Consider the following 56215-nt stretch of genomic DNA (forward strand, 5'->3'; position numbering starts at 1 on the left):
GCAGGTGCAGTAGACGTAAATGGTTATTTGTATGTAACAAGAAACAGTAGTCCGTATACTTTGTATAAAGTAGATGTAACTACAAAAACGGCAACAAGTATTGGAGGCACAGGTCGTACATTTGTTGATATTGCATTTGATCCGCTTACAAATACATTATACGGAGTTAGCGGTGCAACATTATATACCATCGATATAAATAGCGGAGCTTCAACACAAGTAGGAAGCAGCTACACAGGTACCATGTTTGGTCTTTTCTTTACCGATGGTGCTGAACTGTATGGCTTTCATACTTCTAATGTGAATTCCAGTAGTACGCCTACTACATATTATAAAATCAATAAAGCAACAGGTACACGTACCGCTGCAGGCTCCGGGCCTCAAGCTACACGTGCGGATGCATGTAGTTGTCCGTTCAGATTATCACATACAATGAAAAGTAAATCAAATTGTATGCTTGCAGGTCAGGATTCTGTATTTACCATAGCTATTACAAACATTACATCAAGTACTCAAAATGCTACTTATGACCTTACAATGGACAAACGGTTTTCTTTTACCGAAACCGCTGCACAGATTCAGGCAAATATACAAGCAGCATTCCCAGGCTCTTCAGCAGTTGTAACAATTACAAGTGCAAACGGAGGTACAAATAATGTGATCTCTGTTAATAGTATATCCGTTCCCGTTACCGATCCAACACCTGCTTCATTTAAGCTGGCCTGGAAAGCAAAAGCCACAGGCTTTACATCAGGAGAACAAATTTTATTTCAATCTGTGATAGATGTGCCGGGGAATACCCTTAGTCTTGGCGCTGATTTTTCTGACGACCCTCTTACTGCACAATTGGATGACGCTACTACACTTACTATTTGCGTACCAACAGGAGGCCCTTTGCCTGTTAGTATTACCGATTTCAAAGGTCAATTAGATCAAAAAAATGCTAACCTTAACTGGGTAACACAACAGGAATTGAATACACAAAAATTCGATGTTGAAAAAAGTTTTGATGGTGTAAACTTTAGTAAAGTGGCAAGCGTACCTGCAAAACCCAATACGGGTATTGCAATGAGTTATCAGTACACAGATATTAATGTGGCAGGTGGTTCAATTGTCTATTACAGATTGAAAGCAATTGATAATGATGGTAATTTCAGGTATAGTCCGGTGATCATTTTAAAAGTAAACGCAACCCTAGGGCAAACTACTATTTACCCTACAGCCTTTACCGGTCGTATATCGGTGAATACCGGTGTTGCAGTAAACAGTAAGGTGACTATTTCGCTTTCTGATGCTGTCGGAAAAAAAGTAGCAGAAAAAACTACATTGATCAATACAGGAAATAATACGATCACATTAGATGGCTTATCACAATTGCAACAAGGTTTTTACTTTGTAAAAATTTACAACGGAGAACAATTGTTGGAAACCAAAAGAGTAATAAAATTACAATAGGTTATCTTCCTACTATTAGAAAAAGGTTGCTGTAAAATGCAACCTTTTTTTATTTTGATGCAACTGTATAATAATAAAATAGCCGAGAAGACAAAAAGACGAGAACCTTTTATTAAGATTCCGACTTACCGTCTTACCGGCAAAAAATAACAATATGCAAAACATCTCCCTTCAAAATCTATTACTGATCGACATCGAAACAGTTTCAGAAAAACCGGAATTCAACGAACTCAATAAAGACTGGCAAATACTCTGGGAAGAGAAGAATAGCAGAAACTTACCCGAAGGAATTTCCATTACAGACTATTATCCGCAAAGAGCAGGAGTGATGGCAGAGTTTGCAAAGATTGTTTGTATCAGTATCGGTTATTTTAAAAAGGAAGATGATTGGAAGTTGAGAATAAAATCATTTTATAGTGATGATGAGAAGGTATTGCTGAAAGATTTTATGGAAACCATTCAGCAAATGGAATCCATAAATAACAAATGGTGCTTTACCGGGCACAATATCAAAGAGTTTGATATCCCTTTTTTATGCAGACGATTGCTCATTAATAACTTCCCCATTCCCCCTTACTTAGATTTTCAAAATATGAAACCCTGGGAAACCAATATGATCGATACTTTTCAATACTGGCGCTTTGGTGATTATAAAAACTATACTTCTTTAAAATTGCTTGCGGCGGCCTTAAATGTACCATCACCAAAAGATGATATCGATGGCAGTATGGTGGGGCATGTATACTGGAAAGAAAATGATCTGAAACGTATTGCGGTTTATTGTCAGAAAGATGTGGTAACCGTGGCGAATGTTATTTTACGGTTTAAGCATATGGATTTGCTGAGAACGGAACAGGTTGTTTTTGCTTAATTTACAATGAGTTAGAATGTGCAAATTACCTTTGACTTGATTTTCTAGTTAATCTTTTATTGATTGAGTAGAAATAAATGGATTTTTCCAAAAAACTTTCCAATTCCTTTTGCTATTTCAACTCAACCCCTTACCTTTGCACTCCAAATTCAAAAAACAGAATTTAAAAGTTCTTTTTATATGTCACAAAGAATCAGAATAAAACTACAGTCTTACGACCACAACTTAGTTGATAAATCAGCTGAGAAAATTGTAAAAACAGTACGTAGTACTGGCGCAGTTGTAACAGGACCTATTCCTTTACCTACGCACAAAAAGATCTTTACTGTGTTGCGTTCTCCTCACGTTAATAAAAAAGCTCGTGAGCAGTTTCAATTGTGTACACATAAACGTTTATTAGACATATACACTAGCAGCAGCCGTACGGTTGACGCTCTAAGTAAATTAGACCTGCCAAGTGGTGTAGATGTTGAGATTAAGGCTTAATGAACCATCCGTTTAGGCGGAAAGGCAAAAAGTCAGTTCTTATAACTAAATATTGAAACGTCCATCTGTTTATATATAAACAGCGCTGGATATAAAAAAAGATACAATGAAAAGTATTATTGGAAAGAAAATTGGCATGACCAGTGTCTTTGATGCAACAGGCAAGCAAACTGCCGTTACGATCATTGAAGCAGGTCCATGCGTAGTTACACAAAAGAAAACCGTAGATACAGACGGTTACAATGCACTCCAAATTGCATTCGGAGATAAGAAAGAAAAGCACTCCATCAAAGCTGAAACAGGCCACTTCGCCAAAGCTCAGACTTCCCCTAAAAAAGTAGTAAAAGAAATCCGCGATAGCGAAATAGATAAAAATGTTGGTGAATCGATCACTGTTGACATATTTGCCGAAGGCGATAGCGTTGAAGTAGTTGGAACCAGCAAGGGTAAAGGTTTCCAGGGTGTTGTAAAACGTCATGGTTTCCATGGTGTGGGTGAACAATCTCATGGTCAGCACGATCGTCAAAGAGCTCCGGGTTCAATCGGTAACTCATCTGATGCATCACGTGTGTTTAAAGGTATGCGTATGGCTGGTAGAATGGGACAGGACAGAGTGAAAATGAAAGGATTGAAAGTAGTTAAAATTTTCGCAGAAAAGAATTACATATTAGTAAGTGGTTCAGTTCCGGGACATAACGGTTCAATCGTTTTAATTCAAAAATAATTTTTATAAAACACGTGAGTGTTTAAAAGATAAAGCAAATGCAAGTAGATATTTTAAATATTAGTGGAGCTAAAACCGGCAGAACAATTGATTTGCCTGAAGAAATTTTTGGCGCAGAACCAAACAATCATGTTATTTATTTAGCAGTGAAACAATACCTGGCTGCTCAACGTCAGGGTACACACAAAGTAAAAACAAGAGCTGAGGTTCACGGTTCGTCAAAAAAATTGCACAAGCAAAAAGGTACCGGTGGTGCTCGTAAAGGTAACTTACGTTCTCCGATCTATAAAGGCGGTGGTACTATCTTTGGTCCAAAACCTCATAGCTACGATTTCAAATTGAACCGTAAAGTAAAAGACCTTGCTAAAATCAGTGCATTGAGCTACAAAGCAAAAGAAAATGCGATTGTTGTATTGGAAGACCTTGCTTTGGAAACTCCAAAAACAAAACAAGTTGCAGCTATCTTGAAAAGCATCAACGTTGCTGATAAAAAAACACTTTTTGTTACTCCTGAACACAACGATAATGTTTACTTAAGCTTAAGAAACATTCCATCTGTAAAAGGAAGTTCTTTGAGTGATGTAAACACATACGATATCGTAAATGCTAGCGTATTGGTTTTTACTGAAAGCGTAGCAAAAATTTTCAGCGAAGAGCAAGCGAACTAATTAATTGATTTGAAAATTATAAGAAGTTATGAAACTGTCTGAAGTATTAATAAAGCCGATCTTATCTGAAAAGATAAATAAGCAAACAGAAAAATTGAACCGTTACGCTTTTGTGGTAAGCAGAAAAGCTAACAAATTAGAGATCAAAAAAGCTGTCGAAGAATTTTACGGTGTGCAAGTACAAAACGTGAACACTACAGTTATGCCTGGTAAAGCTAAATCTCGTTACACAAAAGCAGGATTTTTAAATGGTCGTAAACCAGCTAAAAAGAAAGCGTTTGTAACAGTAGCAGAAGGCGAAACAATTGATATCTACGGAACAGTATAAGAACCCCCCATCCCCTAAAGGGGAGTAGGGTAACCAAATAATAAAATAAAGCATGGCAATTCTGCTGCCGCAAAATGCAGAGATTAACAAATATAAAGTTCCAAGTTCCCCTTTAGGGGATAGGGGCAAAGAAATTAATAACAATGGCATTAAGAAAGTACAAACCTACCACAGCCGGAACTCGTTGGAGAATTGGTAATGCGTATGCAGAGATCACTACTAACACTCCGGAAAAATCATTGCTTGAAAAACAAAAAAGCACTGCTGGTAGAAACTCACAAGGTAGAAGAGCAATGCGTTATATGGGTGGCGGTAACAAAACCATGTATCGTGTAATTGATTTTAAAAGAGATAAAAAAGATATTCCTGCTACTGTAAAAAGTATCGAATATGATCCAAACCGTACAGCATTCATCGCTTTATTGAGCTATGCTGATGGTGAAAAACGTTACATCATTGCTCCAAACGGGTTACAAGTTGGTGCAACAGTTTTAAGTGGTGATGCAGTAGCTCCTGAATTAGGAAATGCATTACAATTGAAAAACATGCCTTTAGGTACAAACGTTCACAATATTGAAATGCAACCGGGTCAAGGTGGTAAATTGGTACGTAGCGCAGGTAGCAGTGCTCAATTGTCGAACAAAGAAGAAAAGTATGGTATTTTAAAAATGCCTTCTGGAGAACTAAGAAAAGTATTGATCAATTGCTACGCAACAGTTGGTGTTGTTAGTAATAGCGACCATAATTTGGAGAGTGCAGGTAAAGCAGGCCGTAATCGTTGGAAAGGTGTTAGACCAAGAACAAGAGCGGTAGCGATGAACCCGGTAGATCACCCGATGGGTGGTGGTGAAGGTAGAGCTTCAGGTGGTCACCCACGTAGCCGTACAGGTAAATATGCTAAAGGCGAAATTACACGTACAAGAGGAAAAGGATCAGATAAAATGATCATCCAAAGAAGAAACGGAAAAAAATTAAGTAAATAATTCACTGTTAAAATATCTCGGTGATAAACTGGGAGAATCAACAAAAAACAATATAACATGGCTCGTTCGATAAAAAAAGGTCCTTATATAGATGCTAACTTAGAAGATAAAGTATTAGCAATTAATGAAGGAAAAAATAAGAAAGGTGTGATCAAAACTTGGTCTCGTCGTTCTACAATTTCTCCGGATTTTGTTGGTCATACTCTAGCAGTACATAATGGCAATAAATTTATTCCTGTATATGTAACTGAATTTATGGTTGGACATAAATTAGGAGAATTTGCACCAACAAGAAATTTTAGAGGTCACTCAAGTAAAAAAATATCATAAAAACGTTTAAAACGTTTAATAGGTTTAACAAGATCAACGTTTTAAACCTTTTAAACATCTTAAACCTTTCAAACATAAAGAAATGGAAGCAGTAGCTAAACTTAACAATTACCCAACATCACCACGTAAAATGCGTTTACTGGCTGATTTGATCCGTGGCATGGAAGTAGAGAAAGCTTTAGGTGTATTACAATTCAACCCTAAGCATCCTGCAGTACCGATGTACAAACTGTTGAAAAGTGCGATCAATAACTGGGAGCAAAAAAATACAGAAGCGAAAGTTGAAGATGCAAAGTTGATCGTAAAAACAATTATGGTAGATAACGGAAGAGTTATTAAGCGTATGCGTCCTGCTCCTCAAGGTAGAGGTTACAGAGTTCGTAAACGTAGCAATCATGTAACAATTGTTGTAGATAGTAAAAATTAAAATTTTAAAATAAAGTGTGAGATTCACTCACATCGAAAATTAACAATATGGGTCAAAAAGTAAATCCGATTGCAATCAGACTAGGTATCATCAGAGGATGGGACAGTAACTGGTATGCGAATAAAAAAGATTTTGGTAAAAAGCTAATTGAAGACAATAAGATCAGAAATTATCTGAATGCCCGTATCAATAAAGGTGGTATCTCTAAGATCGTTATTGAGCGTACGTTGAACAAGTTGATCGTTACGATTCATACATCTAAGCCAGGTATCATTATCGGTAAAGGTGGTGGTGAAGTTGATAGAATTAAAGAAGAGTTGAAAAAACTTACCAGCAACGAAGATGTACAAATAAACATTTTAGAAATACGCCGTCCGGAATTAGATGCTCAAATTGTTGCAGATACAATTGCTCGTCAGTTAGAAGGACGTATCAATTTCAAACGTGCCGTTAAAATGGCTATTGCTTCAGCATTACGTATGGGTGCAGAAGGAATTAAAGTAAGATGCGGTGGTCGTTTAGGTGGTGCAGAAATTGCACGTAGCGAAGAGATCAAACAGGGTCGTACTCCATTACATACTTTACGTATGGACATCGATTACGCAAATGTTTTTGCTCAAACAGTTTACGGGAAGATCGGTATCAAAGTATGGATCTGTAAAGGTGAAGTTTTGGCTAAGAGAGATCTAAATCCAAACATCCTTGCAGGTGGTGGTAAAGAAGGTGATTCAAGAGGTGGTTTTGAAAACCGTGGCGGTGGAGATAGGAGAGATGACCGTAGAGGTGGTGGAGACAGAAGAGGTGGTGGAAACCGTGGTGGCGGAGCTGCCGGCGGACGTCGCTAATTAAAAATTTAGAATTAAAAATTAGAAAACAGTTTTTGAGATAACGGGAAATCATAAATCTCAAATCGTAAATCGAAATAAGATGTTATCACCGAAAAGAGTAAAACATAGAAAAGCCCAAAAAGGCCGTATCAGAGAAGTTGCTAAAAGAGGCACAACTATTTCTTTTGGTTCATTTGGATTAAAAGCTTTAGAGCCAATTTGGTTAACAAACAGACAAATTGAAAGTGCTCGTCAAGCTATGACTCGTCATATGAAGAGAGAAGGGAATGTTTGGATCAGAATTTTTCCTGATAAACCAATCACTAAAAAGCCTGCTGAAGTAAGGATGGGTAAAGGTAAAGGTAACCCTGAATACTGGGCTGCTGTGGTAGAACCGGGACGTATCTTGTTCGAAGCTGATGGTGTTCCTTTACAAGTTGCTAAAGAAGCATTTGAATTAGCAGCACAAAAATTACCAATTGCAGTAAAATTTGTAGTACGCAGAGATTACCAAGCATAAAAAACAATTAGCTGATTTGAAAATTTGAAAATGTGACGATGGTTCACAATCTTCAAATCTCCAAATTATCAAATTACCAAATTAATAACAATGTCAAAGAAAGTAGATTTTTTAGCGAGCATAAACAGTTTAAGTCTTGAAGACTTAAAAGCTAAGATAGCTGAAGACGAATTGCGTCTTAAGAAAGTATCTTTTGCTCACAGTATTTCTCCATTGGAGAATCCGGTAAGTTTACGTTTTATGCGTAAAGACCTGGCTCGTTTAAAAACAGCATTAAGAAAAAAAGAATTAGGATTTTAATTGATCCATAAAAATTTCAACAATGAGTGAAGTAACAACAATAGCAAGAAACCTGCGTAAAACGAAATTAGGCGTAGTGTCTAGCAACAAAATGGATAAAACCATTACTGTTAATGTAGAAAGAAAAGTAAAGCATCCGCTTTATGGAAAATTCGTAAAGAAATCTACAAAATTCCATGCGCATGACGAGAAAAACGAATGCAGCATCGGTGATACTGTAAGAATTATGGAATCTCGTCCTTTGAGCAAAACAAAGCGTTGGAGATTGGTAGAGATCGTTGAAAAAGTGAAATAATAAAAAGCTTAAAGCTATTAGCTTCAAGCCACAAGTAAAAATTAAAACGCCGAAAGCCAAAAGCTGTTTCTTGCAGCTTGTAGCTTGAAGCTCAAAGCTAAATAAAAATGATTCAGCAAGAAAGTAGATTAAACGTAGCAGATAACAGCGGTGCCAAAGAGGTTTTGTGTATTCGTGTGTTAGGCAACTCTGGTCAGGACTACGCTAAAATCGGTGATAAAATAGTTGTTACTGTAAAAGATGCAATGCCTGCCGGTGGTATCAAAAAGGGTACTGTTAGTAAAGCTGTTATCGTTCGTACAACAAACAAATTACGTCGTAAAGACGGTTCTTATATCCGTTTTGACGACAACGCAGTAGTGTTGTTGAACAATTCAGATGAACCAAGAGGTACACGTATTTTTGGCCCGGTGGCTCGTGAATTAAGAGATAAAGGCTATATGAAAATCATTTCATTAGCTCCGGAAGTATTATAAAAACCAGCTTCAAGCTATTAGCTTCAAGCCTCAAGAAAAAAATAAATGCTAAAAGTGAAAAGTTGCCCTTGCAGCTTGTAGCTTGAAGCTCAAAGCTTAAATAAAATGAGTACAAGATTTAAACAAAAGTTCAGCATTAAAAAGGGAGATAGCGTAATTGTTATCACCGGCGAAGATAAGGATCTTAAAAAGCCACGTAAAGTGTTGGAGGTAATTGTAGAAAAAAGCAGAGTGTTAGTAGAAGGTGTTAACATCGTAACTAAACACACAAAGCCAACTTCTCAAAACACCAAAGGTGGTATCGTTAAGGTAGAAGCGCCAATAGCTATTTCTAATGTAATGCTTTGGGATGCTAAAGCCGGTGCGCCAGCTAAAGTAAAACGTACCAGAGAGAACGGTAAATTAATTCGTGTATCAAAAAAATCAGGGGAGGTAATCTAACATGGCAACAACAACATATACTCCAAGATTAGCGGACAAATACTCTAAAGAAGTTGTTCCTGCTTTAATGAAAAAATTTGGTTATAAAACCATTATGCAAGCGCCTAAATTAACCAAGATCTGTTTGAATCGTGGTGTGAACGGGGCTGTAGCAGATAAAAAATTAGTTGATATCGCTGTAGAAGAGTTAACAACTATTACCGGTCAAAAAGCCGTAGCAACGATGTCTAAAAAAGATATCTCAAACTTTAAATTACGTAAGAACATGCCTATCGGTGCAAGAGTTACTTTACGTGGTGTAAAAATGTTTGAATTCTTAGACAGATTTGTTTCTGTTTCTTTACCACGTGTACGTGATTTCAAAGGTGTAAATGATAAAGCATTCGACGGAAGAGGTAACTATACATTAGGTATCACTGAACAAATTATTTTTCCTGAAATTGATATCGATAAAGTGAATAAGATTACTGGTATGGACATCACTTTCGTAACAACAGCTAATACAAACGAAGAAGCGTATGAATTGTTGAAAGAATTGGGAATGCCATTTAAAAACGTAAAAAAATAATTAATAAAATAGAACATGGCAAAAAAATCAATTGAAGCCAGGCAAAGAAAGCGTGAAGCAATGAACGCTAAATATGCTGAAAAAAGAGCAGCCTTAAAAGCAGCCGGTGATTACAAAGCGTTAGATGCATTGCCAAAAAATGCTTCTCCCGTTCGTTTAAAAAATCGTTGCCAATTAACAGGCCGTCCAAGAGGGTACATGAGACATTTCGGAATTTGTAGAAATGCTTTCCGTGACATGGCTTCTCAAGGGAAAATACCGGGTGTTGTAAAAGCAAGCTGGTAAAACAATGTGCTGATTAGCCGATGTGCTAATAAGCCGATTGAAAAAATAAAAATTTAAAAAGGTTCGATGTGCTTCACTGTACATCAGCAAATTAAAAAATATATTATGGTAACAGATCCTATAGCAGATTTTCTTACAAGAATCCGTAATGCACAGATGGCTAACCATCGTATTGTGGAAATTCCTGCGTCTAATTTGAAAAAACGCATGACCGAGATCTTGTACGACAAAGGTTACATTTTAAAATACAAATTTGAAGATGATAGCAAACAAGGCGTTATTAAAATAGCGTTGAAGTATGATGCATCTACAAAATTGCCTGTAATTCAAAGTTTAGAAAGAGTAAGCCGTCCGGGTTTACGTACTTATGCTAAACCAGATGAATTTAAAAGAGTAAAGAACGGATTGGGTATTGCCATCGTTTCTACCTCTAAAGGTGTAATGACCGACAAAGAAGCAAAAGCTCAAAATGTTGGTGGTGAAGTATTGTGTAATATTTACTAAGAAATACAGATCGACAATTAAGCCTAAGTCGTGGCTGAACACGATCAATTATAAAAACAAATAATAAATCGACTATGTCTAGAATAGGAAAAAAACCGGTAGAGATCACTTCAGGTGTTACAATAACAGTTGGTGCTGATAATGTAGTTACTGTTAAAGGACCAAAAGGTGAATTGAAACAGGCGGTTGACAGAGATATTAAACTGGAAATTAAAGACGGAACTTTAGAATTAGTTCGTCCTACAGACCAGATCCGCCACAGAGCAATGCACGGTTTATATCGTTCATTGATCGCTAATATGGTGAAAGGTGTTACTGAAGGATACAAAAAGCAAATGGAACTAGTGGGTGTAGGTTTTAAGGCAGCTAATCAGGGTAACTTATTAGATCTTGCTTTAGGTTATTCTCACAATATCATTTTTGAAATACCAAAAGAATTAAAAGTTGTTACTTCTCAAGAAAAAGGTCAAAATCCAATCATTACTTTAGAAGGATCTGACAAACAATTACTTGGCGCTGTATGTGCTAAATTACGTAGCCTGCGTAAACCAGAACCTTACAAAGGTAAAGGTGTGAAATTTGTAGGTGAGGTATTGAGAAGAAAAGCAGGTAAATCAGCAGGTAAGTAACAAGGTTTAAAATGTTGTAAACGTTTAAAAGGTTCAGCAAGTTAAAACCTATTAAAGTTCTTCAACCTTTTCAGCCTATTAAACAAAATAACAATCCCGGCAGAATCGGGGTAAAAAATAAAGGTTATGAATAACAAATCAAGTGCAAGAGTAAAGATAAAATACCGCATCCGTAAAAAAGTTAGCGGTGTAAGTGTAAAACCACGTTTAAGTGTTTTCAGAAGTAATTCTGATATCTATGCTCAATTGATCAATGATGATAATGGTACAACATTGGCATCTGCATCATCAAAAGATAAAGATATCTTAGCTCAAAAAGTAAACAAAACTGAAAAAAGTAAATTAGTAGGAAATGCTATCGCAAAGAAAGCTTCTGAACTAGGTGTTACTACAGTAGTTTTTGATCGTGGCGGATATATCTATCATGGAAGAGTAAAAGCAGTAGCTGAAGGTGCTCGTGAAGGCGGATTACAATTTTAATTTAAAATTTCTAATAACAAATACATGTTAAAAGCAAACGATAACAGAGTAAAAGCAGGCGACTTAGAGTTGAAAGAAAAAGTTGTTGCTATCAACCGTGTTGTAAAAACAACAAAAGGTGGCCGTGCATTTAGTTTTTCTGCCCTTGTAGTAGTAGGTAATGGCGCTGGTGTTGTGGGTCAAGGTTTAGGTAAAGCTAAAGAAGTACAAGAAGCAATTACTAAAGGTATTGAAGATGCAAAAAAGAATTTGATAAAAGTTCCTATCATGCATGGTACTATACCTCACGATCAATGGACCAAAGAAGGTGCTGCAAAAGTGTTGATCAAACCAGCCGCACATGGTACCGGTGTAATTGCCGGAGGTAGCATGAGAGCTGTTTTGGAAGCTGCAGGTGTAACTGACGTATTGGCTAAAAACTTAGGTTCTGCTAACCCTACTAACGTGGTAAAAGCAACTGTAAAAGCATTAGCATCTTTACGTGAGCCGGTTTCTGTTGCAAAAACAAGAACTATTTCTTTGAAGAAAGTATTTAACGGGTAAAATGTTATAAGTAATGAGTAGTAAGTAATAAGATTGTTTTATGCTTACAACCTACGACTTACAACTTAAAACTATATAAAATGGCTAAGATTAAAGTAACACAAATAAAAAGCGTAATTGACAGACCTGAGCGTCAGAAGAGAACTATGCAAGCGCTGGGTTTAAGAAAATTAAACGCTACTGTTGAAGTAGAAGCTACTCCTCAAATTTTAGGAATGGTAACTAAGGTTAACCATTTAATTAAAGTAGAAGAGGTTAAGTAATTTGCAAATGTGCCAATATGCCAATCTGCAAATGGTTACTAGCAACAGATAAACTTTAAATTGAATTTTGCACATTTGCATATTTGCTAATCTGCACATTAATAACAAGCGAGGGGTGATACCCCGTAAGTACAAAATCAAAAAATATGAAATTACACGAATTAAGACCAGCAAAAGGAGCAACGCACAAAGCAATCCGTATCGGTCGTGGCGAAGCAAGTGGTAAAGGTGGTACATCTACAAAAGGTAACAAAGGTGGACAAAGTCGTGCCGGTTATAAAAGCAAACCAGCTTTTGAAGGTGGACAGATGCCAATTCAACGCCGTGTTCCAAAACGTGGGTTTAAAAATATTAACCGTGTTGAATACAAAGTGATCAACGTAGGTAAAATAGATCATTACGCTGAAAAATATGGTATTACTGAATTCAGCTTGCAAAATCTATACATTAACGGTTTAATCAGCCAGTTTGATAGCGTTAAGATCTTAGGTGTAGGAGAAATTAAAGGAAAATATTCTTTTAAAGTAAATGCGGTAAGTGAAAAAGCAAAAACTGCAATTGAAGCTGCCGGTGGTTCAGTAGAGATAATTAAATAATTTAACGATATTTGCGGACGCATTTCTACTTGCCTTTATTTGGCAGGGTTGAAAAGCGTCTTTTTTCTTTTAATCAAAATATTTAAATCGCTTAAGTCTGTGAAGAAATTCATTCAAACATTAAAGAATATCTGGAGCATTGAAGAGCTGCGGAAGAAAATATTATTTACCCTATTACTCATATTTATTTATCGTGTTGGTTCGTACATCGTATTGCCAGGTATCGATCCTAATAAATTAGAGAACCTAAGTAAAAGCACTCAAAGCGGTATGCTTGGTTTGTTAGATGCTTTTGTTGGTGGTGCGTTTTCTAAAGCGTCCATCTTTGCATTGGGTATCATGCCTTATATTTCTGCATCTATCTTTATGCAGTTGATGACAATTTTAGTTCCTCAAATGGCTAAAATTCAAAAAGAAGGAGAGAGTGGCAGAAAGAAGATCAATCAATGGACACGTTATCTAACAGTAATTGTTACTGCGTTTCAGGCTGCTGCCTATATCGGTTATCTTAAAAGCCCGGCTAATGCTGAAGCTTTGATCCAGTCTTTCAGCAGTTATTTTGTTCTTTCTACTGTGATCATTTTAACAGTAGGTACTTTGTTTGTAATGTGGTTGGGTGAAAAAATCACTGATAAAGGTTTAGGCAATGGTACTTCTATCATTATTATGATGGGTATCCTTGCAAGATTGCCACAAGCATTCATTCAGGAATGGACATCAAGAGCTGCTAAAGGTGGTGGTGGTTTGTTGATCTTCTTAATTGAAATTGCATTTTTAGTTGCCATCATCATGGGACTGATCATGTTAATTCAAGGTACAAGAAGAGTGCCTGTAAACTACGCTAAACAAATTGTTGGTAATAAACAATTGGGTGGTGCAAGAAACTTCTTACCATTGAAAGTAAATGCATCGGGTGTAATGCCGATCATCTTTGCTCAGGCAATTTTGTTCTTACCTACTATTTTCTCAGGATTTACCGGTGGCGGATGGGCTAAATATTTTACAGATCATACCAATGTTATTTATATGTTGGTGTATTCTTTCTGTGTAATTGCATTTACCTTTTTATATACTGCTTTGATCTTTAATCCTAAGCAAATGGCAGAAGATCTTAAGCGTAGTAATGGGTTTATACCGGGTGTAAAACCAGGCCAGCCAACTGCAGATTATATCGGTACCATTATGGATAGAATTACTTTACCGGGAGCTGTATTACTTGCTTTTGTTGGTATTCTTCCGGGTATATTCCAATTGGTGTTTAATACGCAACAAGGTTTTGCAAGTTTTTATGGTGGTACTTCTTTATTAATTATGGTTGGTGTAATTTTAGATACATTACAACAAATAGAAACTCAATTATTAATGCGTCAATACGATGGGTTAATGAGCGGTGGAAGAATTCAGGGAAGACAAACACAAACTGTAGCTTCGGGTATGTAAACCCCCATCCCCTGAAGGGGAGTAAGGCAATAGCATAAAATTATATAAACCCCGACGTTGTTGTCGGGGTTTGTTTTTAAATAATATTTTTAATTTTTATTTTCCCTTTAGGGGATAGGGGTATATGATCCATTATAAAACAAAAGACGAAATTGAGCTGATGCGTCAAAGCAGTTTACTGGTAAGTAAAACACTGGCGGAGGTTGCTAAGATCATTAAGCCGGGTATAACTACTCTGGAGATAGATAGTTTTGCTGAACAATTTATTCTGGATAATGGTGCCAAGCCTTCATTTAAAGGTTACGGTAAGCCTGCTTTTCCTTTTGCCTGCTGTATTTCTGTGAACGATGCGGTGGTGCATGGGTTTCCTACTAATGATGCATTGAGGGAAGGTGATATTGTATCGGTTGATGTGGGTGTTTTTAAAAACGGGTTTCATGGTGATAGCGCTTATACCTTTGCGTTAGCAGGTGTTACTGATGATGTAAAAAAGTTATTAGCGGTTACAAAGGCCTCTTTGTACAAGGGTATTGAGAAGGCTGTACATGGTAACCGTATTGGAGATATTTCTTTTGCGATTCAACATTATACAGAGAAAGAGCATGGTTATGGTGTTGTAAGAGATCTTGTAGGGCATGGTTTGGGTGAACATTTACATGAAGACCCACAGGTGCCAAATTATGGTAAAAAGGGCACAGGGGCTAAATTACTTGAAGGGTTGGTTATTGCAATTGAACCAATGATCAATATGGGTACAAAAAATGTTTATCACGATAAAGATGGCTGGACCATCAGAACGGAAGATGGTAAGCCAGCTGCACATTTTGAACATAATGTTGCTGTGCGGAAAGGAAAGGCAGATGTGCTTTCGTCTTTTGCTGAGATTGAGGCTTCGGAGAAGGGGAATGCGAATTTGTGTTCGGATTATTGATTCTTATTAGAATGAAATATATAGGCCCTGTACATTTTGTGCAGGGCTTTTTTTATCAGTATTCTCTACTTTTTTTCTTGACAAAAAAAGTAGCCCCGAAATAATCGGGATGTGCCACAAAAAAGTCAAGGACAAATAAATGGCTCTCCCGATTTTATCGGGACAAGCTGGCGCTTTGTCCGGCCAACGCCACGTGAGCAGTGTTTGGTTTGTTTGGAAAGCTTTATATATGCTAGAATGATTGAAGTGGTATTTTGTTTTTTTTGCCCTTGTTGGTGTTCCATCTACGCTTCAATCTTCGCCGTTGTTTGGTCTTATGACCAACAACGAATAATTTATATCATAAAAAACAACCCTTTCGATTTGTTTATCGTCTTTTGATATAATTATTATTCAAACATATAAATATGCCACAGCTTTATTCTGACTACTGGCCTACATTTTTTACTGCACAATTTTGGAATGGAAGCCATTGTTAAAAGAGAATAAATATAAAGATGAAATAGTTAAAAGTCTACAATTTTTAGTGGAACAAAAGAGAATACGTCTATACGCTTTTGTAATAATGAGCAATCATATCCACTTAATTTGGCAGGCACTTCCCGGTCACACTCCGGGAAAAATTCAATTAAGTTTTATGAAATACACGTCACAACAAATAAAATTCGATCTTCAAAAATCTAATATAAATTTATTAAATCAGTTTAAAGTAGAGGCAAAAGATAGAAAATATCAATTTTGGGAACGTAATGCTCTTTCTATAGAATTGCGAAAAGGAAAAGTTTTTGATCAAAAAATTGAGTATTTGCATTTAAATCCGGTAAAAGCAGGATTGTGTAATTATCCAGAGGAATATTATTATTCATCAGCAAAATTTTATTTAACAGGCATAGATGATTTTAAAATGCTCACTCATTATAATGAGTAAAAACTTATTCTTAAATTTGATATTCATCGTTGGTGTATAACACACAACGATGGCGAAGATTGGAGCGTAGATGGAACACCAACAAGGGCGAAAGCCTTTTCAGACTATTTAACTTCAATAAATAATAACACCACATTTGATTTTTCTGCTCCTACGACAATAATTAATCAGAATGAAAAAATTGAAACAGCTAGAATTAATCTAACATTTATTGGTGGTGTTGAAATTTTTGCAAAATTGAAAAAAGAAGGTACAAATTGGATAGTAACTGATATTACTTCTAGTGATTATGGAGTTACGCTTGGATGGGAATGGAATCAGCAATCATTTACGCAAAGCACTTCTGGAAACGAAATAATTGTCGATGTTTATGGCTTTATTGATTACAATATTTTAATAGATGGATTAGGAACCCTTTATAAGAAAAAACAACATTACCAGTTAAAAATAAATAGCCAAACTGGTAAAATAACATATTTAGCAAAAAAATAAACACAAAATTATGGAAATTAAAAGCATTGATTTAGGGCTATTAGTTTGGTCATTTGTTTGTCTCATTGTTGTTGGGCTGTTATCATACTATATATTTAAATTAGGTAATAGAGCAAGTAAGAAACGAAAACTAAAATAAATAACAGTTCTGACAGGTTCGGGTACAGGAAACAGAAAGTTTAATATTGTTTCCTGAACCAAGGCAAAGAGCAACCGGGCGGTAACCTGGTGGAAGGAATGGTAATTGCTATTGAACCCCTGATCAATATGGCTACTAAAAATGTGTACCACGATAAAGATGGCTAGACCATAGGCACTGAAGATAGAAAACCTGCCGCTCATTTTGAGCATAATGTTGTTGTACAAAAAGGGAAAGCAGATGTGCTTTCTTCATTTGCAGAAATAGAAGCGGCTGAGAAGGGTAATGGAAATTTGTGTTCTGTGATGACTATTCATTGATAATATCATTCAACATTTTTAGCCCTGTACATTTTGTGCAGGGCTTTTTTGAATAGGCTGTATAAGTTAAAAGTGCTTGCGTGAGGGATTGAAGCGGAAATCCTTTTTGTGAGGAACGAACAAAAAGATTGCAGCGTAAAGCCCGACCCAAAGGGGCACGCCATGATATTTTCATGCCCGGCACTAAAGCACCAGGCTATTCGTTACAATACTCTATACCGCATCTCCACTCTTTCATCTTTCCAAATATGATCAGGGCTGATATAACTATCTCTGAATTTAAAGAGGACTCCGGTTTTGGCATAAATGGCTTGTACTAATTCTGAACAGATATATGATTTGTTTCTTTCCCGTTTACCTATTTTGAAAAGAATACGAAGCATTATTCTGAATATTTCCCAATTATCGTATGGTCTGGTTAGTTCATCCAAACCAAAGCTGATGCCTTTATTCAGACTTTCTTTATTGACTTCTACATTTAATTTAGAGATAAACACTTTTCCTTTATACGGCCGCTTGGTTCCTTTATAATCTCTTAAGTATTTGGTCAGGGGCATTAGTCTGATACCAACGCTTGGTTCGGCTTCTAATACTAATACTCTTCCAAGCTCTTCATCTTTGTAAATTACGGCTACATGGCTCCAGGTGCTTTTGGTCAATCGTTGTATGATGCCGGAGAAAAGATAATTGCCACTGCAAAATAGAATATCTCCTGTTTTTAGAAATGGCCTTATTTTCTCGTAAGAAATAGTAGAAATATTTTTTAATTCTTTAGGAGATAACGCATTTGCCATTTAAGTATGTATTTTTATTTTTCTAAGGTACGAATTGGATACTATGAAAAGAAAAAGATTGATAGTAATTGGTGGTGGTGCTGCAGGCTTTTTTTGTGCAGTGAATGCGGCAAGAATGAATGAATTGCTGGAAGTGATCATTGTTGAAAAAACGAGCAAATTGTTGAGTAAGGTTAAGGTGAGTGGCGGTGGTCGTTGTAATGTTACACACCATTGTTTCAGCATTGCGGATATGGTTAAAAAATATCCAAGGGGTGAAAGTTTTTTGAAAAAAGCGTTTCATCATTTTTTTACTTCGGATACGATTGCATGGTTTAAAGAAAGAGGAGTGGAATTAAAAGCTGAGGCCGATGGAAGGATGTTTCCGATTACTGATTCATCGCAAACCATTATTGATTGTTTGATGAAGGAGGTGAACAGGTTTGGGGTGGAGATCATGATGGGGAAGGAAGTGAGAGCGGTGACCTTGGACCATGGTCAATGGTCAATTGTCTTTAATTCTGGGAGTACAATAGTGGCAGACTATGTATGTATTGCCAGTGGCGGTTATCCTAAGTCTGTACAATTTGATTGGTTGAAACAAACAGGTCATACTATTGTAGAACCAACTCCATCTTTATTTACGTTCAATATGCCGGGGAATGCTATTACTGCATTGATGGGTATTACTGTGGAAAATGTTACCGTAAAGATCATCGGTAGTAAATTAACAGAATCGGGCCCTTTATTGATCACACACTGGGGTATGAGTGGACCGGCAATATTGAAGTTGTCTGCATGGGGAGCAAGAGAATTGAAAGCTAAAAATTATGAGTTTGGAATTATTGTGAACTGGTTGCCTGCTTATAATGAGAACAGTTTAAGAGAGCAGTTTCAAAAAATACGTTTTGATATTGCAGCACAGAAAATAGTTAATAGAAATCCGTTTGCATTACCGCAAAGATTGTGGCAATATTTTTTACAACAGTCTGGTATAAACGAAGATATGCGTTGGGCTGATCTGCCGGCGAAGGAGCAAAATAAACTGATCAAGCATTTATGTGCTCAGGAATTTGCTGTAAAGGGTAAAACAACTTTTAAAGAAGAGTTTGTAACGGCAGGAGGAGTGGCACTTACGGATGTAGATCATAATACTATGCAGAGCAAAATTATTCCGAAATTATTTTTTGCAGGCGAAGTGCTGGATATTGATGGTGTAACCGGAGGTTTTAATTTTCAAAATGCATGGACGACAGCTTTTATAGCTGCGAAAGCAATAGGAAAATAGATGTGCTGATGTGACAATATGCTGATGTACTAATTTTATAAAATTGAAAGTTTCTGCTTTTTATCAGCACATCAGCATATCGACAAATTAGCACATTAACTTCTCTCCATCCAATCCTTCTCTTTTTCATCGCCACTTGCAGTTGCCATGGCAGTAAAGAACAATAATAGTATTTGAGCAATGATTGCCCAGTAAGACTTTTCATCTAATAAAGCCAACCATTCATTCTTAACGCCAAAGAAATGTAGGGATAACATTACTAAACTGCTGAGGCACAACAACGTACCTATAACCATTAGTATTTGTGCAATTAGTTTTGATATTTTTCCTTTGGAGAGCAGTATTTTTTTATACATATACCGGTAACCTGCAAAAAAGATCAGGTAAGGTATAATGGTAACCATAATTCCGAAGAAACTTTCAAAGCCCGGAATATTAAATAGCGTAATGGCAAAGAGTTTCAGCGTATAAAATACGCCTATGATCAAAAGCAATCCTCCTAGAATTCCTCCAATCAACAGGATCATTAATCTGGAATATTTTTCAAAATCGTTCATCTTAAATATTTACAACCAGTACAGGTATTTTTAATTCGTGTCTTACAGAGTTTACAGTTTCTCCGTAAATAAAGTCTTTTAATCCGGTATGCCCGTGAGCTCCTACAACTAACATATCGGCATCAACTTCTTTTACAATGCGTACAATTTCCTTTGCTCTGTTTCTGAAACCGATAAATCCTTCGCTTGCCAATTCGAGTTTTTGTAATTGCATTACATAGCTGTCCATACGCTCTTTGTCTTTTCTTGTTTCAAAATCATCACTTTCTTGTCCGAGCATTTTTGCTGATGCACTTTCTACAATGTGTACCATGTAGTAGTGAGTGTTTGCATTGCCTTGTCCTATTGCGAAGGCTAATAGTTTTTCATCATTATCCGAAAAATCTAAAGCAATAGCTATTTTATTAAATACAGGTACTTCAAGATTTTTCAATTCATGAATGTCGGGGTGCATTTGTATTGCTTTAGTATCTTCTTGTTTTTTAGAAATAAACGGATGAAAAACTATATAGATGAGTAAACTCACAAACAATAATCCGAATGCTATCAGAATGATTTTTGGGAAGAAAGCAGGTGCCGTAAAAACCGGGATTGCTTCGTCAATCAGCATTTTAATGTTTAAAGAAATGAGCACTGTAGCTATGGCCCATGCGGCAATTCTTGTGATCAGGTTAATGGAAAAATTGCCCATTTTTTTCTTATCGCTAACGAAATGTATCAACGGTATAATTGCAAATCCTAACTGCAGACTTAATATCACCTGACTGAAAATCAACAACGCACCAATATTTTCTTCTCCATAAATAATTATCACGATCAGTGCTGGTATAATGGCCAATAACCTTGTTATTAACCTTCTTACCCATGGGTTAATGCGTAAGCTTAAGTAGCCTTCCATGATTATTTGACCTGCCAGTGTACCGGTAATGGTACTGCTTTGTCCTGCCGCAATTAATGCCACAGCAAAAAGTACCGGAGCTGCATTTCCTAAGAAATCCGGCAATAATCTGTGAGCATCTTTAATTTCTGCTACATCAGAATTACCGGATTTGTAAAATACCGTTGCTGCCATTATCAATATAGCAGCGTTTACAAAGAAAGCCAGATTGAGAGCAATGGTACTATCAATACGATTGAATTTTAATGCCTGCTTTATACCTGCATCTGTACGATCTATTTTTCTTGTTTGCACCAATGCTGAATGTAGATATAGATTATGCGGCATAACAGTTGCGCCGATAATACCTATTGCAATGTATAAAGCCTCTTTACTAAGGCCATGCGGAATTAAACCTTTCGCCACTTCTCCCAAAGCAGGTTTGGCTAATATGATCTCAATAAGAAAACATACAGCAACGATTGCAACAAGCGTTATAATGAAGGCTTCCATTTTACGCATACCCAGCCTTTGTAAATAGAGTAGTAAAAATGTATCCAGTACAGTAATAGAAACGCCCCAAACCAATGGCAAGCCGGTGAGCAATTGAATACCTATGGCCATACCGAGTACTTCGGCAAGGTCGCAGGCGGCAATAGCGATCTCAGCAAAAATGTATAAAATAAAATTTACTAATCTCGGGTATGCTTCTCTGTTAGCTTGTGCCAGATCACGACCTCTTACAATTCCCAAACGAGCCGATAGGCCTTGTAAAAGTAAAGCCATCAGGTTGCTCATCAACAATACCCATATCAGCGTATAGCCGAATTTACTACCTCCGGCAAGATCGGTAGCCCAATTGCCCGGGTCCATATATCCTACGCTAACAAGATACGCCGGTCCTAGGAATGCAAATATCCTTCTCCATCCGGTTCTTTTTTTTGTAGTAGTATCTACACTTTCGTGTACCTCACTCAGCGATAAATCTTTATTTTTATTCATTATTAACTGCAAATTTACACATATATGGCTGAAAGAGTAAAAATTGGTTCAGGCAGCAAATGGGAGGATATTGTAGGATATTCAAGAGCAATACGAGTTGGCAATATTGTTGAAGTAGCCGGCACAACTGCCATGGATGAGGATGTGTTGGTTGGTGAAAATGATGTTTATGTGCAAACACAATTTATCTTTAAAAAAATTGAGCATGCTCTACAAGCGGTTGGCAGCTCTCTAAATGATGTAGTGCGTACGAGGATGTATATAACCGACATTAGTAAATGGGAAGAAGCCGGGAAGGCACATGGAGAGATATTCAAAACCATTAAGCCTGTTGCAAGTATGGTAGAGGTAAAAGGATTGATAGATGAAAGGCTTTTGATTGAAATAGAAGTTACTGCTATTATATAATGTCCTGATTTGTACACTAAGATATAAGTCTTATTAATTTGTGTAAAAAATACACGATAATTTAATTGTCCGGACTTTTTTCCTGAATTTTTCCCCTAAATTTGCCCCCTAACCAAAAAGAGATAACGAGTTATGAGTTTTTCCAATTTTAAGGTTCCGTATCAGATCAATGAAAATTACAACAAAAAAGTTGCTTACTTCTCTATGGAGTTTGCAGTGCATCAACCATTAAAAATTTACAGTGGTGGTTTAGGTTTTCTTTCGGGCTCACACATGCGTAGTGCGTACGAGTTGAAACAAAATTTAGTAGGTATAGGTATCTTATGGAAATATGGGTACTATGATCAGGCTCGTAACCCTGATCAAACATTACAGGTTCAATGGAATGAAAAAATATATAATTTTTTAGAAGATACCGGTATCAAGTTTCAGATAACAGTACATGATCATCCGATATGGGTTAAAGCATTATATCTTAATCCGGAAACATTTAAGACAGCTCCAATGTTTTTGTTGAGCACAGACTTACCGGAAAACGATTATGTTACACAAACGATCTGTCACCGTTTATATGATGGTAATGTATCTACCAAAGTTGCTCAATTTATTTTGCTGGGTGTTGGTGGTGCTAAATTGATGGATGAATTAAATTTCAATCCTGATCTGTATCATTTAAACGAAGCACATGCAATCAGTGCGGCTTTTTACCTGCATCGGAAATTTGGAAATGTTGAAGATGTAAAAAAACGTTTAGTATTTACTACACATACACCTGAAGAAGCCGGTAATGAAAAGCATGATATTTTCCTTTGTGAAAAAATGAGTTATTTCTGCGGTATGCATTTGGATGATGTTCGTAAGATCACTGGTATGGAAGATGATCAATTCAACCATTCATTAGCTGCGTTACGTTTTGCAAAATTGGCGAACGGTGTTTCCCAATTACATGGAGAAGTGAGCAGAAAGATGTGGGGTAAGTATAAGGGTATTTGTGAGATCAAGGCAATTACCAATGCACAAAACTGGACTTATTGGGCAGATAAGCAATTGTATAAGGCTAAAGCTGAAGAAAATGATGTTTGGTTTGATGATAGAAAAAGATATTTGAAAAAAAGAGCCTTGGAAATTGTTGCCGATCAATCCGGCAAATTATTAGATCCGGATGTGCTGACCATTGTATGGGCTCGTCGTTTTGCAGGATATAAAAGAGCAGAGTTACTAACGAGAGACCTTAAACGCTTTGAAGCTTTATTAAGCAATAAGAAGTATCCGGTACAGATCATCTGGGCAGGTAAACCATATCCGTTAGATTATCCCGCTATCAATGATTTCAATCATCTGGTACATTTAAGCAAACAATATAAAAATGTTGCTGTGTGTGTTGGATATGAATTGTCGTTGAGCAAGCGTTTAAAACAAGCTGCGGATATTTGGTTGAATAACCCTCGTGTACCAAGAGAAGCAAGCGGTACAAGTGGCATGACTGCAGCGATGAATGGAGCTGTTAACTTTAGTACCAATGATGGATGGATCTGTGAGTTCATCAACAATGGCAACAATGGTTTTGTTGTTCCACCGATTGATTATGAAAATGTTCATGTGCAGGAACAGGATGAATACGATCTGAATCAATTATATGAAATTTTAGAAAAACAAATTCTACCGATTTATTACGATCAAAAAGATACCTGGAGACATATCGTTAAAAACGGTATGAGTGATGTGCAGGTTCAGTTTGATAGTAATCGTATGGCAGATGAGTATTATAAGATTCTATACAAATAATCTGACAATCGAATAAAAAAATAAAGGCTCCTGATAAGGGAGCCTTTATTTTTTTATATAATTATTTTACTGAACTTCAATTGTCGATGTGCTTTCTGTCGTACCCGTGATCGGTAAAGACATTCCCAGCATATCGGCAGATCCGTCAATAACGGTGGTAACATTTTTTTGTTGAATAATACCGGTCTTGAGGTCTACTTTTCTAACCTCATTAACAGTATTATTGATAGTAGCATCAAGGTCAATACCAAACTCAGGCATTTGTGTTTTTATTTTGGAAGATATTTTGCTAATGATCTTGATCGTTGCAATATCCGACTCTGTATTATCCCAGGTATAACTATTCGATATACGATTATCCTGATTGATTGTACTATCACTCCATGTATCACCCACTTTCTTGTTATTGGGTAGTAACATGAAACAGTTTTCCACTGCAGCAGGTTCTCCTATATTTGCTGACATAGCCTGACCTAAGATACCACTTAGGAGGTCGTCTTTTGCTATTGGGGCGAGGGCGTTTTTAGTAGTAGTATCTGTCAATTCTACGCTGCCATCTTTGTACAACGATAATTTGAACGGTACATTTATGTTTTTAGTAAGATCTTTTAACTCATTGGCGGAATCGGCATTATTCTCGCTGTCAAAACTTTTTTCGGTTCCCATCATATTAAATGCCAGCTTTAATTTTGTGGTAGTAAAATCAATAGCGTACTTATCTTTCGAAACATCTGTAACAAGTATATTTTTTGAAGCACTACTACTTGTTGTAATATCCATCGATTGTGTAATAGCATCGATCGATGTTGTACCCTTTAGTGTGGTAGCTAATTTCAGTAATTGATTTTTTTTCAGAACGATCTTTTCTGTTTGTGCAGAAATATTCAGCGATAATGCGATCGACAGAGTAAAGAATAAAATTTTTTTCATGTTTGAATAATGCGTTTTAATGCAGACGCAAATTTAATGGCAAATGGTTGTTTGTTTAGGTGTAATTAATATGAATTTAACAAGAAGACAAAAAAAGGGGCTGCATGTAGCAGCCCTGAACTTTATTAAGGAAAACTAATTTATAACTAAGCCAGTTTAACGTTAACGGCATTCATACCTTTTTTGCCTTCTTGTAGGTCAAACTCAACTTTATCACCTTCTTTAATGTCGTTTAGCAAACCGCTAACGTGTACAAAAGTTTCTTTGTTAGAGTCGTCGTGTTTAATGAAACCAAACCCTTTTTCTGAGTTGAAAAATTTTACGGTTCCTTGATTTTTTGTGTCCATTTTAAATTGTATTGTATTAATTAATGGCGTAAGGTAGGCTATTATTTCCACAATTTGGCAATTATTGCTGTTTCTTGAGTCTGTTAAAGCTTAGATAATAAGTGTTAACGGAACTCTAATTGGGCCGAATTTGAAATATTTGAGGCTAAAAAGGGTAATATTTGTCGGGAACGTTGACGCAATTAATCTTTAACCACAAATATTGTTAATGTAATTTTGATATTATTGCTTGTATAGAAAAAATATAAACATGATGAAAATATCTAATAGAAGTCTTCTTTCTCTTTTAAGACTAAGTTTTTTACCAATTGTTTTATTGCAGTTATTATCAATTAACACCAATGCACAGGTTAAAGATCTGGCATGGTATACTGCCAATGCTCCGTTTAAAATGCCTACGGTACCTATTCCGGTATTTGCAGATAAAACCTTTTCTATAGCAGATTTCGGTGGGGTTAATGATGGACAAACCTTGAACACGGTTGCGTTTGAAAAAACGATCGCTGCTTGTGTGGCTGCTGGTGGAGGTAAAGTAGTTGTACCTGCAGGTTTGTGGTTAACCGGGCCGATTCAATTGAAAAGTAATATTAATCTTGAAGTACAAAGAGGAGCAATTATCAATTTTACAAGTGATCATACGCAATACCCGATCATCAAAGCTTCAAACACAAGTACCAATTATCAACCGGCATCGCCAATTTATGGGTACGATCTTAAAAATATTGCGATCACAGGTGAAGGTATTATTGATGGAGCAGGAGATAGCTGGAGAGAAATGAAGAAAAGTAAAACAACTGAGGCACAATGGAAAAAACTAGTGGCTTCAGGTGGTGTTGTAAGTGAGGACGGTTCTATCTGGTGGCCAAGTAAAGAAGCAATGGAAGGTGGGGCATATATAAAAGCGTTAAAACAAAAATCAACAAAACTGACTGCTGCCGATTATTTGCCTGCAAGAGACGGTTTAAGACAACACATGGTTTTTTTAGTTAATTGCGAAAATGTTTTGATAGAAAATGTAACCATCAGAAACTCTCCGAAATTTATTTTTTATCCGAGCAAATGTACCAATGTTACTTTACGATATGCAAATTTCTATAACGAATGGTATGCACAAAATGGTGATGCTATTGATATCAGTGCTTGTGAAAATGTTGTAGTGTATAAATGTAATGTGAGTGCTGGTGATGATGCTATTTGTATGAAGAGTAGCAGAGGTAAAAGCGATCCGGCAGATGGATTTAATTTGCAAAATATATTAATTGCCGGTTGTACAGTGTACAATGGCCATGGCGGTTTTGTTATAGGCAGTAATACAGATGGCGGTATGCGTAATATTTTTGTAACCGATTGTAATTTTATCGGTACAGATATCGGTATTCGTGTAAAAAGCAATGCAGGCAGGGGTGGTGTAGTGAAAGATATTTATATCTGCAACATTTACATGAAAGACATTTTGCATGAAGCCATTTCTTTTGATACTTATTATGAAGATGTACCGGCCGGTGCAGTTAAAGATACTGTGCGTACCGTAAGAGATAAAACACCTGTGTTCAGTGATTTTCATATGAGTAATATTTTTTGTAATGGTGCAGAATCTGCTGTGAGTATTACTGGTTTGCCCGAAATGCCTATCCGAAAATTGTTTTTTGATAATGTTACAATTAGCGCAAAAAAAGGTTTTGAAGCAACAGATGCTGCTGATCTTAGTTTGAAGAACGTTAAATTAATTGTACCTACCGATAATGTATACACGCTGAATAATGTTCCGGGTGTTACAATAACGAATGGTTATTTTCCTGCGTCAGCTAAAACGTTGATCAAAGCAGATGCAAAATCAAAAGATGTGAAAGTTATATCTACAGACCTTCGAGGAGTGAAGGATGCGGTGCAGGTGAGTAAGAAGTAATTTTTTTAGTAGCAATCTTCAAGCTATAAGTTACAAGGAACAAGTTTGATATTTGAAAAAAATATTAAAAAGCCACAAACAATTGTTTGTGGCTTTTTAATGATCTCGATCTATCAGATTGCTTTTCCCTTGTGGCTTGTAGCTTGAGGCTTTTGTTTTGTAGCTACAACTTGTATAAGCAAATCAATGCTTCGTTTGCGATAATATGAATGCCCATTTCTGTGCATCTTTTTTCATGCCCACAAATTTATCTTCGCTATCGCCATGTCCACCATTATAATCAACATATAAAAGTGTTGGCTTGCCGGATGTATTTGCTTTTTGTACAGCCGCAGCAAATTTTGCAGGCATCCAACTGATCACACGTGGATCGTTCCAGCCGGTGGTGATCAGCATGGCAGGATATTTAACACCATCCTGAACATGTAACGTAGGATCCATTTCCATTAATGAAAAGAATTCATTGATATTTTTTACAGACCCGAATTCGGGTGTATTGATCGCTCCGTTAGCAGCAAATTCTCCTCTTACCACTGATAATGCTCCAACCTGCGGAACTGCACATGCCCATAGATCGGGACGTTCTGTAATGGCTCTGCCAATTAAAATACCACCTGCACTTCCTCCTTCGCAAGATAAATGTTCAGGCGATGTAAAGCCTCTACTGATCAAGTATTCAGCGCTACTGTTCAGATCTTTCCAGGTGTTTGGTTTGCTTTGTTTATAACCGGCCCAATGCCAGTTTTCGCCTTTTTCACCACCACCACGTACATGCGGAATACCTATCACAACACCTTTGTGTGCCATCAAAAGAAAATCGGTACTAAAACCTGAACCGGTACTGTAACCATAGGCACCATAACTGTAGAGGTAAGCCGGATTGCGTTTGTTGAGTTTGATATCTTTTCTGTAGATAATGGAAAGCGGTATCATCACACCATCATGTCCAGGAATTTCTATCTCTTCTACTTTCATTTCATCTACATAAGGATACTTAACCGATTTTCGGAATGAAAATGTTTTTTCACCTTTAGTTGGTGCCGCAAGATTACCGTAGGTGAATTGCAACGGCGTTATCCAACCTGTACGTGCAATATGTACATCATCTGTTTCTTTATTGTATGGAGTGATGTAAGTTAGATTCGTGTTTTCTGCAAATGGAAGTTTAGATACTTTGTTTGTACGTATATCTACAATATAGTTGCTCATTAATACACCATTTTTTGTATAAGGGATGATCAAAAAATTCTTTGATTGATCGATGCCTCCCATAGGGATATCTTTTTCCGGAACAATTGTCTTTGCGTTTTTAATATCCGGCTTGTTCAGATCAAGTAAAAGAATTTTTCCATTGGGAGCGTTCTTTTTTGAACTCACATATAATTGATTGCCGGCTCCATTCAATGCGAATGCGTCATCTTCTTCCATACTGATGATCTTTTTCCATTGACCTTTACTATTGATCGGACGATAGTATAGATCCATATACGGAGATACACTTGATCTGGTTAAAAATTCATATTTACAATCCAAATCATCTGACCAAAATGGAGCAACATATTTTGAATTGTCTAACAAATACAGATCAGGATTGGTTTGGTAAGAGAGATAAACCTCATCCTGTAAAGTGTCTGTGCCAAGCATATGCAGTTTAAACACTTTGTCTATATCGGGTACTTCTACATGAACATCATAAGTAGGTTTTTGCATGTACACTACCTGGTTAGGTTTACCGGTAAATCCGTAAAAGATACCCGGTATACTGTCGATGTAAAATTTATTTTTAGCGATGTCATAGAATTTCACCACATCAATTTCTTTTCCACCTTCTGATGCGGTAACGGCAATAAGCTTTTGATACGGGTCAAAACTAAAATTGGAAATATTATAATTCTTTCCCCACATATCCGGGCTTGCAAGCAATTCCTCCTTGCCCGTTTCTCCATTGCGTTTGAAAACTTTTACTTTAGGTTCATCGAGTTTTAAGTTGAAGTAAACAAACAGTTTTCCAATTTGACGAACTTTAAAAATTTTATCGGGCCAGATGGAATCCAGCATCAGCATACCCTTATAAATATTATCCGTTTCGGGTAATTTATCAATAATGCTATTGGTATAATCGGACTGAGCTTTGAACCAGTCTGTTACTTCTTTATCTTTTAAATTTTCGAGCCATTGATAGGGATCTTTAATGGTTATGTTGTGCCAGGTGTCGCTGCTGTCAACCATTTTGGTAGCAGGGTAGGTATATTGTGCTATAGATGAAAGGCCGGTAAGCAAAACTAAGTTTGCGATCAATATTTTCTTCATAAAGAAAAAATTTAGAATGATGAAAATGTAGTTGAGCACTACATGCAGATATTTTTATTTCTGCTAATATGAAGATAATGAAAACTTTGTTTAAGTTAGATGAGAAAAATACTAGTTGATTTGCTTCATATAAACACTACTACCCGTTTTCCATAATTCACCACAAGGGAAAACATCATTTAAGGTTATAACAAATCGATTTAAATTACAAGTGAAGTAGATATTCACTGTTGCAACTGGAGCATTTTTACCGTTCATTTGAATGCTGTCCATTGACGTTGTTATTTTTTCAAGTTTTGTAATTTTCCAGTTTAAACCATTATCTAATGTGTCAGAATAAACCCAGTTCAGATTTTCCTGAAATTCTGTTATTTGAGTATCACGGTTTTTTATCATTTTGTTATACTGATCAGAATTTTTGTTTGTATCAAGTACCTCGGCAATTTTCTTCATTTCTTCAAGTGTTGGTATTAAATAATCAAGCTTGCTAACTGAACCTTGTTGAAATGAATTGAAAATTATTTTCCCCAGATCGTCAGGCGTACTTTGTGCTTTTAAATTATTGCCACAAATAATAAGTATGCAACAAAAAAATGTTAAGGGATTATAGTGTCTCATATTAAATATCCGATATTTCCAATATGTGTGAAGTTCTTTAAATTTTGGAACTCTTAAAAGATTATAATTTTATCATTACACTTCCCGAAACTAAATCATGAATTGCTCTTCTTTTTGGATTGCTATTAATTGTCAAAAATGAAACCCAACCTAAAAGCACCTTGATAGGATACCTGATAATTGCTTGAAAAATATTGATACGTTTTGTTGAGTCAGAATGTTTTCTATCTCTTATTCCCTTTAAATAGTTTCCTAATGTGGAGCCAAGAGTCATACAAAGTGGTTCGTAGGCAATAAATAATCCGGCAAACATTGTCATTCGAACCCAATCCGGTACATTGTCATACTTGTCCAAGATGCCGGCAAACACAAACATTAAAATAACAATTAAAATGGCATCAATAAAAGTAGATTGAATCCTATCTGTTAGTTCTGGATATTTTTCTTCCATGTTTTGTAAAGATTGGTTTAAATTTTTGCATCCACAAAAGGCCTCCAATAGTTATTCCTCATTCATCCCATCCTAATTGCTTTTCAGAGATTCTATAAATTCACCCAAAGGCCCGGTAAATGCTCCATGTTTTTTCATTTCACTATTCACTTCTTTTTCGGCAAATGCCCTAAAACTTGAATTTAACGCATCAATTTTATTTAGAATGCTACTTATAGAAGTATCAGATTTAAAAATAGTTAATATTAAGTTCTTTACTTTTTTATCTTCATTATATAACCTGATATGACTTTCTGTATTATCAAAACTTGTGTCAACTTGTTTTATGATTCTATATGTGAATAGGGCAATTGCGGTATCAGGGTTTCCAGTACTTTCATATTGTTTCCAGTAATCATTATTAAAAAATGAGCTGGGTGTAGAAGATTTTTGAAGTGCAGTAATAATAGATGAATATGAAACTGAATCCTGTTCCTTTTGTTTAGTTTTATTTGCTGTACAAGCAAATAAAAAGACTAAAAATATAAGTGGTAATGTCTTCATGCAATATTTACTCCTCATCCATCTCATCCTTAATAGCCTCGGATATTTTTACAAGAAGTTTATCAATACGTTGTCCGTCCATATCAATGATTTCAAATTGGAAACCTCTCCAATCGAAAGTTTCGCCGGTTTCGGGTATGCGTTCCAGTTCGTGCAGTACAAATCCTGCAAGGGTATCAAATTCATGTTCCCCTTCGTTCATCCATTCTGTTTTTTCAAAGCGACTTAAAAAATCGTAGAACGGAATTTGTGCATCAACAAGGTAAGTGCCATCGGCTCTTTCAACTACTTCATATTCTTCCTGTCCGGTTTGAGGTACATCTCCAACAATGGCTTCAAGAATATCATTTAAAGTGATCATACCTTCCAGCGTACCATATTCATTCACAATAAAACAACTATGGATCTTTGTTTCCTTGATCTTTTCTAACAACTGATATGGGTTGTTATTTTCAGGGACAAACAAAGCTGGTTTCAATAACTGTCTTAAACTCGTTTGATCATCTGCTTTTAATAGATCTTTTATATAGATGATACCTTTTATATCATCCACCTGTTTTTCACAAACGGGATAAGTAGAGTAGGTGATCGTAGCTAATTTATCTTTTACATCTTGTACAGTACTATCAACATCCAGCCATTCAATATCTGTACGGTGTGTCATCAGTGAAGTAATATTTCTGTCACCAAGATGGAATACCCTTTCAATGATCTCTTTTTCTTCTTCTTCAATAGTGCCATGCTCACTACCTTCGGTGATCATTGCTTTAATTTCTTCTTCGGTTACTGCATTGTCTGTTGCTGGTTTTACATTGAACAACCTAAACAAAAGGCTGCTGATCCTTGAAAGCAACCATACAATGGGGTAAGTGAATTTTGAAAAAAGATCCATCGGTCCGGCTACGAGTCTTGCAATTTTTTCTGCTCTCATTAATCCCAAACGCTTAGGAATCAGTTCTCCAAAAATGATCGATAAAAAAGTTACGATAATAACAATGATACCGGTAGAGATGGTAGGGGCATAAGGCTTCAGCAGATCTATTTTAGCAACATAAGGTTCTAGGTCGCTGCTGAATTTTTCACCAGAGTACAAACCCGTTAAAATAGCAATGAGTGTAATACCTATTTGTGCAGCGGATAAAAACACTTCCGGATTTTCGGAAAGTTCCAGTGCTTTTCTTGCTTTGGCATCTCCTTTATTTGCCATGCTTTCGAGCCTGCCTTTTCTTGCACTTACCAGTGCAATTTCACTTATTACAAAAAGTGCGTTTACAAAGATCAGTATGAGTAATATAAATATTTCTGTCATGGTTGATTGTGCAGGCCAATATACCTGTTAAATGCTTTTGCGTACAAATATCCGATAACTAATCCAATTATAGCACCACAGGCCACATCAATAGGGTAATGCACCCCCACATACACCTGTGCATAACAGATGGACGCAGCCCAAAGAAAGAACAGGCCTGTTATCCATTTTGGGAATTCGTTTCGGAAAGTATAATACAAAAACATAGCTATACCAAAGTGATTGGCAGCATGTGAAGAGGTAAAACTTGAGCTTTTGGGTCGGTATCCAACCAATACATTTACCCAATCGGCCATGGAAGGATCGTTACAGGGACGCAGACGTGATATATTCTCCTTTATTAAGTTACTACTGACAAAGTTGGTTGTAATGATGGTAATGGTCATTCCCAGCACCCATAGCCAGCCATTCTTTTTATAGTTCATAACGGCAAAAAGGATCAGAAACAGGTATAAAGGGTTCCAAAGTTGCTGAGTTCTTAAATAAGGTGCCAGCCAATCCATAAAACCATTGCTCCATTGCTCGTTAATAAGCCTGAACAGCCATTTATCCCATTCGATCAGTGTTTGCATCTATAAAAATAATTGAACAAAAATAATTAATCTAATTTTGCCCGAAGTTTAAATGTTTTCTATGCAATTATACAGCCGTTTGCCGAGATTGATAAGATGGATACTTTCAGTTTATCTGTCCTTTTTGGTAGTAATGACTCTTTTCAGATCGATCTTCTATTGGCAGTTCAATCCTTCAGGTAAAGCATTTTCGGGCTCGGCATTTTTTATGGGGTTGAGGTTTGATATTAAGTTTATCTCTATACTTTCTCTCTTTATTCTTATTCTCTGTGTGTTCAAGTTTCTTAATCCGTTTAAAAAAGAGAAGGCAAAACATTTCTGGAATATTTTTCTGCCGTTGGTTTTTGTGGTGACATTTATTGTATATGCGATCGATTATTTCCATTACGATTATTTGCATCAGCGATTAAATGCAAATGTGTTGAGTTATTTGGGAGATGCATCTATTTCCGCAACGATGGCATGGCAGAGTTATCCCGTAATAAAATTTTTAATAGCGTTGATCATTCTTGCAATGCTTGCAAGGATATTTTTTGTAAAAAAATTGAACAAATTTCAACAGCAAGAACCTGCAAGTAAACGTAAAGGAATCGTAGCTTACATCATATTCTTTCTGTTACTTGGAGCAAGCATCTTTGGCAAATTCAGTCAGTACCCTTTGCGTTGGAGCGATGCTTTTACATTGAGTGATGATTTTAAAGCAAATCTTTCTTTGAATCCTTTTCAAAGTTTTTTCAGTACGCTCAGGTTTAAAGACACCAAGCCCGATATGAAAAAAGTGAGGGAAGAGTATGCATTGATCGCTTCATTATTACGTGTTCAAAATCCGGATAGTGTAAAGCTGAATTATCAAAGAAGTTTTTCTTTCAACGATTCATTTGCTAGTAAGCCAAATATTGTTCTGGTGATCTGCGAAAGCTTTAGCATGTACAAAAGTAGCATGAGTGGTAATCCGCTTAACAGCACACCATTCTTCAACGAGATGGTAAAGTCGGGTATATTCTTTGACAGATGTTTTAGTCCATCTTACGGCACAGCCCGTGGCGTATGGGCAACGGTTACGGGTATCCCGGATGTATTGGGTACCAACAAACAAACAGCGAGCAGAAATCCTGCAGCTGTAGATCAGAAATTGATCATCAATGATTTTAAAGGGTATGATAAATTTTACTTTTTGGGTGGAGATCCTACATGGGCTAACATTCAGGGCTTTCTCAAAAATAATATTGATGGGTTAAAAATATACAGTCAGGATGATTTTAATGCAAAGAAAGAAGATGTGTGGGGTATCAGCGATAAGAATTTATTTTTATCAGCCAACAAGATCATTGCTAAAAATAAACAACCTTTTTTTGCGATCATTCAAACAGCCGATAACCACAGACCATATACTATTCCTGCAGAAGATATAGGTCCTTTTCAAAGAACAACGGTTCGTCAGGATTCTTTAGAAAAATATGGCTTTGCAAGCAACCGGGAATTTGATGCTTTCAGATATACAGATTTTTCTTTTCAACAATTTATAGAGGCTGCTAAAAAAGAAAAATATTTTGATAACACCATTTTTGTTTTCATTGGCGATCATGGAATAGGCGGCGATGCTAAGGATATATATCCAAGAAGCTGGACAGAGCAACGGTTGGTTGCCGAACATGTGCCTTTATTATTTTATGCTCCTAAATTATTGCAACCGCAACGTTCTTCAGAAGTTTGTTCTCAGATAGATGTGATGTCTTCAATTGCATCGCTGACTAAAACTTCTTATTCAACAAGTACTTTGGGCCAAAATCTTTTTGACACTTTACGTGGTAAATATTCTTTTATTGTAGATCAGGATAGGAGAAATATCGGCATTGTTACAAATGACTATTTCTTTGTCAAAAACCTGGAGTCAAATAAAGAAGTATTTGTTTCTGTAAAGAATAATGATCCCGTTGCCATTACAGCAGAAACTGAGCGGATAAAAAAAGATCTTTCGAAATTAACAGAGGCATACTATCAAACTGCTAAATACCTTATCTTGAACAACAAGAAAAATTAAATCTTATCATTTAACATGGCTTTAAACGCTTGGCTTACCGATAAAAAATTTCCTAAAACCATACAGTGGATCGTACAGTTATTTCTCATCTACCTTTTTATTTTTACTGCATTTCGTATTGCAACATTGATAACTTTCAAGCCTGCTAATGCTTCGGTACTTGAAATGTTCCCATCTTTCTGGTTGGGTTTCAGATATGATCTCAGATGGATCGCATTTATACTTTTCCCTATTGCCTGTATTTCTTTGTTCCCGAAATTTTCTCCCTTCTATTCCGAACGAGGAAAGAAATGGTGGACTGCTTATCTAGCGATCATCACTTTATTGGTCTTTTTCTTTTTTGGAGCCGACTTCGGTCATTTTGCATACGTAAGTACAAGACTGAATGCAAGTGCATTGAATTTTTATGAAGATGCAAGGATCAGTTTTGAAATGATATGGCAGAGCTATCCTATCGTATGGATTTTTTTTGGATTGATCGGTGCTGTGATCATGATGGCATGGATGTTTAGGAGAACTCATGTGAGTGTGGAAGAGCGTAATGTGAACATTCATAAATTCAGCTATAGAAAATTTTTACACATTGTAACCGTTTTTATACTTGGATGGTTCATGTTTGGCTTTCTTTCATTCAAGCCTTTGTTATGGAGCAATGCTTTTAAATTAAATGATAATTTTAAAAGTTATCTGGCATTAAATCCACTGCAAAATTTCTTTACAACTTTGCGGTTTAGAAAACCGGTACTCGACAATAGTAAAGTCTGGAGCTATTATTCAAGAACAAAAGATTTTTTGCAGTTAGATAAATTTGGTACAAAGAATTTCAGTTTTCAAAGAGTGGTTCATCCTTCAGGACATTCGTTGGAAAGCCAGCCCAATGTGGTGTTGGTTATTTGCGAAAGCTTTAGTATGTATAAAAGCAGCATGAGTGGTAATCCACTAAACAGTACACCATATTTTAACGACTTGTGTAAACAAGGTATTTTTTTTGATAGATGTTTTTCTGCTACATTCGGTACAGCTCGTGGTGTGTTTGCAACCATTACTGGTATTCCCGATGTGCAGTTGTCGAAATTCAGTACAAGAAATGAAGAAGCACTTAATCAATATTCCATCATCAATAATTTTGAAGGGTACGAAAAATTTTATTTCCTTGGTGGGAATAGTGATTTCAATAATTTCAGAGGCTTGGTGAAAAACATAAATGGTGTTAAGATATATGAAGAAGGAAAATTTTCAGCACCTAAATTAAATGTATGGGGCATCAGCGATAAGAATTTGTTTCTGGAAGCTGATAAGGTAATGAAGCAACAAACCAAACCGTTCTTTACGATCATTCAAACATCTGATAACCACCGGCCTTATTCAATACCGGAAGAAGACAAGGATTTTGTAAAACGTACTGTGAGTGACGAAGATCTGAAAAAATACGGATTTGAATCTTTGGATGAATTCAATGCGTTTAGTTATACTGATTATTGTTATAAAAAATTCATAGAAACTGCAAAGCAGTCGTCGTATTTTGATAATACCATTTTTATATTTGTTGGCGACCATGGGGTAGAGGGAGATGCCAATGCTATTTATCCAAAACCCTGGACAGATCAACGTTTGAATGATGAGCATGTGCCTTTATTGTTCTATGCTCCTGGTTTGTTGACGCCTCAAAAAAGAGGAGAGGCCGTATCGCAGATCGATATTTTACCAACTTTAGCAGGTATGATCCATCAGCCTTATATCAACAAAACACTTGGAAGAGATTTGTTGAATTCCCCGGGAAAAGAAGATGCTGCATTTATTATCCATCATGATGAAGGAAAGATAGGTGTGGTTAATAACGATTACTACTACTCGAAAAATTTATGGATCAATAAAGAGGTTTTATTGCCAGTGAGAGATGGGGTGCCGCCATTGAATTCGGCTCAAACAGATTCTGTAAAAAAGCATTTGTCTGAATTAACATCGGCGCTTTACGAAACAGCGAAGTGGATGCTGGTGAATAATCACGGGAAGTAATTTTTGAGTTTCCAGCCTCAAGCTACAAGTATGCTGAATCGAATCTCTTTGCTTTTCCCTTGAGGCTTGTGGCTAAACCCTTTGCTAAAAAGATTATTTCTTTTTAGCGATCATGATCAAGCGTGGGGAAGTCTTTACATTGTAATCTGCAAAATTATAATCGCCGAAAACTTCTTGTATTTGCAATCCCTGGTAAGCGAACATATCCGTAAAATCTCCTAAAGAAAATTTGGCGACTTTTTCTGTATAGATCAACGGTTCGCTTAAAGCATCGTCTTCAACCTGTATTTTTTTATAGAAATGCGTTTCGTCAAACCATTTGGTGATGAAATAGTTCACGCCGTCAATTTCTTTTTCAAATTGATGAACCAAATGATCTTCTGAATAATGGGTATTCAGGTAATCCATTACAAAAGTTCCATTGTGTTTTATTGATTGAGCAATGGTACGAATGGCATTGTCATGTTCTCTTCGAGTGGCAAAATATCCGAAGCTTGTAAAAAAATTAAAAGCATAATCAAAATAGTTTATCCAAAAAGGCAAACGCATATCATGCCGATAAAAATGCAATTGATCGGTTTGAGATTTCAAAGCTTCGTCAATACTCTCTTCACTCAAGTCAATACCGGTAACATCAAATCCTTTTTCTGCAAGATGTATGGAGTGTCTACCCTTACCGCAGGCAACATCCAGCATAGTTGCTCCGGCAGGAGGTTGAAGATGATTGATCAGTTTATCGATAAAAGCAGCAGCCTCTTTTTCATCCCTGTTAAAATATAACTGGTGATAATAAGGTGAGTTGAACCAATCTTTAAACCAGGGATGACTACTTTCCATTCAAATTGTTTTATCAAATTAAAAACTTCAAACACAAAATAGTTACACCATATAAACAAGTTGCGGCAAAAATACCTTTTGCTGTTTTATCTATTTTGGCGTTTACAAATAAAGTGAATATAACGGCGTTTGCTAATAATGATACACTTAATGCGGCAGTTAAAATAGCATGACCCGGCTGTACAAAAATGAATTGAAGTCCTTCCCAATAAGTCAATGGTCCTAGGTTTCTGTATTTAAATAAAATGAAACCTACAAACGGAGCCAGCAATCCGAGTACGCATCCGTACCAAAAATTATCTTTCCCTAGTATGCCGAATATCTTTTTAAATATTGATTGTTTTTTTATTTCTTCAGATGAAGTGTTCATAGGAGGATATTATTTAAATGTTTTTTGCAACTGTTCTTTTAATTTATAGTTGGTCAGGTCAAACTGAACGGGCACAATACTTACGTAGTTATTATCCAATGCCCATACATCGGTGTCTTTTCCTTTGTCGAAGTTTACAAAGGCGCCGGTTAACCAGTAGTATTTTTTATTATGTGGATCTTTACGTTCTTTAAAATCTTCTTCATATTTGGCGTACGCTTGTCTGCATACTTTAATGCCTTTTATCAATTCAAGCGGTAAAGACGGAATGTTTACGTTCAGTAAAAAGTGTTTATCTAATTTTTTCTTTAAAAAAGTAGATACAATTTTATTTACATAAAATCTTGCACCTGCAAAATCGGCTTCGTAATTATAATCCAATAAAGAAAATCCCATACTCGGAATACTCTCGATCGATGCCTCCATTGCAGCACTCATAGTACCACTATATATTACATTGATAGAATGATTGGCACCATGGTTGATGCCGCTCAAACACAGGTCCGGTTTTTTCTTCAATATTTTATCTACCGCTAATTTTACACAATCAACCGGTGTGCCGCTGGTGATCCAACTTTCAACACCCGGTACTATATCATCTACTTTAGATAAACGTAAAGGGTGCCCGATTGTAATGGCATGCCCCATACCGCTTTGAGGTTTATCCGGTGCCACTACTACCACTCTTCCAAGATCTTTTACAGCTTCTACTAAATTGCGTATACCCGGTGCTGTTATGCCGTCATCGTTGGTAATTAATATAACGGGTTGTTTTTTGTCTTTTGCCATGCTGTTCAATTTTCGATTTGGGATGTACGATGTACGATTTCCCTCGGGGTGTTAAAGTTTTCTTTTAAAAAAGCTCTTGCAATTCGAATTACATGGTAATTCGTACATATTAAAGCCCTCTTAATAGTGGTCTTGCTATTGCTTCACGGAAAGGCCATGGAATAGCAGCTAAAATAATGATCAATGCTATTGCAAAAAAGATAAGTGACTTTTTGTGTTTTGAATTGTCTGTTGTTGCTTTTTTGGTAGCAGAATAACCAATATGTATTGCAGCAATAGCCACAATCATCATTGACATATGTTCAACTGCAAAGAAACGACCTGTTGCATCTTTCATGATCGCTCCGGCATTGTTTTTTAATGCAGCAAACCATGGTCCGGTGAAATATAAAATAAGTCCGATCAATAATTGTATATCAGCGCTGATCAAAAAGAAAAGTCCGATTTTTTTATCGCTGCTTGCATAATTTCTTTTACTGCTTAAACCGCTAATGGCATTAAGTATTGCCCAAACACCAAAAAGTAATACTGCCCATCTTAAAATGCTATGTAAAAAATAAAGTATCGACATAATAATAGTTTCTGCAAAAATAAGGTCTATATGTTTGTTGTAAACATATTTGTTAATTGTTATCAATAACTATTAAAAGATAGGGTTTTGTCCTGAAAATATAACATAGTATAGAATTACTAATATAGAGTTTACAGTAGTACTAAAGCCCAATCAGGGAACAAACCGACAAAGGGGGTGTAATCCTTTGTCGGCGGCTTTTTTGGTTACTTTTTTTACTCAAAAAAGTAACAATAGTGTTTTCTAAATACAACGGTCTGTGATTGGAGATTTCAAACTAATATACTACTTGTGGAAAATATTTTTTGATAAACTAAAAAAATTAGTATATTTGTGCTAACCAAATTAGTTAAACCATGTCACAAGCCGGTCAAAACCTTAAATACCTGCGCAAACTAAGAGGGTGGACGCAGGAAGAATTTGCCATTAAACTCGGTATTAAACGATCTTTAATTGGCGCCTATGAAGAAGAAAGAGCCGATCCTCGTATAGAGGTCCTTGAAATTGTAGGTGATATATTTAAATTAAGTTTAGATGAGTTATTGTTGAAAGACCTGAGCAATACCGGCGGCAGCAACTATCTAGCGAAACGTCGTCAGCAAAAAATGATGTCGGTAGAAAGAAATGTCATTCATTTTGTGCCTGTAAAAGCGGCGGCAGGTTATTTGGCGAGCTATGCTGATACTGAGTTCATTGATGAATTGAACACATTTACTTTGCCGATGCTGAGTGGTGGTAATTATAGGGCTTTTGAGATCATTGGTGATAGTATGTTGCCAACACCAAGTGGTAGTATTATTGTAGGAGAGAAGATAGAAGGTGTGGATGATGTAAAAAATAATCAAGCATATATAGTAGTGAGCAGAAATGAAGGGATCGTTTATAAACGCATAGAGAAAAATAATAAAACAAAAAACAAACTTACACTGGTGAGTGATAATCCGCAATTTCAACCCTATCAGGTAAATACCGAAGATGTGGTAGAATTGTGGGCTGCACAAATGGTGATCAGCAAAGTAAGCCAGCAGCAAAGATGGGATGTGAATTCATTGGCCAGTATGGTGAATAATTTGCAGAGCCAGGTGAGTACGTTAAAGAAGAAGATGAATTAATGAGATAGATGCGCTGATCGGGCAGATTAAAAGAGATGAATACGGATAAAATAAAATCCATTCTAATCCCTAAAATCCGCGTCATCCGTGTTCCTATCAACAAAACAAGATCTCTATTTTGAAAAATAAAGACAAGTACTTTTAAAACCTGAAAAACCGGTGACTAAATAGTTCATAACAAACTTTATCTATCAAAAGTAATTTTCATAATTTTCAAATTCAGATACATCGATTAACATTTAAAAACAACAGTTATGATCAAGTTACAAATTGTAGGTAATCTTGGAAAAGATTGCATCGTGAAAGAAGTGAACGGAAAAAACGTAATTAACTTCAGTGTTGCTCACACAGAGCGTTTCAAAGACAGTCAGGGAAATCAAAAAGAAAGAACAACCTGGGTAGAATGTGCTTATTGGTCGGATAAAACCGCCATTGCTCAATACCTTACAAAAGGTAAAATGGTGTATGCGGAGGGAGCTCCTGAGGCTGATGGTTATTTAAATAAAGAAAATCAACCGGCTGCTACTTTACGTATGAGGGTACAAAGTATTCAGTTGTTGGGTGGCGGTGATGGCAATGCCGCTCCACGTCCTGCTGGTGCTGCAGTTACAAGTGCACCTGCTTCGGTGAGTGATGCTTCTGCTGTGGATGATGATCTGCCGTTTTAATGGAATATAATTTTAGTGAAAGCCTCGAATCTGATTCGGGGCATTTTTTTGTATATTCCAATCATTGTTTAAACATTATCTTTGTGATCTCAATGAATTAATATGGAATTAGGCATCGGTATGTTTGGTGATAATCATTTTGTAAATGGAAAATCATTGCCAACAGGGCAACGTTTGCGTGAATTGATCGAAGAGATCAAATTAATGGATGAACTCGGTCTCGATTTTTTCGGCATCGGTGAACATCATCGTCCTGATTATGCCGTTTCTGTCCCTGAAATAATTTTAGCGGCTGCTGCAACCGTTACCAAAAAAATTAAATTGGGCAGTGCCGTAACGGTACTTAGCTCTGCCGATCCTGTTAGAGTGTATCAACAGTTTGCAACCATCGATCAGTTGAGTAATGGTAGGGCTGAAATAACAGCCGGTAGAGGAAGTTTCATAGAATCTTTCCCGATCTATGGATATGATCTGAAAGATTATGAAGGTTTATTTGAAGAAAAGCTCGATTTGTTAGTAAAGATCAATAAGCAACAACGGATTACCTGGAAAGGAAACTACCGGGCAGCATTAAACGATCAGGAGATATTACCCCGTGCTGTAAATGATCATTTGAATATGTGGGTTGCAGTAGGTGGCACACCCGAATCGGTGGTACGTGCTGCCAAACTTGGCTTACCCGTGATCTTTGCTATTATTGGTGGTGCACCGGCACAGTTTCAGCCTTTGTTTCAATATTATAGAGATGCGTACAAGCATTTTGAGCATGATGAAACTCAGTTGCAGGTAGGCGTACATATGCATTGCTTTTTTGGAGAAGACAGCAAACAAATTGTTGAGGAATATTATCCTTTGTATTCAGGACAAATGGATAGAGTAGGAAAAAGCAGAGGATGGCCACCGTACCAACGCAATCAGTTTGATTTTGGCAGAACAAAGAATGGTGCATTGATCATTGGTGATGCCAATGAAGCAATTGATAAAATTTTACAGATGCAGGAGCTATTTGGCCTCACCCGTTTTGCAGCACATATGGATGTTGGCGGTCCATCACATCAATCATTAATGAGATCGATAGAACTGTATGGAACGAAGATCGCTCCGAAAGTAAGAGAAGCGTTGAAGCAATAAACTTTATTTTTTCTGATACAATTCCAGTATCTCATTCTTAAAGACAAGTTTAGTAGGGATACCCCATTTTTCTATCCATACCGGAAGACTTTGCATTTCTTTTTTATATCCTAATTTAGTTAGTTGGTCGCTTTCAATATAGCTATCCATCCCATTTTTACGCAATACAACAAAATTAATTTTGGTTGTATCAGCCGGAGCAGTTGTTATATCTTGAATGCTACTAACTCTTACTAATTCAACATTTTTTTCCTTGTAAAAATTTGCAGGTATTTCGGGAGTAAAATAATCACTCCAGTAAGTGTAAAAAACCTTTATTGGTTTATCACTATAATTTTTATGGAGATATTTTGAAATGGCTACTCTGCCATCGGCAGCCCTGGTAGCTACTCCTATCAAAATAATGGCATTAGCCATAAAAGAAATGATCAAGATCGTATTAACAATAATAGATACAGTTCTGCTTTGTTTTATTTTTAGCAGTTGAATTCCCATGATAATTATTATTGGGATAAAATTCATCAAAGGAAATAAAAAACGATATTCTTTATGTGGAATAAAACTATGGATAATAATAAAAGGGACAGCGATCCATAAAAATAAATTCCTGCGGTCTTTTATGAATAAGATCAACAATGAAAATATAAGTGGCAGACCTATCAATATTGATGGTCTTACAAGAATTACTTTTATATAGGCGTACAATTTAGAGTGACCAAAGTCCTTAGTAGTATCATCTAATATGGTGTTGTAAAAATAATTCCATGAAGTAAAAGTGAAGTTTCCGTAAAACCAACGGTCGATCATTATTCCTAACAAAAAGATAATAACAGCGCCACTAAAGATCTTCAAAATATTAGTTGCACTTTCTTTTTTTATTAAAGCTAACCAGATAAATAATGAGATGGATAATATCGCTGATTGGAACCTACATAAAAAACTGATCCCTAAAAATATTCCTGTTAAAACATATTGAGGCCTATTTCTTAATGCAATAGCAATTGCTAAAAGGAAAAATATTCCTGACCAAGCTTCTGAAGAAAATCTTACATTAATAAACGGCAAAAACCAAAACAGGTAAGAAGCGGCGATATATACTTTTTGATATCTCTCTTCGATCAAATTCAATGTAGATCGAACAAATTGAGTAATAATACTTATCGCTAATAATGCTGTGAGAAATCTTAAAATAAAAGCCAGTATATAAGGATCGGTAGTCGAAAATAATTTACAAATACTAAAAATTGTATAGGCTATACCCGGTTGAAATGCGGATCTCATCTGCTGATGAAACTCCCATGGCAATTGTTGTGGTTGAGTGAGCCCTAATTTAAGTTGAGCAAATTCTATGATCTGATAGTGCTCATCTTCCTGGATATACCCATGACTGTTATATGCTGTGATGCAGTAAACAGCCAATGCAATAACTAAAATAATTCGATGAAATTTATCAATGCTCATAGTAAGTTGCAATGAATTGATTTGTTGGTGATGAAGATAAACATTAATACTAAAATTGTTTTAATGAAAGGGTCTTTCCTTATTTTTACAAAAAAAGATGCGTTTGAAAAGCTGTATTCTTGTTCTTTCAGCATTGCTGTCTATAAATGGGTTTGCTCAGGAATCGACTCCACAGCCTTCACAGGAAGAGGTTCCTATTAAAAATTCGGTGGGTAGTGGGGATGATGCAATATATAACAAGGTAGAGGTTGAGGCGGAGTTCCCCGGAGGAGAAAAGGCCTATATACTATTTCTCCAAAAGAATTTAAATGCTTACATCGCCGAAAAAAATAAAGCTCCAATGGGTCGTTATACAGTTGTAATTGAATTTATTATTGAAATAGATGGATCATTAACCTATCCTTCTGCAACTGAAGATCCTGGTTATGGAACAGCAGAGGAAGTGATACGAGTGTTGCAACTAAGTCCTAAATGGATCCCTGCAAAAGTAGCTGGACGTTCTGTAAGATCATTCAGGAAACAGCCCGTTACATTTATGGTTACAGGCTAGTTACTTGTTTTATAAATAACTCAGCCACCACTTTTCTTTGTTATTAATTTTGTATGTGTCGAATTTTTTGCATAGCGGATAGCAGAGTAATATTACCCCTATCCATATTACATACACTACCCATAAATGGAAACCATATCCTTTTAATCCGGGCAGGTCGTTTAGCCATCCTCCATGAAAGACCATTTGTTGCCAACCGTATCCTGTAACTTGTGCAGCAACTAACGCTAAAGCATGTATCAAATAAATATGCAGTATATAGTAGAAGAACGGCACTCTTCCAAAAGTGCTGAAAAAGTTCACGATAGGTCCCTTTAGTTTTTCAGTGTTTGCAAGAATGATCAAGGCAGGCCCTAAGGTCATCAATACATAACAAAGTGATGGAGGGTATTTTTGTGGATTTAAGAATGACATCAGTGATTGAGAAATCGTGCCATACTCTTTCCAGCCGTTAGGGTCGCCATAAATATTGATGAAACGTATTACAATAAAGGCAACGATAGCTGAAATACCTATAATGGTAAGAATTTTTTTGCGTCGAACACTGCTGAATGAATGATCATACAAAGAGCCAAAACAATATCCCAATGCCATTACGCCAATCCATGGAATGACAGGATAGCCAATAAACAAAAGATAATCTTTAGAAAGATTGAATCCACCGCCATCATGCAGCATTGCCCAAAGTACATTTCCGGGAGAATGAACCGTATCAAAAAGATTATGCCCAAATACGATCAGGCAACTGATCAGTAAAATAATTTTTTTAGGAAGATGAACAAGTGCTGCCAGAACGATCATGCTGATGCCGAGGCTCCAAATTGTAAGAAGAGCCGGCGTTCTAAATTGCAGATCGAAGAACCAGCCAAAATTGACAATGCTTATCTCAATAAAAACAAGCCATAATCCTCTGGTGAATAAAAATTTTGACAGATCTCCTTTGCTTCTTCTTTTGCCAACAAAAAATGCAGATGCACCTGCTAAAAAACTAAATGTTGGGGCACAGTAATGAGTTATCCATCTTGTAAAAAATATCGGCCAGGATGTATGAGCAGGGTCGGTGGGGTCGTATATAAATGCGGCTGAGTGAAAATAATCTCTGGTATGATCTAAAGCCATGATAACCATTACCAGACCTTTTAATAGGTCAATTGATTCTATTCTGTTTCTCATCGCAGTTGATTTTTAATAAATAAATTCAGGAACAGTATTCAGGCGGATGCGGATAAGTACTCAAATATATACTTTTAAGATGATTTTTGCCAGTACTCAGTTAATTGGTTTGGGTTAACATAGAAAGACTACCTTCCTCTCTCAACTCACATAATGAAAAACCAATTTGATGTTTTGATAGATAGTTATCTGGAAAATAAAATAGGCATAGATTCAAGATTTTTAGATGCCGCTTTGTCTGAAGGGCTACAACAAAACATACTGCAATTACAAAAAGATAAATTGATGAAAGTAGCCGGAATCGGTAATGAATTAATAATGGATGCTGAACAGAAAATGCGAACTGATAAAATTCATTGGCTGGAAGAGAAAACCGATAATAGGTTTGAACAGGAATTTTTAAGTAAGATGCATGATTTTATAGGTTACCTTAACAGAACCTGTTATACCGGCATCAATGCCTGCGAATTTCATTATGCAGTGTATGAAGAAGGGAGTTTTTACAAACGTCATATAGATCAATTTAAAAATGATGATAATCGAAAATTTTCGATGATCAATTATTTGAATGATAATTGGATTGAAGAGGATGGGGGGCAGTTACTGGTATATAAAGATGCTGTAGTACAAAAAATATTACCTCACTCACAAACGACTGTATTTTTTAAAAGCAATGAAATGGAGCATGAAGTAACAAAAGCTAACCGACCAAGAATGAGTGTTACAGGTTGGTTGAAAAGGATCTGATTGTATTTAAAACTAAGTAGCCTTGTCCTTGGTATTTCTAACAAGACTTATGCCTGCGAAAAAGAAAATGGCTCCCACAATTCCAAATACAATAATGCCTTTTACGTTTCTGGTACCCGTGCCGCCATTCATGAAATTTACGCCTGCGTAAATAAGACCGGTAACACCCAATAAAGATAAAATAATTCCTAGTATACGTTTTTCCATGATTGTTTTTTTACAAGGTAGACTTATAAAATCGGTAACAATCAAAATGTATGAATGATGTAAGAATTACTTTTAATTATGTAAAACTCAATGCTGCTCAGTATATTTTTTGAAATTATTAAGTATGGCTTGCCATCCGCCTTGCTGCATTTCAAGCGAATTCTGACTTTCGGGTTCGAATGTTTCTACAACTTTTGTTGTATTACCTTCTCCGGTAAATGTAATTTTTACTTTTCTGCCATCACCCATAGTGTATTCGATGAGTTTGTTTAATTCAACGCCGGTATATACGCCGCCAAAATCAAAACTAAAACTGCCATCTTTTGCAGCCATTGTTGTTGAGAATTTTCCGTCAATGCGTACATCGTTTTCGGCATGGGGTGCATGCCAGTCGTCTGATGCCTGACACCATTGAGTAATATGTTTTGGTTCTGTCCAAAAGCTCCATACTTTTTCTACAGGAGCATTAATAGTAGCTTCAACTGTTATTGCGTTTTGCATGATCTATATTTTTTGTGAATGATTTACTAGTACAAATGTAATATCCTGATTTGTTTTTTAAGCTATACTAAATTGACAATATAGGGGGCTGATTGCGACAGAGCGTATTTTCTTATTTTTTTACTCCGCTCACAATTAAATTTTCCATATTGAATGTTTCTCCATTTACATTCATATCCGGCTCTTTATTTACAAAGACTTCAATGTTTGTAAATCCATTTGTGCTTAATAGGCCAGCAATATCTTCTTTTGCGTACAATGTAAATCCGTATTTGGTAAATGGATACTTGATCGCTTGATGTTTGGGCCGAAGTGAAATGATGAGTTTGCCATTGCTGCTTAAAACTCTTTTTAATTCATTCAATACTTTGATCGTATCATCCCAAAAATAAATGGTGTTTACAGTAAATATTTTATTGAATGCGCCATCATCAAATGGGAGTGCGGTTACATCAGAGAAAACAAAACTAGCCTGTTCTTTCCTGATCCATTCTTCGTTTATTTTTTTTGATTCAGCAATCATTAATTCAGAAAAATCGATCCCTGTATATTGAATGCTCGGGTGCTTAGCGACTATTTCTTTTACAAAAAGACCATTGCCCATGCCCACTTCAAGAATGGTATCTCCCTCTGCTGCATTTAAAATAGTAAGTGCATCAAGGTTCATCTGTCTGTTGCCTTTATTCATGAATTCTGCTATAGCAATGCCCTGATCGCCTGTAGGTTTGCGAAGTTGTGCAGCTCTTTCTTGGTATTGTTGTTCGTCCATTAAATCAATATTTTGATCTTAAAAATACAAAGAAAAAGAGTGGAAACACCTTTCATTTAAAATGCTATTTAATATATATTTGCTCATGTTCCAACTCTTATGAAGTTGATCATTTATTCATTGCAAATAATTACTACAAAATTATGAATTTCAAAAAGCTATTATTCGTTTGTTTACTTTTTGCTTTTGCTAATACTGCAACTGCACAAATAGGAATGGGTGTTGGTGTTTTAGGAAGTGCTATAAATAAAAAGAAAGAAAAAAAAGCGAAAGCAGCTGCTGAGAAAGCTGCACAAGAACAGGCTGTAAAAGACAGTATTGATAATGCACAGAAGGAACTGGCAAGGATTGAATATCAAAAGCGACAGGATTCTTTAGACGTGATAGCTAAAGCCGAAAGAAAAATTGCTGACTCTATAAAAGATGCAGAAAAAAAAGCAAAAAAACAGGAGGCTGAACAAAAAGCAAAATTATATTCACGACCAACCTGGGAAAAATTAGGCATGGATTCTGTTGAGTTTCGCAATCACTACGGTTCTGATTATGAATATAGCATACAAAAACAGAAGGCCAGCGATAGTTGGTGTAAATACACTACATTTTTGTATGGTGTAAAATATGGGTATACAGATTTTATTGTTTCGTACCTAGAGAGTAAGGGATGGGAATATGATATGAAAAAAACAACAGCACTACTTACATTCAAACTTAAACGATACAATGGTGAAACTGAGGCAAACGAAGTAATCAATATGAGTTTCCCTTTGGATAAAAATAGCAGGATCACTGGTGGTACAATTACCGGTACATCGAGTGCAATCATCAGATTGTATATCGATTACTGGGATAGCCAATTAAAGAGCACTCCACAGGGGACCGGTACGTATTATGATTACGGATCGGATAAGATCATCTTCAAATGGGTGGCAGGTAAACCGGTTATAACAATAACTAAAGGGCTTGTGAGTTTCGAATTTGAAGCTGCTTCAAAAAAATATCAGTAGTTGGCTTTTATTCCGCAGTAGCCGGGTCAATGATCGCAGCAACCAGGCTCACTGAATTAGCAGGGAATCCACCCTGCTGGGCATGTTCACGAACCATTGCTTCGTTTGGTGCAAGATATACGCAGTATATTTTATCGGTAGTAACATAACTGTGTATCCATTGTATTTGCGATCCCATTTTACTCAGTACACCGCAAGATGTTTGTGAGATCGCTTTGAGTTGTTCTGCTGATAAATTTCCTGCACCCGGAATTTCTCTTTCTATAACATACTTTGGCATAACTATAAATTTTAATGAATGATTGAAGAGTATTAAATCTACTGCTTTGTTCTAAGAAATGCAATAGCAATATTTAGATATTGAGTTATGAGATCTGGGGAGTGATTTTTTGGATATTATTCAATCTGCAGTTAATCAGGCTAACACGATACTCAATAAAAGTGTAATTTTTTTTAGAATCCAGAATCCATCCTGATAATTCTCTCGTACTTGTTTTTTTACACACTTAAATCTATTTTATGTTCACTAAAACCTCAATAAAAACAGCATTCGTATGCTGTTTACTCAGCAGCATCTTTTTTTCTTGTAAAAAGGAAATGGACCATACTTCCGCTGCCAACAGACCAACAGAAAAAAATACTGGGAAGGCTCCAAACAAAGGAACCATGTTTTATGCATTGACAGCCTCAAATGAATTGGTTGCTTATATTTCTGGCAACCCATTGATAGAAAGGAGTTCAATGTCCATCACAGGTTTGCAGGTGGATGAAAAAATACTGGCCATTGATTTCAGGCCGGCCACGGGGCAATTGTATGGCGTATCCAATCAAAGTAGAATATATATCATCAATTTAAATAGCGGTGTTGCTTCACCGTTGGGTGCTTCATTTGCGCCTGCTATCAATGGTACGTCTGTTGGCCTTGATTTTAATCCTACAGTAGATCGTATCAGATTGGTAACAAATATGGGACAGAACTTACGCCTGAACCCTGAAACAGGGTTGGTTGTTGCAACGGATGGAAATATTTCTCCTTCAACTGCGATGGTGTCTGCTGCTGCGTATACAAATAGTTTTGCAGGCGCAGCAACTACTACTTTGTATGATATTGATGTTGCTACCGATAAATTATATATCCAAAATCCACCCAACAATGGCACGTTGGTTGAAGTAGGCTCATTGGGAATACAAGCAGATGGCGAAGCAGGTTTTGATATAGCTGCTGATAATTCAGTTGCCATTGCAGCCTTGTACGGCCGTGGTTATGAAGATGGGCAAGATGCAATGAGTAATGGTAATAAATATCGTTTCTATTATATTGATCTTGCAACAGGAGTAGCTACCAATGCCGGTAAAACCGACCGTCAAATAATTGGTGTTGCAATACCAACTATGCCTGTTGCATATGCCGTTGATAATTCCAATCGCTTATTGATCATGAATCCATCAACCGGAACTGTTGTAACAAAAAACATTACCGGTATCGATGCAGGAGATATGATCGTAGGGATTGATATGCGTCCTGTATCAGCACAGTTATATGCACTTGGGGCTAACAGTCGCCTGTATACGATAAATTTGGCAACTGGAGCAGCTGCCGCAGTAGGAGCTTCGGCATTTGCAACACCACTGAATGGTACAAGTTTTGGTTTTGATTTCAACCCTACTGTTGATCGTATCAGGGTTGTAAGTAATACCGGACAAAATTTAAGATTGCATCCTGTAACAGGAGGTGTTGCAGCGGTAGATCCCAATCTCAATCCTGGTACACCATCGGTAGATGCAGTTGCTTATATCAATAGTTTTATTGGGTCTACTACAACTATTTTATATGATATTGATGCTTCAACAGATATGCTGTATCAACAAAATCCTGCAAACGCAGGTACTTTGATAAATGGAAAATCATTGGGTATTAATATTGATGCTGATAATGGTTTTGATATAGGGGGTACTTCTAATAAAGCTTGGGGAGTATTTAAAGTAGGTGCTCAAACAGGTTTATACAATGTTGATCTTGCTACAGGACAAGCAACATATATGATGGCTGTACCTTATAATGTAAAAGGCTTTGCGGTAGGATTAGGTTTTTAAAATGAGACAAAGAGGTGAACGGAAAAGGAGATTGTGTATTCAATCTCCTTTTTTATTGATTTAAGTTAGACGAGTAGAATTATATTTCGAGTTTTTCCAGAACCACCAGCGTTTCTAAAAATTCATTCCAGGCGGATTGCCATTTGTCTTTGGCAGTCATAATGCTTTCGGCATGTTCAGCTGCAAATTCTCCTTTATTTTTTATGAGCTCTTCAATTTTTTCGAGCGCTTCTTTATTCAGTTCTTCTAAACGTTTACTATGTTCCATAATATTTTTTTATGAGGGGGTAAATAAAAGATGGGTCTAATTAAAACTCGACCCATCTTTAAAAAAACAAACTGTGAGTAGAGTGTAAATATAGATCAATAGTGTTGGGGTATATTACACTATTTGTGAATAGAGTTATATAATTCACAGATTGGTAATTACGAGTTGTGGATTTATTTTTGATGAAAAGATACTGCATTATAAAGTCAGGATAGCGGAGTGTATTTAGTCTTTCAAGCACCTTACAGAATATCCGTAAGTTTTGTTTCTGATATCTTCTTGTACAGAGGCTTCAGCCCAGTTTAAAAAATAAACATTAGCATAGGTTGCGTTGAATGCTGTTTTTCTCCAGTAAAAACAATAGCTATTTTCATCATAAAATGCCGTCGCATCATAAGCTCTTACTCCAGTTCCGATAACACTAAAACCACTAGAGTTGGTAGCGCCTTCATTGGGTGTAGTCCAATGATTTAATCCTGCTTCTTTTAAAAATTTTTTGCACATTTTTTAAATATCGTACATTAAATAAAAAGCTCAACAACGCCATGCCGTACAAGTGATTGACACAACGATGTTGAGCAGAATTACAAATGCTTGTAATAAAAATATTTTAATCCTCCTTCTTCGGATTTCTCAACTTACTATTCTTAGCGCTGTACGTAAAATAAATAATGATCCCAATAGCCAGCCATCCAAACAAACGCAACCAATTGGTCCAGCCGAGGCCAAGCATCATTAATAAACAAGCCGCAACACCGAGTATTGGCACTAACGGTACCCAGGGTGTTTTGAACTGACGAGGAAGATCAGGATCTGTTTTACGAAGTATAATAACGCCAATGCATACCAGACAAAAAGCAAACAGTGTTCCAATGCTTGTCATATCGCCGACAATATCTCCGGGTACAAATGCTGCAAACAAACCTACCATTACTAGAATGATGAGGTTGGCTTTATAGGGTGTTTTAAATTTAGGATGTACGGCACTAAATGCTTTGGGTAACAAACCATCTTTACTCATAGAATAAAAAACCCTTGATTGTCCTAATAGCATTACCAGTATTACAGAAGAGAATCCGGCAAGGATAGCAACCGTAACCAATTTGCCCAGCCAGCCGTAACCTGCCATATATTTATTGATTACAAATGATACAGATGCCTCTTTGCCCGATGTTCTGAAATCTTCTACAGTGGCAACACCTGTTAATACATGCGCAAATAGGATATATAGAATGGTACACACTACCAATGAACCTAAGATACCGATCGGCATATCCCGTTTGGGATTCTTGGCTTCCTGCGCTGCCGTACTAACGGCATCAAAACCAATAAAGGCAAAGAACACCACACCGGCTGCACCTACAATTCCCCAGAAGCCTCCGAAATTATGACTGATACCCTGATGATCGGTATAAGTTGTTGCAGCAGGAATATATGTTTCGTGGTTTACCGGATTGATAAAACCCCAACCAATGACAATGATCAAAATTACGATGGCTACTTTTGCAATTACAATAAGGTTGTTTACAAAAGCAGATTCCTGCGTACCTCTTATCAATAATAAACTTAATGCAGTAACAATACCTAATGCTGGCAAATTAATGATGCCATGTACACCTTCTACATTGTGTTCAAAGGGCGAGTGGCACCACTCGTAGGCAATGGCTTTCCAATGCAATACATTTACCAGTAAATTATTTAAATATTCACTCCAGGCAATGCCAACGGTGGCAGCACCCACGGCATATTCCAGCACAAGATCCCAACCAATGATCCACGCAATAAATTCTCCCATGGTGGCGTAGCTATAAGTATAGGCACTACCTGCAATGGGTATAGAAGATGATAACTCTGCATAACAAAGTCCTGCTAAAGCACAACCAATTGCAGCCAGTATAAACCCAAGTGTTACAGATGGTCCGGCATTTTGAGCGGCTGCTGCAGCCGTTCTTACAAACAAACCGGCACCAATGATGGCACCGATACCTAAAGCAACCAATGATGTTGCTGTTAATGTTCTTTTTAAACCTTTCTTGTCAGCATCTCCTGCATCTGCCATTAACTGGCTCAGTGGTTTTTTTACAAATAAACTCATATAGTATGTTTGGTTTGGTAAATGTATTAAATGGAAAAATAAGCATTTATATTAAAATATTTCACGAAAATTTGAATAGCCCCGACCTTTAGGTCGGGGATTTCATTAGATTTGAATGTTATACCATCTTGATTTTATAAGTAGTCCGAAGGACTGCGTTGAAATCTTAGATGGTATAATACCGATAGTATAAAGTATCGGATTAAATAATTGGATATCGGTATCGTACATAAATTAAAATAGCATGAGCAAACAAAAATCAGCATTCTTGTCATTAGGGCTCTTTACGATTGTTGCCATCTTACATTTTTTAAGTATCAATCATATTGTTGGATTATCGTCTTTGTTTTTGCAAATGTCGAGGTGGGTAGTAATTGCAGCTTTGATCATGTATGCATTGGCTAAAAGATCATTGACGACCTGGATATTGGTGAGCATGGTGATAGGCATTGAAGTGGGGTTAGATTACCCGGTATTTGCTCAGAACTTAAAAGTATTAAGTCAGATATTTTTACGGATGATCAAAACCATTATTGCACCGATTCTGTTTGCAACATTGGTGGTAGGTATTGCCGGACATTCGGATCTGAAACAAGTAGGACGAATGGGTTGGAAATCTATTTTGTACTTTGAGATCGTTACCACCATTGCTTTGGCCATTGGTTTGATAGCGATCAATATTTCACAAGCCGGTGTGGGTATTCATATTCCTGAAGGATTTCATCAAGATATTCCGGAAGTAAAAGCACAAACATGGCAGGAAGTAGTGTTGCATATTTTCCCTGAGAACTTCGTGAAATCAATTTATAACGGGGATGTGTTACCAATTGTTGTGTTCAGCGTATTATTCGGTATTGGTTTGGCAATGTTAAGCGAAGAAAAAAGAAAACCCTTGTTGAAATTTTCGGAGAGCCTTGCCGAAACAATGTTCAAGTTCACCAACATCATCATGTATTTTGCGCCGATTGGCGTGGGGGCTGCAATTGCTGTAACAGTGGGGCATCTTGGATTAGATATTTTATTTTCTTTAGTAAAACTATTACTCACTTTATATGTAGCACTCATCGCATTTTTATTGGTAGTATTATTGCCGATTGCCTTGCTCATTAAAATCCCTATTAAGAATTTTATTAAAGCGATCTCGGAGCCTGTAAGTATTGCATTTGCTACAACCAGCTCAGAGTCTGCTTTGCCGAGGGCAATGGAGAATATGGAAAAATTTGGTGTGCCACGTAAAATTGTTTCTTTTGTTTTGCCTACCGGGTATACATTTAATTTGGATGGAACCACCTTGTATCTTTCTTTAGCATCTGTATTTGTTGCACAGGCTGCAGGGATACAAATGACCATAGGTCAACAAGTGATCATGGGGCTAACGCTGATGCTTACAAGCAAAGGTGTGGCGGGTGTGCCGAGGGCATCACTTGTTATTTTATTGGGTACAGTGGCTTCTTTTGGTTTGCCCGTCTGGCCGGTTATGGCCATTTTGGGGATAGATGAATTGATGGATATGGCACGAACTTCTGTTAATGTTATTGGAAATACTTTGGCAAGTTGTGTTATTGCCCGGTGGGAAGGTGAGTTTGATAACGAAAAGGCCATTAACTTTACGGCCAATTAAACAACCAATACATGATCGACTTTATCTTGTTAGATTTTAACTGGCATCAATTGTTGCAGCCGCAGTGGTATATAGAGAACGGTGGTTTGTGGATGTTGCTGTTTATTATTTTTGCTGAAACAGGATTGTTTGTTGGTTTCTTTTTACCCGGCGATTCACTTTTATTTGTTGCAGGTATATTGAGTACATCATTGGTAAACTCAGTTTCATTAAATACAGGAAGCGATTTTTTCAATTTATTGATCATTAGTGCCCTTTGTATCATTGCCGGAATTTTGGGTAATACAGTGGGATATTTGTTTGGCAGAAAAATCGGCCCTACAATGTATAGCTGGAAAGATCGTTTTCTTTTCAAGAAAAAATATTTGTATCAGGCGCATGAGTTTTATGAAAAACACGGTGGTGGTGCAATTGTAATGGCAAGATTTCTTCCTATTGTAAGAACATTCGCCCCTATTGTTGCAGGAATTGTTGGAATGGATAAAAAGAAATTTAGTTTTTACAATATCATCGGATGTATTGCATGGGTAACAACTATGCTTTTTGCAGGTCATTATTTAAATGAATTTTCTAAACGACAATTTAATTTTGACCTAGAAAAACATTTAGAAGTTATTGTAATAGGTATTGTAGTTGTTACTACTGCACCTGTATTAATTAAATTATTTTTCGGGAAAAAGAAAAAACAGGACGGGCCTGTTCAATAATTTATTCGATGCAACAAAAATCTCCTTCAATTTTTAACATTGCTGTACTGGTAGCCGCATTGGGTTACTTCGTTGATATTTATGACCTGCTTGCATTTAGCATTCTCCGTCAACCCAGCCTTGAAAGTCTTGGCCTAAACCCGGATCAGATAGATAGTCAAGGTTTGTTCATTATCAATGTACAAATGATCGGTCTTTTGATAGGTGGTATATTATGGGGTATTCTTGGAGATAAGAAAGGAAGACTGAGTGTATTGTTCGGTTCAATTCTTTTATATTCATTGGCAAATATTGCCAATGGATTTGTGCAAACTGTTCCGCAATATGCCTGGTGCCGTTTTATTGGTGGAATAGGCTTGGCGGGAGAATTAGGTGCAGGTATTACGTTGGTGGCTGAACTCTTACCGAAAGACAAAAGAGGTGTTGGTACATCATTAGTGGCAGGTATCGGATTAAGCGGGGCAGTATTGGCGTTTGTATTTAAGCAATTATTCGACTGGCGCATTTGTTATTTTATTGGAGGTGGATTAGGATTGTTATTGCTCGTACTTCGTGTAT

67 protein-coding genes (2 of these 67 only partly in view) are annotated in these 56215 nt (G+C 36.5%); 43 read left to right on the top strand and 24 right to left on the bottom strand.

Annotated features, from left to right (window positions below; all coding sequences use genetic code 11):
* The 27 genes from ACQ33O_RS06750 to ACQ33O_RS06880 all read left to right on the top strand — a co-directional run.
* A protein-coding gene (locus ACQ33O_RS06750; protein ID WP_430994804.1) for a DUF6923 family protein crosses the window boundary here: on the top strand, positions 1-1455 show its 3' portion. It extends 366 nt beyond the left edge of the window; 1455 of the gene's 1821 nt are visible here — the last part of the coding sequence; its start codon lies beyond the left edge, outside the window; its stop codon occupies positions 1453-1455.
* Between the two features lie 154 nt (positions 1456-1609).
* Positions 1610-2326 carry a ribonuclease H-like domain-containing protein gene (locus ACQ33O_RS06755; RefSeq protein ID WP_430994805.1) on the top strand — a complete coding sequence of 239 codons (717 nt, stop codon included), beginning with the start codon at positions 1610-1612 and terminating at the stop codon, positions 2324-2326.
* Positions 2327-2506: 180 nt separating this feature from the next.
* Positions 2507-2812: a 30S ribosomal protein S10 gene (gene rpsJ, locus ACQ33O_RS06760; RefSeq protein WP_123122649.1), complete on the top strand. Its 306-nt coding sequence runs from the start codon at positions 2507-2509 to the stop codon at positions 2810-2812.
* A 106-nt stretch (positions 2813-2918) separates the two neighbouring features.
* Entirely contained in the window at positions 2919-3536 is a 618-nt protein-coding gene (rplC, locus tag ACQ33O_RS06765; RefSeq protein WP_430994806.1) for a 50S ribosomal protein L3, read from the top strand.
* Positions 3537-3574: 38 nt separating this feature from the next.
* Positions 3575-4204, top strand: coding sequence for a 50S ribosomal protein L4 (gene rplD / locus ACQ33O_RS06770; protein WP_430994807.1), 630 nt, complete (start codon positions 3575-3577; stop codon positions 4202-4204).
* A 28-nt stretch (positions 4205-4232) separates the two neighbouring features.
* Positions 4233-4532 (top strand): 50S ribosomal protein L23, encoded by a 300-nt coding sequence (rplW, locus tag ACQ33O_RS06775; RefSeq protein WP_430994808.1) that lies wholly within the window; start codon positions 4233-4235, stop codon positions 4530-4532.
* A gap of 143 nt (positions 4533-4675) precedes the next feature.
* Entirely contained in the window at positions 4676-5515 is an 840-nt protein-coding gene (gene rplB / locus ACQ33O_RS06780; protein WP_430994809.1) for a 50S ribosomal protein L2, read from the top strand.
* 57 nt (positions 5516-5572) lie between these two features.
* Positions 5573-5845, top strand: a complete 273-nt coding sequence (rpsS, locus tag ACQ33O_RS06785) for a 30S ribosomal protein S19 (protein WP_430994810.1) — start codon at positions 5573-5575, stop codon at positions 5843-5845.
* 82 nt (positions 5846-5927) lie between these two features.
* A complete protein-coding gene (rplV, locus tag ACQ33O_RS06790; protein ID WP_430994811.1) occupies positions 5928-6272 on the top strand; it encodes a 50S ribosomal protein L22 in 345 nt (114 codons plus the stop codon).
* A gap of 47 nt (positions 6273-6319) precedes the next feature.
* Complete coding sequence (gene rpsC / locus ACQ33O_RS06795; protein ID WP_430994812.1) at positions 6320-7117, top strand: 30S ribosomal protein S3; 798 nt, start codon at positions 6320-6322, stop codon at positions 7115-7117.
* Between the two features lie 82 nt (positions 7118-7199).
* Complete coding sequence (gene rplP / locus ACQ33O_RS06800) at positions 7200-7619, top strand: 50S ribosomal protein L16 (protein WP_430994813.1); 420 nt, start codon at positions 7200-7202, stop codon at positions 7617-7619.
* 90 nt (positions 7620-7709) lie between these two features.
* The gene (gene rpmC, locus ACQ33O_RS06805; RefSeq protein WP_430994814.1) at positions 7710-7919 is read left to right on the top strand and encodes a 50S ribosomal protein L29; all 210 of its coding nucleotides are present in this window, start codon (positions 7710-7712) and stop codon (positions 7917-7919) included.
* Positions 7920-7941: 22 nt separating this feature from the next.
* Positions 7942-8214 carry a 30S ribosomal protein S17 gene (gene rpsQ / locus ACQ33O_RS06810; RefSeq protein ID WP_430994815.1) on the top strand — a complete coding sequence of 91 codons (273 nt, stop codon included), beginning with the start codon at positions 7942-7944 and terminating at the stop codon, positions 8212-8214.
* 107 nt (positions 8215-8321) lie between these two features.
* Positions 8322-8690: a 50S ribosomal protein L14 gene (rplN, locus tag ACQ33O_RS06815; RefSeq protein ID WP_430994816.1), complete on the top strand. Its 369-nt coding sequence runs from the start codon at positions 8322-8324 to the stop codon at positions 8688-8690.
* A gap of 105 nt (positions 8691-8795) precedes the next feature.
* Positions 8796-9131, top strand: a complete 336-nt coding sequence (gene rplX / locus ACQ33O_RS06820) for a 50S ribosomal protein L24 (RefSeq protein ID WP_430994817.1) — start codon at positions 8796-8798, stop codon at positions 9129-9131.
* 1 nt (position 9132) lies between these two features.
* Positions 9133-9699, top strand: a complete 567-nt coding sequence (gene rplE / locus ACQ33O_RS06825) for a 50S ribosomal protein L5 (protein WP_430994818.1) — start codon at positions 9133-9135, stop codon at positions 9697-9699.
* Between the two features lie 15 nt (positions 9700-9714).
* On the top strand, positions 9715-9984 hold the full coding sequence (rpsN, locus tag ACQ33O_RS06830; protein ID WP_430994819.1) for a 30S ribosomal protein S14: 270 nt from the start codon (positions 9715-9717) through the stop codon (positions 9982-9984).
* A gap of 105 nt (positions 9985-10089) precedes the next feature.
* Positions 10090-10488 (top strand): 30S ribosomal protein S8, encoded by a 399-nt coding sequence (rpsH, locus tag ACQ33O_RS06835; protein ID WP_430994820.1) that lies wholly within the window; start codon positions 10090-10092, stop codon positions 10486-10488.
* Positions 10489-10562: 74 nt separating this feature from the next.
* Positions 10563-11117: a 50S ribosomal protein L6 gene (rplF, locus tag ACQ33O_RS06840; protein WP_430994821.1), complete on the top strand. Its 555-nt coding sequence runs from the start codon at positions 10563-10565 to the stop codon at positions 11115-11117.
* Between the two features lie 126 nt (positions 11118-11243).
* The gene (gene rplR / locus ACQ33O_RS06845; RefSeq protein WP_430994822.1) at positions 11244-11597 is read left to right on the top strand and encodes a 50S ribosomal protein L18; all 354 of its coding nucleotides are present in this window, start codon (positions 11244-11246) and stop codon (positions 11595-11597) included.
* Between the two features lie 24 nt (positions 11598-11621).
* Positions 11622-12140, top strand: coding sequence for a 30S ribosomal protein S5 (gene rpsE, locus ACQ33O_RS06850; protein ID WP_430994823.1), 519 nt, complete (start codon positions 11622-11624; stop codon positions 12138-12140).
* 80 nt (positions 12141-12220) lie between these two features.
* Positions 12221-12403: a 50S ribosomal protein L30 gene (gene rpmD, locus ACQ33O_RS06855; RefSeq protein WP_430994824.1), complete on the top strand. Its 183-nt coding sequence runs from the start codon at positions 12221-12223 to the stop codon at positions 12401-12403.
* A gap of 146 nt (positions 12404-12549) precedes the next feature.
* Positions 12550-12999, top strand: a complete 450-nt coding sequence (gene rplO / locus ACQ33O_RS06860) for a 50S ribosomal protein L15 (RefSeq protein ID WP_430994825.1) — start codon at positions 12550-12552, stop codon at positions 12997-12999.
* Between the two features lie 99 nt (positions 13000-13098).
* Positions 13099-14439, top strand: coding sequence for a preprotein translocase subunit SecY (gene secY / locus ACQ33O_RS06865; RefSeq protein ID WP_430994826.1), 1341 nt, complete (start codon positions 13099-13101; stop codon positions 14437-14439).
* 124 nt (positions 14440-14563) lie between these two features.
* Complete coding sequence (gene map / locus ACQ33O_RS06870) at positions 14564-15370, top strand: type I methionyl aminopeptidase (protein ID WP_430994827.1); 807 nt, start codon at positions 14564-14566, stop codon at positions 15368-15370.
* A 457-nt stretch (positions 15371-15827) separates the two neighbouring features.
* Complete coding sequence (locus ACQ33O_RS06875) at positions 15828-16298, top strand: transposase (protein ID WP_430994828.1); 471 nt, start codon at positions 15828-15830, stop codon at positions 16296-16298.
* Positions 16299-16535: 237 nt separating this feature from the next.
* Positions 16536-16790 (top strand): hypothetical protein, encoded by a 255-nt coding sequence (locus ACQ33O_RS06880; protein WP_430994829.1) that lies wholly within the window; start codon positions 16536-16538, stop codon positions 16788-16790.
* Between the two features lie 662 nt (positions 16791-17452).
* Here ACQ33O_RS06880 and ACQ33O_RS06885 read toward each other — a convergent pair.
* A complete protein-coding gene (locus tag ACQ33O_RS06885) occupies positions 17453-18043 on the bottom strand; it encodes a YiiX/YebB-like N1pC/P60 family cysteine hydrolase (RefSeq protein ID WP_430994830.1) in 591 nt (196 codons plus the stop codon).
* 43 nt (positions 18044-18086) lie between these two features.
* On the opposite strand from ACQ33O_RS06885, the gene ACQ33O_RS06890 reads away from it, so the two are divergent.
* The gene (locus ACQ33O_RS06890) at positions 18087-19310 is read left to right on the top strand and encodes an NAD(P)/FAD-dependent oxidoreductase (protein WP_430994831.1); all 1224 of its coding nucleotides are present in this window, start codon (positions 18087-18089) and stop codon (positions 19308-19310) included.
* Positions 19311-19405: 95 nt separating this feature from the next.
* Here ACQ33O_RS06890 and ACQ33O_RS06895 read toward each other — a convergent pair whose 3' ends face one another.
* Positions 19406-19867 (bottom strand): hypothetical protein, encoded by a 462-nt coding sequence (locus ACQ33O_RS06895; RefSeq protein WP_430994832.1) that lies wholly within the window; start codon positions 19865-19867, stop codon positions 19406-19408.
* 1 nt (position 19868) lies between these two features.
* Positions 19869-21746, bottom strand: coding sequence for an Nramp family divalent metal transporter (locus tag ACQ33O_RS06900; RefSeq protein ID WP_430994833.1), 1878 nt, complete (start codon positions 21744-21746; stop codon positions 19869-19871).
* Between the two features lie 24 nt (positions 21747-21770).
* On the opposite strand from ACQ33O_RS06900, the gene ACQ33O_RS06905 reads away from it, so the two are divergent.
* Positions 21771-22154, top strand: coding sequence for a RidA family protein (locus ACQ33O_RS06905; protein ID WP_430994834.1), 384 nt, complete (start codon positions 21771-21773; stop codon positions 22152-22154).
* Between the two features lie 132 nt (positions 22155-22286).
* Positions 22287-23939, top strand: a complete 1653-nt coding sequence (gene glgP, locus ACQ33O_RS06910; protein WP_430994835.1) for an alpha-glucan family phosphorylase — start codon at positions 22287-22289, stop codon at positions 23937-23939.
* 66 nt (positions 23940-24005) lie between these two features.
* Here the strand turns inward: glgP and ACQ33O_RS06915 are convergent, their stop codons facing one another.
* Together ACQ33O_RS06915 and ACQ33O_RS06920 are read right to left on the bottom strand one after the other, a co-directional pair.
* Positions 24006-24869: a DUF6263 family protein gene (locus tag ACQ33O_RS06915; protein WP_430994836.1), complete on the bottom strand. Its 864-nt coding sequence runs from the start codon at positions 24867-24869 to the stop codon at positions 24006-24008.
* Between the two features lie 146 nt (positions 24870-25015).
* Positions 25016-25216, bottom strand: coding sequence for a cold-shock protein (locus ACQ33O_RS06920; RefSeq protein WP_430994837.1), 201 nt, complete (start codon positions 25214-25216; stop codon positions 25016-25018).
* A gap of 250 nt (positions 25217-25466) precedes the next feature.
* Between ACQ33O_RS06920 and ACQ33O_RS06925 the strand changes: the two genes are divergently transcribed.
* Complete coding sequence (locus tag ACQ33O_RS06925) at positions 25467-27122, top strand: glycoside hydrolase family 28 protein (RefSeq protein ID WP_430994838.1); 1656 nt, start codon at positions 25467-25469, stop codon at positions 27120-27122.
* Between the two features lie 183 nt (positions 27123-27305).
* Here ACQ33O_RS06925 and ACQ33O_RS06930 read toward each other — a convergent pair whose 3' ends face one another.
* From ACQ33O_RS06930 to ACQ33O_RS06955, 6 genes are all read right to left on the bottom strand, one after another.
* On the bottom strand, positions 27306-29432 hold the full coding sequence (locus tag ACQ33O_RS06930) for a prolyl oligopeptidase family serine peptidase (protein WP_430994839.1): 2127 nt from the start codon (positions 29430-29432) through the stop codon (positions 27306-27308).
* A gap of 111 nt (positions 29433-29543) precedes the next feature.
* On the bottom strand, positions 29544-30050 hold the full coding sequence (locus ACQ33O_RS06935) for a hypothetical protein (RefSeq protein ID WP_430994840.1): 507 nt from the start codon (positions 30048-30050) through the stop codon (positions 29544-29546).
* A gap of 61 nt (positions 30051-30111) precedes the next feature.
* On the bottom strand, positions 30112-30501 hold the full coding sequence (locus ACQ33O_RS06940) for an RDD family protein (protein WP_430994841.1): 390 nt from the start codon (positions 30499-30501) through the stop codon (positions 30112-30114).
* Positions 30502-30573: 72 nt separating this feature from the next.
* Positions 30574-31044, bottom strand: coding sequence for a hypothetical protein (locus tag ACQ33O_RS06945; protein ID WP_430994842.1), 471 nt, complete (start codon positions 31042-31044; stop codon positions 30574-30576).
* Positions 31045-31051: 7 nt separating this feature from the next.
* Complete coding sequence (locus tag ACQ33O_RS06950) at positions 31052-32353, bottom strand: hemolysin family protein (protein ID WP_430994843.1); 1302 nt, start codon at positions 32351-32353, stop codon at positions 31052-31054.
* On the bottom strand, positions 32350-32925 hold the full coding sequence (locus ACQ33O_RS06955) for a phosphatase PAP2 family protein (RefSeq protein WP_430994844.1): 576 nt from the start codon (positions 32923-32925) through the stop codon (positions 32350-32352). Before ACQ33O_RS06955 ends, ACQ33O_RS06950 begins: the two co-directional genes overlap by 4 nt.
* Positions 32926-32986: 61 nt before the next feature.
* On the opposite strand from ACQ33O_RS06955, the gene ACQ33O_RS06960 reads away from it, so the two are divergent.
* Together ACQ33O_RS06960 and ACQ33O_RS06965 are read left to right on the top strand one after the other, a co-directional pair.
* The gene (locus tag ACQ33O_RS06960; RefSeq protein WP_430994845.1) at positions 32987-34966 is read left to right on the top strand and encodes an LTA synthase family protein; all 1980 of its coding nucleotides are present in this window, start codon (positions 32987-32989) and stop codon (positions 34964-34966) included.
* Positions 34967-34981: 15 nt separating this feature from the next.
* On the top strand, positions 34982-36982 hold the full coding sequence (locus tag ACQ33O_RS06965; RefSeq protein WP_430994846.1) for an LTA synthase family protein: 2001 nt from the start codon (positions 34982-34984) through the stop codon (positions 36980-36982).
* A 93-nt stretch (positions 36983-37075) separates the two neighbouring features.
* On the opposite strand, the gene ACQ33O_RS06970 is transcribed toward ACQ33O_RS06965, so the two are convergent.
* From ACQ33O_RS06970 to ACQ33O_RS06985, 4 genes are all read right to left on the bottom strand, one after another.
* Positions 37076-37819, bottom strand: coding sequence for a class I SAM-dependent methyltransferase (locus ACQ33O_RS06970; protein ID WP_430994847.1), 744 nt, complete (start codon positions 37817-37819; stop codon positions 37076-37078).
* 13 nt (positions 37820-37832) lie between these two features.
* The gene (locus tag ACQ33O_RS06975; protein WP_430994848.1) at positions 37833-38189 is read right to left on the bottom strand and encodes a hypothetical protein; all 357 of its coding nucleotides are present in this window, start codon (positions 38187-38189) and stop codon (positions 37833-37835) included.
* A 9-nt stretch (positions 38190-38198) separates the two neighbouring features.
* A complete protein-coding gene (surE, locus tag ACQ33O_RS06980; RefSeq protein WP_430994849.1) occupies positions 38199-38978 on the bottom strand; it encodes a 5'/3'-nucleotidase SurE in 780 nt (259 codons plus the stop codon).
* Between the two features lie 109 nt (positions 38979-39087).
* Positions 39088-39549 (bottom strand): hypothetical protein, encoded by a 462-nt coding sequence (locus ACQ33O_RS06985; RefSeq protein ID WP_430994850.1) that lies wholly within the window; start codon positions 39547-39549, stop codon positions 39088-39090.
* Between the two features lie 356 nt (positions 39550-39905).
* On the opposite strand from ACQ33O_RS06985, the gene ACQ33O_RS06990 reads away from it, so the two are divergent.
* From ACQ33O_RS06990 to ACQ33O_RS07000, 3 genes are all read left to right on the top strand, one after another.
* On the top strand, positions 39906-40661 hold the full coding sequence (locus ACQ33O_RS06990) for an XRE family transcriptional regulator (RefSeq protein ID WP_430994851.1): 756 nt from the start codon (positions 39906-39908) through the stop codon (positions 40659-40661).
* A 254-nt stretch (positions 40662-40915) separates the two neighbouring features.
* Entirely contained in the window at positions 40916-41329 is a 414-nt protein-coding gene (locus ACQ33O_RS06995) for a single-stranded DNA-binding protein (protein ID WP_430994852.1), read from the top strand.
* Between the two features lie 102 nt (positions 41330-41431).
* Positions 41432-42460, top strand: coding sequence for an LLM class flavin-dependent oxidoreductase (locus tag ACQ33O_RS07000; RefSeq protein ID WP_430994853.1), 1029 nt, complete (start codon positions 41432-41434; stop codon positions 42458-42460).
* 3 nt (positions 42461-42463) lie between these two features.
* Here the strand turns inward: ACQ33O_RS07000 and ACQ33O_RS07005 are convergent, their stop codons facing one another.
* Complete coding sequence (locus ACQ33O_RS07005) at positions 42464-43921, bottom strand: hypothetical protein (protein WP_430994854.1); 1458 nt, start codon at positions 43919-43921, stop codon at positions 42464-42466.
* Between the two features lie 97 nt (positions 43922-44018).
* Here ACQ33O_RS07005 and ACQ33O_RS07010 point away from each other — a divergent pair, with 97 nt between their 5' ends.
* Positions 44019-44471 carry an energy transducer TonB gene (locus ACQ33O_RS07010; protein ID WP_430994855.1) on the top strand — a complete coding sequence of 151 codons (453 nt, stop codon included), beginning with the start codon at positions 44019-44021 and terminating at the stop codon, positions 44469-44471.
* A gap of 9 nt (positions 44472-44480) precedes the next feature.
* On the opposite strand, the gene ACQ33O_RS07015 is transcribed toward ACQ33O_RS07010, so the two are convergent.
* Entirely contained in the window at positions 44481-45644 is a 1164-nt protein-coding gene (locus tag ACQ33O_RS07015) for a DUF1624 domain-containing protein (RefSeq protein ID WP_430994856.1), read from the bottom strand.
* Between the two features lie 153 nt (positions 45645-45797).
* On the opposite strand from ACQ33O_RS07015, the gene ACQ33O_RS07020 reads away from it, so the two are divergent.
* On the top strand, positions 45798-46391 hold the full coding sequence (locus ACQ33O_RS07020; protein ID WP_430994857.1) for a 2OG-Fe(II) oxygenase: 594 nt from the start codon (positions 45798-45800) through the stop codon (positions 46389-46391).
* Between the two features lie 12 nt (positions 46392-46403).
* Here the strand turns inward: ACQ33O_RS07020 and ACQ33O_RS07025 are convergent, their stop codons facing one another.
* From ACQ33O_RS07025 to ACQ33O_RS07035, 3 genes are all read right to left on the bottom strand, one after another.
* A complete protein-coding gene (locus tag ACQ33O_RS07025) occupies positions 46404-46598 on the bottom strand; it encodes a hypothetical protein (protein WP_430994858.1) in 195 nt (64 codons plus the stop codon).
* 87 nt (positions 46599-46685) lie between these two features.
* Entirely contained in the window at positions 46686-47099 is a 414-nt protein-coding gene (locus ACQ33O_RS07030; RefSeq protein WP_430994859.1) for an SRPBCC family protein, read from the bottom strand.
* Between the two features lie 112 nt (positions 47100-47211).
* Positions 47212-47868 (bottom strand): class I SAM-dependent methyltransferase, encoded by a 657-nt coding sequence (locus ACQ33O_RS07035; RefSeq protein WP_430994860.1) that lies wholly within the window; start codon positions 47866-47868, stop codon positions 47212-47214.
* 143 nt (positions 47869-48011) lie between these two features.
* Between ACQ33O_RS07035 and ACQ33O_RS07040 the strand changes: the two genes are divergently transcribed.
* Positions 48012-48872 carry a hypothetical protein gene (locus tag ACQ33O_RS07040; protein WP_430994861.1) on the top strand — a complete coding sequence of 287 codons (861 nt, stop codon included), beginning with the start codon at positions 48012-48014 and terminating at the stop codon, positions 48870-48872.
* Between the two features lie 7 nt (positions 48873-48879).
* Here the strand turns inward: ACQ33O_RS07040 and ACQ33O_RS07045 are convergent, their stop codons facing one another.
* The gene (locus tag ACQ33O_RS07045; protein ID WP_430994862.1) at positions 48880-49152 is read right to left on the bottom strand and encodes a DUF4242 domain-containing protein; all 273 of its coding nucleotides are present in this window, start codon (positions 49150-49152) and stop codon (positions 48880-48882) included.
* Positions 49153-49391: 239 nt separating this feature from the next.
* Between ACQ33O_RS07045 and ACQ33O_RS07050 the strand changes: the two genes are divergently transcribed.
* Complete coding sequence (locus tag ACQ33O_RS07050; RefSeq protein ID WP_430994863.1) at positions 49392-50966, top strand: DUF4394 domain-containing protein; 1575 nt, start codon at positions 49392-49394, stop codon at positions 50964-50966.
* Between the two features lie 79 nt (positions 50967-51045).
* Here the strand turns inward: ACQ33O_RS07050 and ACQ33O_RS07055 are convergent, their stop codons facing one another.
* The 3 genes from ACQ33O_RS07055 to ACQ33O_RS07065 form a co-directional block, all read right to left on the bottom strand.
* Complete coding sequence (locus tag ACQ33O_RS07055; RefSeq protein WP_430994864.1) at positions 51046-51234, bottom strand: hypothetical protein; 189 nt, start codon at positions 51232-51234, stop codon at positions 51046-51048.
* 225 nt (positions 51235-51459) lie between these two features.
* On the bottom strand, positions 51460-51738 hold the full coding sequence (locus ACQ33O_RS07060) for an FISUMP domain-containing protein (protein WP_430994865.1): 279 nt from the start codon (positions 51736-51738) through the stop codon (positions 51460-51462).
* 106 nt (positions 51739-51844) lie between these two features.
* Positions 51845-53329 carry an amino acid permease gene (locus ACQ33O_RS07065; RefSeq protein ID WP_430994866.1) on the bottom strand — a complete coding sequence of 495 codons (1485 nt, stop codon included), beginning with the start codon at positions 53327-53329 and terminating at the stop codon, positions 51845-51847.
* Positions 53330-53573: 244 nt separating this feature from the next.
* Here ACQ33O_RS07065 and ACQ33O_RS07070 point away from each other — a divergent pair, with 244 nt between their 5' ends.
* The 3 genes in view from ACQ33O_RS07070 to ACQ33O_RS07080 are tightly spaced (at most 11 nt apart) and all read left to right on the top strand, a layout consistent with a single transcriptional unit that may run on beyond the window.
* Positions 53574-54950, top strand: a complete 1377-nt coding sequence (locus tag ACQ33O_RS07070; protein ID WP_430994867.1) for a dicarboxylate/amino acid:cation symporter — start codon at positions 53574-53576, stop codon at positions 54948-54950.
* A gap of 11 nt (positions 54951-54961) precedes the next feature.
* A complete protein-coding gene (locus ACQ33O_RS07075; protein ID WP_430994868.1) occupies positions 54962-55657 on the top strand; it encodes a DedA family protein in 696 nt (231 codons plus the stop codon).
* Between the two features lie 8 nt (positions 55658-55665).
* Positions 55666-56215: the 5' portion of an MFS transporter gene (locus ACQ33O_RS07080; protein WP_430994869.1), read on the top strand. 674 nt of this gene lie beyond the right edge of the window; only the first 550 of its 1224 coding nucleotides appear in the window; its start codon is at positions 55666-55668; its stop codon lies off the right edge, out of view.

The organism is Ferruginibacter sp. SUN002 (assembly GCF_050611725.1).
In the GTDB taxonomy this organism is placed as follows: Bacteria; Bacteroidota; Bacteroidia; order Chitinophagales; family Chitinophagaceae; genus Ferruginibacter.

Coding starts and splice junctions, on each gene's coding strand:
- rplD (WP_430994807.1), top strand. CDS start 3,575: ATGCAAGTAGATATTTTAAATATTAGTGGAGCTAAAACCGGCAGAACA.
- rpsC (WP_430994812.1), top strand. CDS start 6,320: ATGGGTCAAAAAGTAAATCCGATTGCAATCAGACTAGGTATCATCAGA.
- ACQ33O_RS06905 (WP_430994834.1), top strand. CDS start 21,771: ATGGCTGAAAGAGTAAAAATTGGTTCAGGCAGCAAATGGGAGGATATT.
- rplR (WP_430994822.1), top strand. CDS start 11,244: ATGAATAACAAATCAAGTGCAAGAGTAAAGATAAAATACCGCATCCGT.
- ACQ33O_RS06895 (WP_430994832.1), bottom strand. CDS start 19,867: ATGAACGATTTTGAAAAATATTCCAGATTAATGATCCTGTTGATTGGA.
- rpsS (WP_430994810.1), top strand. CDS start 5,573: ATGGCTCGTTCGATAAAAAAAGGTCCTTATATAGATGCTAACTTAGAA.
- ACQ33O_RS06915 (WP_430994836.1), bottom strand. CDS start 24,869: ATGAAAAAAATTTTATTCTTTACTCTGTCGATCGCATTATCGCTGAAT.
- ACQ33O_RS07065 (WP_430994866.1), bottom strand. CDS start 53,329: ATGAGTTTATTTGTAAAAAAACCACTGAGCCAGTTAATGGCAGATGCA.
- ACQ33O_RS06930 (WP_430994839.1), bottom strand. CDS start 29,432: ATGAAGAAAATATTGATCGCAAACTTAGTTTTGCTTACCGGCCTTTCA.
- rplO (WP_430994825.1), top strand. CDS start 12,550: ATGAAATTACACGAATTAAGACCAGCAAAAGGAGCAACGCACAAAGCA.
- ACQ33O_RS06975 (WP_430994848.1), bottom strand. CDS start 38,189: ATGAACACTTCATCTGAAGAAATAAAAAAACAATCAATATTTAAAAAG.
- rplC (WP_430994806.1), top strand. CDS start 2,919: ATGAAAAGTATTATTGGAAAGAAAATTGGCATGACCAGTGTCTTTGAT.
- ACQ33O_RS07045 (WP_430994862.1), bottom strand. CDS start 49,152: ATGCCAAAGTATGTTATAGAAAGAGAAATTCCGGGTGCAGGAAATTTA.
- rpsH (WP_430994820.1), top strand. CDS start 10,090: ATGGTAACAGATCCTATAGCAGATTTTCTTACAAGAATCCGTAATGCA.
- rpmC (WP_430994814.1), top strand. CDS start 7,710: ATGTCAAAGAAAGTAGATTTTTTAGCGAGCATAAACAGTTTAAGTCTT.
- ACQ33O_RS06900 (WP_430994833.1), bottom strand. CDS start 21,746: ATGAATAAAAATAAAGATTTATCGCTGAGTGAGGTACACGAAAGTGTA.
- ACQ33O_RS06985 (WP_430994850.1), bottom strand. CDS start 39,549: ATGTCGATACTTTATTTTTTACATAGCATTTTAAGATGGGCAGTATTA.
- rpsQ (WP_430994815.1), top strand. CDS start 7,942: ATGAGTGAAGTAACAACAATAGCAAGAAACCTGCGTAAAACGAAATTA.
- ACQ33O_RS06935 (WP_430994840.1), bottom strand. CDS start 30,050: ATGAGACACTATAATCCCTTAACATTTTTTTGTTGCATACTTATTATT.
- ACQ33O_RS06920 (WP_430994837.1), bottom strand. CDS start 25,216: ATGGACACAAAAAATCAAGGAACCGTAAAATTTTTCAACTCAGAAAAA.
- rplV (WP_430994811.1), top strand. CDS start 5,928: ATGGAAGCAGTAGCTAAACTTAACAATTACCCAACATCACCACGTAAA.
- ACQ33O_RS07030 (WP_430994859.1), bottom strand. CDS start 47,099: ATGCAAAACGCAATAACAGTTGAAGCTACTATTAATGCTCCTGTAGAA.
- map (WP_430994827.1), top strand. CDS start 14,564: ATGATCCATTATAAAACAAAAGACGAAATTGAGCTGATGCGTCAAAGC.
- rpsE (WP_430994823.1), top strand. CDS start 11,622: ATGTTAAAAGCAAACGATAACAGAGTAAAAGCAGGCGACTTAGAGTTG.
- surE (WP_430994849.1), bottom strand. CDS start 38,978: ATGGCAAAAGACAAAAAACAACCCGTTATATTAATTACCAACGATGAC.
- rpsJ (WP_123122649.1), top strand. CDS start 2,507: ATGTCACAAAGAATCAGAATAAAACTACAGTCTTACGACCACAACTTA.
- ACQ33O_RS06940 (WP_430994841.1), bottom strand. CDS start 30,501: ATGGAAGAAAAATATCCAGAACTAACAGATAGGATTCAATCTACTTTT.
- ACQ33O_RS07000 (WP_430994853.1), top strand. CDS start 41,432: ATGGAATTAGGCATCGGTATGTTTGGTGATAATCATTTTGTAAATGGA.
- rpmD (WP_430994824.1), top strand. CDS start 12,221: ATGGCTAAGATTAAAGTAACACAAATAAAAAGCGTAATTGACAGACCT.
- rplX (WP_430994817.1), top strand. CDS start 8,796: ATGAGTACAAGATTTAAACAAAAGTTCAGCATTAAAAAGGGAGATAGC.
- rplW (WP_430994808.1), top strand. CDS start 4,233: ATGAAACTGTCTGAAGTATTAATAAAGCCGATCTTATCTGAAAAGATA.
- ACQ33O_RS07005 (WP_430994854.1), bottom strand. CDS start 43,921: ATGAGCATTGATAAATTTCATCGAATTATTTTAGTTATTGCATTGGCT.
- ACQ33O_RS06755 (WP_430994805.1), top strand. CDS start 1,610: ATGCAAAACATCTCCCTTCAAAATCTATTACTGATCGACATCGAAACA.
- ACQ33O_RS07015 (WP_430994856.1), bottom strand. CDS start 45,644: ATGAGAAACAGAATAGAATCAATTGACCTATTAAAAGGTCTGGTAATG.
- ACQ33O_RS07010 (WP_430994855.1), top strand. CDS start 44,019: ATGCGTTTGAAAAGCTGTATTCTTGTTCTTTCAGCATTGCTGTCTATA.
- rplP (WP_430994813.1), top strand. CDS start 7,200: ATGTTATCACCGAAAAGAGTAAAACATAGAAAAGCCCAAAAAGGCCGT.
- rplE (WP_430994818.1), top strand. CDS start 9,133: ATGGCAACAACAACATATACTCCAAGATTAGCGGACAAATACTCTAAA.
- ACQ33O_RS07075 (WP_430994868.1), top strand. CDS start 54,962: ATGATCGACTTTATCTTGTTAGATTTTAACTGGCATCAATTGTTGCAG.
- ACQ33O_RS07025 (WP_430994858.1), bottom strand. CDS start 46,598: ATGGAAAAACGTATACTAGGAATTATTTTATCTTTATTGGGTGTTACC.
- rplB (WP_430994809.1), top strand. CDS start 4,676: ATGGCATTAAGAAAGTACAAACCTACCACAGCCGGAACTCGTTGGAGA.
- ACQ33O_RS06950 (WP_430994843.1), bottom strand. CDS start 32,353: ATGACAGAAATATTTATATTACTCATACTGATCTTTGTAAACGCACTT.
- ACQ33O_RS06990 (WP_430994851.1), top strand. CDS start 39,906: ATGTCACAAGCCGGTCAAAACCTTAAATACCTGCGCAAACTAAGAGGG.
- rpsN (WP_430994819.1), top strand. CDS start 9,715: ATGGCAAAAAAATCAATTGAAGCCAGGCAAAGAAAGCGTGAAGCAATG.
- rplF (WP_430994821.1), top strand. CDS start 10,563: ATGTCTAGAATAGGAAAAAAACCGGTAGAGATCACTTCAGGTGTTACA.
- ACQ33O_RS06955 (WP_430994844.1), bottom strand. CDS start 32,925: ATGCAAACACTGATCGAATGGGATAAATGGCTGTTCAGGCTTATTAAC.
- ACQ33O_RS07070 (WP_430994867.1), top strand. CDS start 53,574: ATGAGCAAACAAAAATCAGCATTCTTGTCATTAGGGCTCTTTACGATT.
- rplN (WP_430994816.1), top strand. CDS start 8,322: ATGATTCAGCAAGAAAGTAGATTAAACGTAGCAGATAACAGCGGTGCC.
- ACQ33O_RS07060 (WP_430994865.1), bottom strand. CDS start 51,738: ATGTGCAAAAAATTTTTAAAAGAAGCAGGATTAAATCATTGGACTACA.
- ACQ33O_RS07040 (WP_430994861.1), top strand. CDS start 48,012: ATGAATTTCAAAAAGCTATTATTCGTTTGTTTACTTTTTGCTTTTGCT.
- ACQ33O_RS06970 (WP_430994847.1), bottom strand. CDS start 37,819: ATGGAAAGTAGTCATCCCTGGTTTAAAGATTGGTTCAACTCACCTTAT.
- ACQ33O_RS06995 (WP_430994852.1), top strand. CDS start 40,916: ATGATCAAGTTACAAATTGTAGGTAATCTTGGAAAAGATTGCATCGTG.
- ACQ33O_RS07055 (WP_430994864.1), bottom strand. CDS start 51,234: ATGGAACATAGTAAACGTTTAGAAGAACTGAATAAAGAAGCGCTCGAA.
- ACQ33O_RS06965 (WP_430994846.1), top strand. CDS start 34,982: ATGGCTTTAAACGCTTGGCTTACCGATAAAAAATTTCCTAAAACCATA.
- ACQ33O_RS06960 (WP_430994845.1), top strand. CDS start 32,987: ATGCAATTATACAGCCGTTTGCCGAGATTGATAAGATGGATACTTTCA.
- glgP (WP_430994835.1), top strand. CDS start 22,287: ATGAGTTTTTCCAATTTTAAGGTTCCGTATCAGATCAATGAAAATTAC.
- ACQ33O_RS06885 (WP_430994830.1), bottom strand. CDS start 18,043: ATGGCAAATGCGTTATCTCCTAAAGAATTAAAAAATATTTCTACTATT.
- ACQ33O_RS07020 (WP_430994857.1), top strand. CDS start 45,798: ATGAAAAACCAATTTGATGTTTTGATAGATAGTTATCTGGAAAATAAA.
- ACQ33O_RS06945 (WP_430994842.1), bottom strand. CDS start 31,044: ATGAAGACATTACCACTTATATTTTTAGTCTTTTTATTTGCTTGTACA.
- ACQ33O_RS06890 (WP_430994831.1), top strand. CDS start 18,087: ATGAAAAGAAAAAGATTGATAGTAATTGGTGGTGGTGCTGCAGGCTTT.
- ACQ33O_RS06925 (WP_430994838.1), top strand. CDS start 25,467: ATGATGAAAATATCTAATAGAAGTCTTCTTTCTCTTTTAAGACTAAGT.
- ACQ33O_RS07035 (WP_430994860.1), bottom strand. CDS start 47,868: ATGGACGAACAACAATACCAAGAAAGAGCTGCACAACTTCGCAAACCT.
- ACQ33O_RS07050 (WP_430994863.1), top strand. CDS start 49,392: ATGTTCACTAAAACCTCAATAAAAACAGCATTCGTATGCTGTTTACTC.